General features: G+C 71.2%; 43 protein-coding genes and 1 riboswitch (1 of these 44 only partly in view). Of the genes, 25 read left to right on the top strand and 18 right to left on the bottom strand.

The window, feature by feature from the left end:
* Positions 1 to 2,630 carry the 5' portion of an AfsR/SARP family transcriptional regulator gene (locus QMG73_RS23460; RefSeq protein WP_281899036.1) on the bottom strand. Its footprint begins 298 nt before the window's first position, so 2,630 of the gene's 2,928 nt are visible here — the first part of the coding sequence; it begins with the start codon at positions 2,628 to 2,630; the stop codon falls past the left edge of the window.
* Between the two features lie 211 nt (positions 2,631 to 2,841).
* Between QMG73_RS23460 and QMG73_RS23465 the strand changes: the two genes are divergently transcribed.
* A complete protein-coding gene (locus tag QMG73_RS23465; RefSeq protein WP_281899037.1) occupies positions 2,842 to 3,534 on the top strand; it encodes a response regulator transcription factor in 693 nt (230 codons plus the stop codon).
* Between the two features lies 1 nt (position 3,535).
* A complete protein-coding gene (locus QMG73_RS23470) occupies positions 3,536 to 4,552 on the top strand; it encodes a sensor histidine kinase (protein WP_281899038.1) in 1,017 nt (338 codons plus the stop codon).
* 57 nt (positions 4,553 to 4,609) lie between these two features.
* Here QMG73_RS23470 and QMG73_RS23475 read toward each other — a convergent pair whose 3' ends face one another.
* The 4 genes from QMG73_RS23475 to QMG73_RS23490 all read right to left on the bottom strand — a co-directional run bounded on the left by QMG73_RS23475 (position 4,610) and on the right by QMG73_RS23490 (position 7,714).
* Positions 4,610 to 5,407, bottom strand: a complete 798-nt coding sequence (locus QMG73_RS23475; protein WP_281899040.1) for a DUF7689 domain-containing protein — start codon at positions 5,405 to 5,407, stop codon at positions 4,610 to 4,612.
* Between the two features lie 13 nt (positions 5,408 to 5,420).
* Positions 5,421 to 6,074: a hypothetical protein gene (locus tag QMG73_RS23480; RefSeq protein ID WP_281899041.1), complete on the bottom strand. Its 654-nt coding sequence runs from the start codon at positions 6,072 to 6,074 to the stop codon at positions 5,421 to 5,423.
* A 193-nt stretch (positions 6,075 to 6,267) separates the two neighbouring features.
* Complete coding sequence (locus tag QMG73_RS23485) at positions 6,268 to 6,975, bottom strand: AfsR/SARP family transcriptional regulator (RefSeq protein ID WP_281899042.1); 708 nt, start codon at positions 6,973 to 6,975, stop codon at positions 6,268 to 6,270.
* An 82-nt stretch (positions 6,976 to 7,057) separates the two neighbouring features.
* Positions 7,058 to 7,714 carry a TetR/AcrR family transcriptional regulator gene (locus QMG73_RS23490; protein WP_281899044.1) on the bottom strand — a complete coding sequence of 219 codons (657 nt, stop codon included), beginning with the start codon at positions 7,712 to 7,714 and terminating at the stop codon, positions 7,058 to 7,060.
* 79 nt (positions 7,715 to 7,793) lie between these two features.
* Here QMG73_RS23490 and QMG73_RS23495 point away from each other — a divergent pair, with 79 nt between their 5' ends.
* The 6 genes from QMG73_RS23495 to QMG73_RS23520 all read left to right on the top strand — a co-directional run bounded on the left by QMG73_RS23495 (position 7,794) and on the right by QMG73_RS23520 (position 15,305).
* Entirely contained in the window at positions 7,794 to 8,327 is a 534-nt protein-coding gene (locus QMG73_RS23495) for a DUF3558 family protein (RefSeq protein ID WP_281899045.1), read from the top strand.
* Between the two features lie 13 nt (positions 8,328 to 8,340).
* Positions 8,341 to 8,847 carry a hypothetical protein gene (locus tag QMG73_RS23500; protein ID WP_281899047.1) on the top strand — a complete coding sequence of 169 codons (507 nt, stop codon included), beginning with the start codon at positions 8,341 to 8,343 and terminating at the stop codon, positions 8,845 to 8,847.
* Positions 8,848 to 8,849: 2 nt separating this feature from the next.
* Positions 8,850 to 10,220 carry a hypothetical protein gene (locus QMG73_RS23505; RefSeq protein ID WP_281899049.1) on the top strand — a complete coding sequence of 457 codons (1,371 nt, stop codon included), beginning with the start codon at positions 8,850 to 8,852 and terminating at the stop codon, positions 10,218 to 10,220.
* A 789-nt stretch (positions 10,221 to 11,009) separates the two neighbouring features.
* The gene (locus QMG73_RS23510) at positions 11,010 to 11,810 is read left to right on the top strand and encodes an endonuclease/exonuclease/phosphatase family protein (protein WP_281899051.1); all 801 of its coding nucleotides are present in this window, start codon (positions 11,010 to 11,012) and stop codon (positions 11,808 to 11,810) included.
* A 131-nt stretch (positions 11,811 to 11,941) separates the two neighbouring features.
* Positions 11,942 to 14,746 (top strand): AfsR/SARP family transcriptional regulator, encoded by a 2,805-nt coding sequence (locus tag QMG73_RS23515; RefSeq protein WP_281899053.1) that lies wholly within the window; start codon positions 11,942 to 11,944, stop codon positions 14,744 to 14,746.
* Between the two features lie 22 nt (positions 14,747 to 14,768).
* Positions 14,769 to 15,305 (top strand): hypothetical protein, encoded by a 537-nt coding sequence (locus QMG73_RS23520; RefSeq protein ID WP_281899055.1) that lies wholly within the window; start codon positions 14,769 to 14,771, stop codon positions 15,303 to 15,305.
* A 6-nt stretch (positions 15,306 to 15,311) separates the two neighbouring features.
* Here QMG73_RS23520 and QMG73_RS23525 read toward each other — a convergent pair whose 3' ends face one another.
* Complete coding sequence (locus QMG73_RS23525) at positions 15,312 to 16,961, bottom strand: NPCBM/NEW2 domain-containing protein (RefSeq protein ID WP_281899057.1); 1,650 nt, start codon at positions 16,959 to 16,961, stop codon at positions 15,312 to 15,314.
* Between the two features lie 345 nt (positions 16,962 to 17,306).
* On the opposite strand from QMG73_RS23525, the gene QMG73_RS23530 reads away from it, so the two are divergent.
* Positions 17,307 to 18,344 (top strand): ABC transporter permease, encoded by a 1,038-nt coding sequence (locus QMG73_RS23530; protein ID WP_281899058.1) that lies wholly within the window; start codon positions 17,307 to 17,309, stop codon positions 18,342 to 18,344.
* A gap of 9 nt (positions 18,345 to 18,353) precedes the next feature.
* Here QMG73_RS23530 and QMG73_RS23535 read toward each other — a convergent pair whose 3' ends face one another.
* Together QMG73_RS23535 and QMG73_RS23540 are read right to left on the bottom strand one after the other, a co-directional pair.
* Positions 18,354 to 19,193, bottom strand: coding sequence for an aldo/keto reductase (locus QMG73_RS23535; protein WP_281899060.1), 840 nt, complete (start codon positions 19,191 to 19,193; stop codon positions 18,354 to 18,356).
* A gap of 755 nt (positions 19,194 to 19,948) precedes the next feature.
* Positions 19,949 to 20,320 (bottom strand): VOC family protein, encoded by a 372-nt coding sequence (locus tag QMG73_RS23540; RefSeq protein ID WP_281899062.1) that lies wholly within the window; start codon positions 20,318 to 20,320, stop codon positions 19,949 to 19,951.
* A 59-nt stretch (positions 20,321 to 20,379) separates the two neighbouring features.
* Between QMG73_RS23540 and QMG73_RS23545 the strand changes: the two genes are divergently transcribed.
* Positions 20,380 to 21,501 (top strand): FAD-dependent monooxygenase, encoded by a 1,122-nt coding sequence (locus QMG73_RS23545; protein ID WP_281899063.1) that lies wholly within the window; start codon positions 20,380 to 20,382, stop codon positions 21,499 to 21,501.
* On the opposite strand, the gene QMG73_RS23550 is transcribed toward QMG73_RS23545, so the two are convergent.
* Positions 21,488 to 21,976, bottom strand: a complete 489-nt coding sequence (locus QMG73_RS23550) for a flavin reductase family protein (RefSeq protein WP_281899065.1) — start codon at positions 21,974 to 21,976, stop codon at positions 21,488 to 21,490. The two genes, QMG73_RS23545 and QMG73_RS23550, sit on opposite strands and share 14 nt — an antisense overlap.
* 105 nt (positions 21,977 to 22,081) lie before the next feature.
* On the opposite strand from QMG73_RS23550, the gene sodN reads away from it, so the two are divergent.
* Together sodN and QMG73_RS23560 are read left to right on the top strand one after the other, a co-directional pair.
* Positions 22,082 to 22,486, top strand: coding sequence for a superoxide dismutase, Ni (gene sodN / locus QMG73_RS23555; protein WP_281899066.1), 405 nt, complete (start codon positions 22,082 to 22,084; stop codon positions 22,484 to 22,486).
* A complete protein-coding gene (locus QMG73_RS23560; RefSeq protein ID WP_281899067.1) occupies positions 22,483 to 23,820 on the top strand; it encodes an FAD-dependent oxidoreductase in 1,338 nt (445 codons plus the stop codon). The genes sodN and QMG73_RS23560 overlap by 4 nt, the downstream gene beginning before the upstream one ends.
* 54 nt (positions 23,821 to 23,874) lie before the next feature.
* Here the strand turns inward: QMG73_RS23560 and QMG73_RS23565 are convergent, their stop codons facing one another.
* Positions 23,875 to 24,642, bottom strand: a complete 768-nt coding sequence (locus tag QMG73_RS23565; RefSeq protein ID WP_281899069.1) for a hypothetical protein — start codon at positions 24,640 to 24,642, stop codon at positions 23,875 to 23,877.
* 1,114 nt (positions 24,643 to 25,756) lie between these two features.
* Positions 25,757 to 27,439, bottom strand: coding sequence for a glycoside hydrolase domain-containing protein (locus QMG73_RS23570; protein WP_407676845.1), 1,683 nt, complete (start codon positions 27,437 to 27,439; stop codon positions 25,757 to 25,759).
* 129 nt (positions 27,440 to 27,568) lie between these two features.
* On the opposite strand from QMG73_RS23570, the gene mtnA reads away from it, so the two are divergent.
* Genes mtnA through QMG73_RS23585 form a run of 3 tightly spaced genes read left to right on the top strand, consistent with a single transcriptional unit; the run spans position 27,569 to position 32,199 of the window.
* Positions 27,569 to 28,576: an S-methyl-5-thioribose-1-phosphate isomerase gene (mtnA, locus tag QMG73_RS23575; protein ID WP_281899071.1), complete on the top strand. Its 1,008-nt coding sequence runs from the start codon at positions 27,569 to 27,571 to the stop codon at positions 28,574 to 28,576.
* 13 nt (positions 28,577 to 28,589) lie between these two features.
* Positions 28,590 to 30,551 (top strand): bifunctional aldolase/short-chain dehydrogenase, encoded by a 1,962-nt coding sequence (locus QMG73_RS23580; protein WP_281899073.1) that lies wholly within the window; start codon positions 28,590 to 28,592, stop codon positions 30,549 to 30,551.
* A 34-nt stretch (positions 30,552 to 30,585) separates the two neighbouring features.
* On the top strand, positions 30,586 to 32,199 hold the full coding sequence (locus tag QMG73_RS23585; RefSeq protein ID WP_281899074.1) for a serine/threonine-protein kinase: 1,614 nt from the start codon (positions 30,586 to 30,588) through the stop codon (positions 32,197 to 32,199).
* A gap of 551 nt (positions 32,200 to 32,750) precedes the next feature.
* On the opposite strand, the gene QMG73_RS23590 is transcribed toward QMG73_RS23585, so the two are convergent.
* Complete coding sequence (locus QMG73_RS23590; RefSeq protein ID WP_281899075.1) at positions 32,751 to 33,830, bottom strand: TPR domain-containing protein; 1,080 nt, start codon at positions 33,828 to 33,830, stop codon at positions 32,751 to 32,753.
* A 168-nt stretch (positions 33,831 to 33,998) separates the two neighbouring features.
* Between QMG73_RS23590 and QMG73_RS23595 the strand changes: the two genes are divergently transcribed.
* The gene (locus QMG73_RS23595; RefSeq protein WP_281899077.1) at positions 33,999 to 35,537 is read left to right on the top strand and encodes an ankyrin repeat domain-containing protein; all 1,539 of its coding nucleotides are present in this window, start codon (positions 33,999 to 34,001) and stop codon (positions 35,535 to 35,537) included.
* 8 nt (positions 35,538 to 35,545) lie between these two features.
* Positions 35,546 to 36,073, top strand: a complete 528-nt coding sequence (locus QMG73_RS23600; protein ID WP_281899078.1) for a DUF6232 family protein — start codon at positions 35,546 to 35,548, stop codon at positions 36,071 to 36,073.
* Here QMG73_RS23600 and QMG73_RS23605 read toward each other — a convergent pair.
* The gene (locus QMG73_RS23605; RefSeq protein ID WP_281899080.1) at positions 35,994 to 36,953 is read right to left on the bottom strand and encodes a helix-turn-helix transcriptional regulator; all 960 of its coding nucleotides are present in this window, start codon (positions 36,951 to 36,953) and stop codon (positions 35,994 to 35,996) included. The genes QMG73_RS23600 and QMG73_RS23605 overlap by 80 nt on opposite strands.
* Before the next feature lie 89 nt (positions 36,954 to 37,042).
* Here QMG73_RS23605 and QMG73_RS23610 point away from each other — a divergent pair, with 89 nt between their 5' ends.
* From QMG73_RS23610 to QMG73_RS23620, 3 genes are read left to right on the top strand one after another with little or no spacing between them, the layout of a single operon-like run.
* Complete coding sequence (locus QMG73_RS23610) at positions 37,043 to 40,957, top strand: S8 family serine peptidase (RefSeq protein ID WP_281899082.1); 3,915 nt, start codon at positions 37,043 to 37,045, stop codon at positions 40,955 to 40,957.
* A 54-nt stretch (positions 40,958 to 41,011) separates the two neighbouring features.
* Positions 41,012 to 44,347, top strand: coding sequence for a GH92 family glycosyl hydrolase (locus tag QMG73_RS23615; RefSeq protein WP_281899084.1), 3,336 nt, complete (start codon positions 41,012 to 41,014; stop codon positions 44,345 to 44,347).
* Between the two features lie 3 nt (positions 44,348 to 44,350).
* Entirely contained in the window at positions 44,351 to 47,266 is a 2,916-nt protein-coding gene (locus QMG73_RS23620; protein WP_281899086.1) for a DUF2961 domain-containing protein, read from the top strand.
* Positions 47,267 to 47,319: 53 nt separating this feature from the next.
* Positions 47,320 to 47,386: riboswitch (guanidine-III (ykkC-III) riboswitch) on the top strand.
* Between the two features lie 49 nt (positions 47,387 to 47,435).
* Here the strand turns inward: QMG73_RS23620 and QMG73_RS23625 are convergent.
* Positions 47,436 to 48,284 (bottom strand): glucose 1-dehydrogenase, encoded by an 849-nt coding sequence (locus tag QMG73_RS23625; RefSeq protein WP_281899088.1) that lies wholly within the window; start codon positions 48,282 to 48,284, stop codon positions 47,436 to 47,438.
* A 60-nt stretch (positions 48,285 to 48,344) separates the two neighbouring features.
* On the opposite strand from QMG73_RS23625, the gene QMG73_RS23630 reads away from it, so the two are divergent.
* Positions 48,345 to 48,845 (top strand): MarR family winged helix-turn-helix transcriptional regulator, encoded by a 501-nt coding sequence (locus tag QMG73_RS23630; RefSeq protein WP_281899089.1) that lies wholly within the window; start codon positions 48,345 to 48,347, stop codon positions 48,843 to 48,845.
* Positions 48,842 to 50,041, top strand: a complete 1,200-nt coding sequence (locus tag QMG73_RS23635; RefSeq protein ID WP_281899091.1) for an MFS transporter — start codon at positions 48,842 to 48,844, stop codon at positions 50,039 to 50,041. Before QMG73_RS23630 ends, QMG73_RS23635 begins: the two co-directional genes overlap by 4 nt.
* Before the next feature lie 3 nt (positions 50,042 to 50,044).
* Here QMG73_RS23635 and QMG73_RS23640 read toward each other — a convergent pair whose 3' ends face one another.
* From QMG73_RS23640 to QMG73_RS23655, 4 genes are all read right to left on the bottom strand, one after another.
* Entirely contained in the window at positions 50,045 to 51,088 is a 1,044-nt protein-coding gene (locus tag QMG73_RS23640; protein ID WP_281899093.1) for a Ppx/GppA phosphatase family protein, read from the bottom strand.
* A gap of 56 nt (positions 51,089 to 51,144) precedes the next feature.
* Positions 51,145 to 52,848, bottom strand: a complete 1,704-nt coding sequence (locus QMG73_RS23645; RefSeq protein WP_281899095.1) for a DUF6345 domain-containing protein — start codon at positions 52,846 to 52,848, stop codon at positions 51,145 to 51,147.
* A 29-nt stretch (positions 52,849 to 52,877) separates the two neighbouring features.
* Positions 52,878 to 54,632: a M4 family metallopeptidase gene (locus QMG73_RS23650; RefSeq protein ID WP_281899096.1), complete on the bottom strand. Its 1,755-nt coding sequence runs from the start codon at positions 54,630 to 54,632 to the stop codon at positions 52,878 to 52,880.
* 102 nt (positions 54,633 to 54,734) lie between these two features.
* On the bottom strand, positions 54,735 to 55,862 hold the full coding sequence (locus tag QMG73_RS23655) for an erythromycin esterase family protein (RefSeq protein ID WP_281899098.1): 1,128 nt from the start codon (positions 55,860 to 55,862) through the stop codon (positions 54,735 to 54,737).
* A gap of 100 nt (positions 55,863 to 55,962) precedes the next feature.
* Here QMG73_RS23655 and QMG73_RS23660 point away from each other — a divergent pair, with 100 nt between their 5' ends.
* The 3 genes from QMG73_RS23660 to QMG73_RS23670 all read left to right on the top strand — a co-directional run bounded on the left by QMG73_RS23660 (position 55,963) and on the right by QMG73_RS23670 (position 57,666).
* Complete coding sequence (locus tag QMG73_RS23660) at positions 55,963 to 56,724, top strand: PP2C family protein-serine/threonine phosphatase (RefSeq protein ID WP_281899100.1); 762 nt, start codon at positions 55,963 to 55,965, stop codon at positions 56,722 to 56,724.
* Between the two features lie 84 nt (positions 56,725 to 56,808).
* Positions 56,809 to 57,225 carry a hypothetical protein gene (locus tag QMG73_RS23665; protein WP_281899101.1) on the top strand — a complete coding sequence of 139 codons (417 nt, stop codon included), beginning with the start codon at positions 56,809 to 56,811 and terminating at the stop codon, positions 57,223 to 57,225.
* 30 nt (positions 57,226 to 57,255) lie between these two features.
* Positions 57,256 to 57,666 (top strand): hypothetical protein, encoded by a 411-nt coding sequence (locus tag QMG73_RS23670; RefSeq protein WP_281899102.1) that lies wholly within the window; start codon positions 57,256 to 57,258, stop codon positions 57,664 to 57,666.
* The last annotated feature ends 5 nt before the right edge of the window (positions 57,667 to 57,671 follow it).

A 57,671-nucleotide genomic window follows, 5' to 3' on the forward strand; every position in this document is an offset into this window, starting at 1 on the left:
AGCCAGCCGACGCCGTGCGCGTTGCTGGCCGCGTCGGTCACCTCCAGCGCCCGCGCGTACGTCGCCTCGGCCAGGTCCAGCTTGCCGAGCGAGATCGCGCAGTCCAGGACGCGGACCAGCATGGCCCGGATGTCGTCGGGGTTCGACAGCTCGTTCGCGTGGCCCAGCGCCTCCTCCAGCAGCGGCAGCGCCTCCGCGGGCCGGTCCCGCAGGACCAGCGAGTCGGCGTGCGTGCGCAGCGCGAGCACGATGTCCTCCGGATCGCCGGTCATGTACGCGATCCGGGTCGCGTCCTCGGCGTACGTGTGCGCCGGCTGCCCCTGGAACATCCGGGCGAACGCGAGCCCGGTGAGGCTCTGCACGAGTTCGCTGTTCATTCCCAGGCGGCGGAACACCGCCACGGACTCCTCGAACTCCGCGGCGGCCTCGTCGAGGCGCAGCGAGAGCAGGACGTCCGCCCGGCTGCTCGCCTGCCGGCTGGCGACCCGCTCGTCCCCGGCCGCGCGGGCGGCGTCCCGGATGACGGCGCGGACGCGGACGATCTGCTCGTACCCGCCGCGGATCGACAGCGGCGGGATGATCATGTCGGCCAGCAGCGCCGCCTTGTCGTAACAGCCGAGCCGGCACGCCTGCGTGATGGCGTACAGGAGCTGGCTCCGCTCGGTGTGCAGCCACGCGCCCGGGTCGGCGGTGAGCTCGGCGACGTCGACGGGTCCGGCGGCGAGGCCCTCCGGCAGCGGGTCGGGCGGCAGCCCGTCCTTCCGGACCACCCGGAGGTGCACGCTGTGCGCCGCCAGCAGAAACGTGTCCAGCAGCCGCCGGTACGCGGTCCGGGTCGCCTCCTCGTCGTCGCGGCTGGCCAGTTCGCGGGCGAACAGCGCGACCAGGTCGTGCGGCCGGTACCGGAGCTGGCCGGTCAGGTCGACGCCGACCGGTTCCAGCAGTCCGGCGGTCATGAGCTGTTCGACGGCCCGTTCGCCGTCGCCGCCGTCGGTGAGGGCGCCGAGCGTCCAGGCGGCGAAGGACTCGGCCGGCAGCAGGCCCATCCGGCGCACCGCGAGCTGGATGGGCGCGGCCAGCCCGCCGTAGCTGACGGCCAGCTCCGATCGGACCGCCAGGTCGCCCACCGCCAGCTCGTCGAGGCGCCGGTGCTCGTCGTGCAGCCGATCCGCCAGCGTGCGCAGCTGGACGGTCGGCCGTGGCTGGAGCCGCGCGCCGATGATGCGCAGGGCGAGCGGGAGGCGGCCGCACAGGTCCACCAGCTCCTCGGCGACCGGCCGCTCGCCCGCGACGCGGCCGGGATCCAGGATCCGGCTCAGCAGCGAGACACCCTCCGCGACCGAGAACGGCTGCAGGCGGTGCCAATCGGCCGACGGCAGCTCTTCCAGCGACCGCCTGCTGGTGACCAGGACAGCCGAGCCGGCCGTGCCCGGTAGCAGCGGCACCACCTGCCTGGCGTCGGCGGCGTCGTCGAGCACGATCAGGATCCGGCGGTCGGCCACCCGCGCGCGGAACGTCGCCGCCCGCGCCTCCGTGGAGCGTGGCTGAGCGGCCGGGTGCAGCCCCAGCGCGTACAGCAGCTCGCTCAGGACCTCGGAAACGTCGCGCGGCGCCGGGCCGCCGCCGCCCAGGTTGACATGGAGCTGGCCGTCCGGGAACCGGTGCCGCACGCGGTGCGCGACGTGTACCGCCAGCGCGGACTTGCCCACGCCGGCCACTCCGCTCACCACGACGATCGGTACCGTGGCCCGCTCCTTGTCGCACGCCAGCGAGCGGGCGATCCTTGCCACCTCGACCGTCCGGCCGACGAAGTCCCCGATCGCCGGCGGCAGCTGGCAGAGCGCGGGCAGGCTTGGTGGCACGCCGTCGCGGGTGTCCTCGCCCGTCGCCTCGCCGAGCAGGATCGCCTGGTGGAGGCCGCGCAGCTCGGCTCCGGGTTCGACGCCGAGCTCGCCGCGCAGCAGCGCCGCGACGTCCCGGTAGACCTCCAGCGCCTCGGCCTGCCGCCCCGACCGGTAGAGCGCCTGCATCAGGTACGTGCGCAGCCCTTCCTGGAACGGGTACGTCGCGGAGAGCGCGCGCAGCTCCTCGGCCACGGCCCGGTGATGCCCGAGCTCCAACTCCAGCGCGAACCGGCGCTCGGCCGCCACCAGGCACCGCTCCTGCAGCCGCGGCACCTCGTCGCGATGCAGGGGCGCCGAATCCACGTCGAACAGGATCGGGCCGCGCCACAGCCGGGTCGCCGCCCGCAACGACTCCAGCGCGTCCGCCCGGTCGCCGCGGTCCAGCGCCGTCCGGGCGGTCTCCAGCCGTTCGTCGAACTCGTGCAGGTCACAGGAGCGTGGCGGCGTCTCGATGACGTACCCGCCGCTGCGACTGCGGATCTCGGCGTCGGCGCCGAGCAGCCGGCGCAGCCTCGCGACGTACGTCTGGAGGGCCGCTCGCGCGTCGGCGGGCGGGTCGTTGTCCCACAGCCGGTCGGCGAGGGTGCTCACCGGCACGACGCGGCCCGCGCGCAGCAACAGCGAAGCCAGGATGATGCGGATCTTCGTCGCGGAGATGGCGACGAGCACGCCGTCCCGCCGGACCTCCAGGTCCCCAAGAATTCGGAATTGGATGACAGCCGCCACTGGCCCCCCTTGGGCGGTAGTTGTCTTCGCGGTCCGGCTCCCACCTCGGACGACTCGCCACCATAGGAGTCTGCGCTTTCACAAACCTTTCACGCCCATTACGGAGCGTGAGCGTCCGGTCGCGTGCCTGGCCTGACCGCCGCCGCGCCGTAAGGGAACCGAAAGACATGATCAACCTCGCGCCGTCAGCGCCGCCAGTAGCGTGTGGCATGTGGGGCAGCGGATTCTCGTGGTCGACGACGACCCGACGGTCAGCGACGTCGTCTGCCGGTACCTGCGGCTGGCCGGCTTCGAGGTCGGCATGGTGGCCGACGGCGCCGCGGCGCTGGCGGTCGCCGACCGCGACGCGCCCGACCTGGTCGTGCTCGACCTCATGCTGCCGGGCATCGACGGCCTGGAGGTGTGCCGCCGGCTGCGCGCGCGGCCCCACCAGATCCCGATCGTGATGCTCACCGCCCTCGGCGACGAGGCGGATCGGGTACTCGGCCTGGAGCTCGGCGCCGACGACTACCTGGCCAAGCCGTTCTCACCGCGCGAGCTGGTGCTGCGCGTGCGGTCCGTGCTGCGGCGGGCCGGTGCCGAGCCCGCGCCGGCTGCCGCACCCATGCTGGTCGACGGCGACCTGGTGCTCGACACCGGTCGGCGGCTGGCCAGGCTCCGCGGCGTGGAGCTGACGTTGACGGTCCGGGAGTTCGACCTGCTCGCCTTCTTCATGCGCAACCCGTCACGGGCCTTCCGCCGCGCCGAACTGCTCGAACGCGTGTGGGGCTGGGACTTCGGCGACCAGTCCACCGTCACCGTCCACGTCCGGCGGCTGCGCGAGAAGCTCGAAGACGATCCGGCCACGCCGCGGCGCATCGTCACCGTGTGGGGCGTCGGCTACCGGTACGAGATGGCGACCTGAGGTGCGCGACCTGCTGCTGATCTTCCTGGCCGCGCTCGGCGGGGCGCTGGTCGTCGGTGTGCTCGGCGCCGCCACCCTGCGCGCCCTGCGCCGCGCCTCGATCCTCGCCCACATCTGCGTCCTCGTCGCCATCACCGTGGGCAGCGTCACCGCCGGCGTCGTCGTGATCGCCAAGGCGATGTTCCTGTCCCAGCACGACCTCCAGGTCGTGCTGGTCACCGTCTCCGCCGCCACCGCCGTCAGCCTGGCGGTGGGATGGTTCTTCGGCAGCCGGCTGGCCGCCGCCGCGGTCTGGGCCGATCAGGCCCGGGAGCGGGAACGGCAGATGGAGAAGGGCCGCCGCGACCTCGTGGCCTGGGTCTCTCACGACCTGCGCACCCCGCTGGCGGGCCTGCGCGCGATGGCCGAGGCGCTCGAAGACCGCGTGGTCGACGACCCGGCGACGGTGGCCGAGTACCACCGTCGCATCCGCGCCGAGACCGACCGGATGACCCGGCTCGTCGACGACCTCTTCGAGCTGTCCCGCATCAACGCGGGCGCCCTGCACCTGTCGCTGTCGGCGGTGCCGCTCGGCGACGTGGTCTCCGACGCGGTGGCGTCGGCGGCGCCCATCGCGCAGGCCCGGCGGATCCAGGTGGTCGCGGCCGGCTCCGACTGGCCCGTCGTCGCGGCCAGCGAGCGCGAACTGTCCAGAGTGGTCGGAAACCTGCTCGTCAACGCGGTCCGGTACACGCCTGAGGACGGCACCGTGCGGGTCCGGGCGGGCCGCGACCGTGACCGGGCCTGGCTGGAGGTGGCCGATACGTGCGGCGGTATCTCCGAGGCCGACCTGCCGCGCGTCTTCGACGTGGCGTTCCGCGGCGAGCGAGCGCGCACGCCGGGCGCCGCGGGTGACGCCGCCGTCGGCGGTCTCGGCCTCGCCATCGTGCGTGGCCTGGTCGAGGCCCACGGCGGGCAGGTCGCCGTGCAGAACATCAGCGGCGGCTGCCGCTTCGTCGTCCACCTCCCCGCCGCCTGACCCAGCCACTGCGAGGCGCCGCGGCTGGCGGCCGCGGCGCCTCGGTTGGGGATGTGATCAACGACTGGCGAGCCAGGCCCGCACCGCGCGCTGTCCGCGCGACTGCTCGCTCTCCACGGGCGTTTCCGGCGGTACCGGATCCGTGAACTCCTCCAGCAGCGGGACCAGGAAGAACCCGTCCGGCTTGGTCATCTCCTGCACCACCAGCGGGACGATGCCGTCACCGAGCCCGACGACCGCCTCGAACTCCGGACCGGTCGCGAAGTCGTACGTGCTCTGGCTCATCGCCAGCTCCTGCCGGCTCCAGGTCGCCTTCCAGGCCGCCAGCCGCTCGTCGAAGCCGGCCTTGAGGCCCGGATCCACCCGGCCCGCCTGATCGGCGATCCGGCCCAGCTCGTCGTCGGTGTACGACGGCACGGACACCTCCTCGGGCTCATCGACCTCGCCGCCGCGCGGCCGGAAGTGGGTGAGCACCGTCCCGTAGAGCGCACCCGTCAGCTGGTTCCGTCCGTGCGTGATGCGGAACGACTGGCCCAGCTTCGACTCCCACAGTCCAGTCTGCGGCATCGAGGTGGACTGGCGGCTGCCGTGGGTCATCTGGGCGCCGCCGCCGGTGCCCCAGCCGTCGATGACGGCGGTGTTGGCGGGCGCCACCGCGAACCCCTGCGCGGCGTACTGCTGCTGGAACGCGGCCAGCGGCGACTGCGGGTTGATCCACTGCCGTACCCCCATCGAGTACCCGATGCAGTTGTACTGCGGGGTCGGCTCGTCGGTGATCCAGACGTCGTTCCAGATGAGCCCCGGGAAGGCGCCGCTGAGCTGGGCCCATTCGCCCGGGTTCGGCCTGCGTGTCATTGCCGGCCCCCGATCAGGACTTGGTGACGGACCAGGTGTGGTCCGGGTTGAAGGTGGCGGTGAGCGAGGTGACGCCGGCGAACTGCAGCTCGACGGCGTTGCTGATCTCCTCCTCCAGCACCTGGCCCTGCTGGATGCTCACGTTCGCGGCGACGTAATACGTCGGGTCCGGCGTGAACTCGGCGGTGATGTTGGTCAGCGCCGGCAGCGCGAACGTGCCGGCGTTGGACATGCCGATGCCGACCGAGGCGACGCCGTTCGGCACCGAGGAGTCACAGGCGATGTAGAGCGTCCCGGGCGACGGGTTGGTCACCAGCGGGCCTTCGTTGTTGAACTCGAAGTACTCCTGCTCCGCGTTGTAGCTCAGGACGGCCTGGTCGCCGGCGTTGGCGGCGGTCGCCAGCCCCGTGGCGAACGGGTCCGCCAAGAACGACTGGCTCGCGTCGAAGACCACGCCGGGCGTCAGGTTCCCGGTCTCCGACCACATGAAGTTGTACTCCAGGTCCCACTTGAACTTGCACTGGCTGTGCGCGGCCGTGTACTTGGTGAACCACGCCAGCGAGACCAGCGCCGGGCTGTTCAGGTTGAGGATCGGGTTCTTCTGGAACGTGAAGATGTCCCAGTCCTCGTTCGACTCGTTCTTGACGGTCAGGTGGTAGGTCGTCATGTCCCCATCTCCGTTCTCGATCGCCGATCTGGCGTGCCCGAAGACAACCAGCCGGACCGCCTCGAACCCGCCGGTCCGCCGTGGCCGAGCCGACCCCGGAGCGTGACTGCCCCGTGATGCGTGCGTCACCGCGGCGTCACGGACAGCGAACGCGAGGATCTTCAGGATCGGAGGAACGTCACCGACGCGTCACTTAATCAACAAGATTTGGTGCGTACCGGGACAAGAGCGACCGCAGCCCGACGCCCGGCTCGATACCCAGGTCGCGGCGCACCAGGCGCTCGTACCGCCGGTACTGCCGCAGCGCCTCGTGCACGTTGCGCTGGCGCAGGTGCAGCTCGACCATGAGCTGCTGCGCGCTCTCCCGGAGCGGGTCGATCTCGGTGACCTGGAGCAGGTGCGGCAGGGCCTCGGCCGGCCGCCCGGCGGTGAGCAGCCGCTCGGCCACGGACTCGAACGCCTGTACGGTCAGCAGGCGGATCCGCTCCCGGGCGTCCTCCAGCCACTCCTCGTCCCAGCCGGGCAGCAACTCGCGGCCGCTGCCCCGGGGCGGCGGGAGCTCACCGGTGCCGGCGACGGTCCGGGTCGCCCAGTCGACCACCTGCTGCACGTCCACCGCGACCCGCTCGGAGATGGCCAGCGTCTCCCCGCCGACCAGGACGAACTCGTCGGCGACGCGCTGCAGCCGCCACAACGCGGTACGCAGATCCGAGCTGGCGCGCGACTGTGGCACGTCCGGCCAGAGCGCGCCGGAGACCTGTTGCCGGCTGGCGGCGGAGTGGATGGCCAGATAGGCGAGCACGCGAGCGGCGCTGCGGGGGAGCGGCGCTGTGTGCTCGCCGCGCCGGGCGCGGAACGGACCGAGCAGGTGCAACGACAACTGCGCGCCCAGCCCCGTCACCTCCCCCGACGTCTGCGCACAAAGGGTATTTATTAGGCGACAGTGAGTAAGCAAAACGCGTTGTCAATCCTCCGATCGACAGTCAGTCGGCCAGCAGCGCGTCTCGCATGCGTGCGGACAGCCAGTCCCGGAACTCTTCCTCGGTCCAGCCGCGGTTCAGCACCAGCATGTCGTAAAGGGCCGTGTCGTTGAAGATCCACATAACGTCGATCGCGCGCTCCACATCGGAGCCCTGGCGCAGCGGACCGAGCGAGCCGACCCGCTCGACGACCATCCGGGCACCCATGCGGCGGTTGCGTTGCGATGCCTCCCACACCTCGGCCGCCTCGGGCGCGTCGTCGGCGGCCCGCCGGACGACCTCGAAGATGCGGGCCGCGCGGTGGCTGATCAGGGTGCAGACCCCGGCGTAGGCGTCCAGCACGGCGGCGCCGGTGGTGGCCTCCAGGACCGGCCGGAACCAGGGGCGCTGCGCGACCGGTACCGGCTCGTCGTCGCCGGCCAGGGCCTCGTCCAGAACCTGCCGTAACAGCGCCGCCTTCGACCCGAACGCGGCGAACACGGTCGGGCGCGCGACGCCGGCGGCGACCGCCACGTCCGCCAGCGAGGTGCCGGCATATCCCCGCGCGACGAACAACTCGGCCGCCGCGCCGACGACCGCTTGACGGGTACGCCGCGCGCTCTCCTCGCGTACCGCGGACCGGTATCGCCGTGTCGGTTTCCCGTCCTTGACATCGCCCATGACATAGCCACACTATCAGTCTATTCACTAGACAGTGGCTATCGAAAAGCCCGCGTCTATCGAAAGGGGAGGCATGTACATGACAGGTGGGCAGGTTCGACGGCGGCGCCGGCGGTGGCTGGCGCCCGTCGCCGCGTTGGCGATGATCAGCGCGGCGGCCTGCGGATCGACACCGGCCGACCAGCCGGCCGCCACGGCCAGCACCGCGCCACGCTCGGACGGTGCGGCGGATCAGGCGAAGCGGGTCGACGCCTGCGCACTACTGACCGCCGAAGAGGTGACCGGGGTGATCGGAGCCAAGGGCGGCACCGACCCCGAGGCCCGCGACAACGGCAGTGGCGGCGGGTCCTGCGAGTGGGAGAACCCAGACACCTACCACTCGATCACGATCAGCATCGGCAGCCCGGGCACCGCGGCCAGCGGCGAACTCCCCGAGGACCCGTTCGTGAACGAGCCCGGCCCGGACGGCATCCGCTTCGGCTCCGGCGGCATGGCCAGGTTCACCGCGCAGGACCGTGCCTGCGACATCCAGGTCGTCACGAAGGGCACCGGCGACACCGACCGGTCCACCGCGATCCGGCTGATCGGCCTGGTCCGTGACCGGATTCGATGACGGAAGGCGTCCGATGAGGAGCGTCGTGGCCGTGACCCTGCTCGTACTGGGCGGCCTGTTGGGATGCGGCCGCTCCGGCGACGAACCCGCGGCGGCCCCTGCCCCCACGGAGGCGGCGGTGGTGGAGGAGGAGACCTCGGCACCGGCGGCACCGGCGCTTCCGGGCGCGTGCGCCTTGGTGACCAAGCCCGAGGCGGAGAAGCTGGCCGGTACGCCGCTGGACGATGCCGCACCCGTCCGTGAGACCTGCACCTACACCGGGCCGCCCACCGGGCCGACCGCTCAGGTGGAGGTGTACGTCGGGGACGGCGCGAAGAAGTACCTCGACATCGAGCGCGATCTCGGACACGAGTTGCGGCCGCTTTCCGGGGTCGGCGACGAGGCGTACGCCAGCATCGAGGCGGTGTTCGTCCTCAAAGGCGGCGTGTGGGCCACGGTCCGGCTGGTCCGCCTCAACGACCCGGCCGAGAACCGCAAGCCGCTGGAGAACATCGCCCGCGTCGTCGCCGGGCGGATGTGAGCGTGGTGCCCTTCCGTGTCCTTGCCGCCGCCTTGGTCGCGGTGCTCGGGCTGACCGCGTGCACGGGCGGCGGCGCGGCGAAGCCGGATTCGCCTTACGGCATCGCGCCCGCCCCGCGTGAGGGCGTGACACTGCATCCGGACGTGGTCCTTGTGGGCGGTGGCGGCCGCTCGGTGCGATCGGTGACCGATGGCGGACTGACCTGGCGGATCGACCCGAACGCCCGCAACGCCGACCAGCTCGTCCCGGGCAAGGTCATGTTTCTCACCAGCCGCGGCGTCGGGCGGGTGATCGACGCCCGCCGCGACGGCGACGACCTGGCGGTCACCATCGGCCCGGTGAGCCTCACCGAGGTGATAAGCGACGGCACGTTCAGCGCCGACCAACCCGTCTCGCTGCAAGAAGCCGCCGCGCACGATATCCCGGATCCATTCTGGTCACAGCCGGACACGTCACCGGCCACCACCAAACCCGCCGCGACGTTTGTCGTACCGGCCGGGCTCCGGGCAGGTGGCATGTCCGTGGAGGGCGTCTGCTGCTCCGACGGCGTCGGCGCCCGATTCACGTACGCCGGCAGCGGACTGCGCATGACGGGCGCGGTCACCTTCGTGATGCGGCAACCATCCGCACGATTCCATCTGGAGATCAGCGGCACCACGATCGAGCGCGCCGAGTTGGAAATCCGCGGTGCGGCCGGTCTACGGGTACAGGTCGACGCGGCCACCGAGACCGGTGCCAACGTCCACCCCGTCGTCTTCGTACCGGTAAACTGGAGCGTCCCCATTGGACAGATTCTCGGCATCCCGTTCTCGGTCACGGTCAAGCAGGCGATCGGCATCCGCACCGGATTCAGCGCCGCGAAGTCCACGATCAAAGCCAACGGCGAATACTCGCTTGGCGGCACCTTCGGCTTCGGCTACGCCAACGGCCGTTTCGGTCCACGCTGGCCCGGCGGGCTCCAGGAAACCAACAGCCTCGTCAAATCGATCGACGGCCTGTCGGTGGGCGCGAACGCTCTGATCATCGACTACGACGCCAAGTTCTACATCGGACTCGACGCGCTCGTCTTCACGGCTGGCCTGTACGCCAAACTCACCGCCACCGTCGGGCTCACCAAGGGCTCCAGCATCGGGTTCGGTGGCCTATCGGGCCTCGCGGCAGGGGAGGGCTGCCGGCGCGTCGACGTGACGATCAACGGCAGCTACGGCATCGGGTATACGGTGCCGGCGCTGGTCGTCGAGGTCATCAACTTCTTCCTGCGAATATTCAACGCCGATCCGATAGCGGCGGAAGGCGGCATCCCCAAACGCCCACCAATAGCAAACCTAATAACCCACCACCAAATCACCCCTAATCTCCCCGTCTGCGGCTAACCCACCCCCCGCCGCGCGTCCCCTGCTCGCGCGTCCCCTTCCGCCGATCAAGGGCGAATGCACGCGGTTGGATCTCTTTTCCGCGTGCGTTCGCCCTTGATCCATGCGATGTTCCTTGATCGAGGCCAGCCCATTCGGCTCGCTGCTCGGGAGGCGTGGGCGTTGCGCGCATCCGGCGCAGGATCCGTCCACATAGGCCCCAAGCGCGACCCCCACCGGCCGCTGGCCGCCGCCGACCCGCGGGCTGCCGCGGTCCTGCGGGCTGCCGCTGTCCCGCGGTCCCGCGGACCCGCCGGCCGGCGTGAACTGGCCGGCCGCCGTGGACCCCGCCGTCGGCCTGCCTGCCGCGCTGCCTGCCTCTAGGCCGGCCTGCCGGGCTCGCGCGGCAGGCGGGTGCGGCACGCCTGGGGCGGCCGGGCCACAGATCTTGGAGCGCGAGCGTCGCTCTGGCGACGGTGCAGCACCGAGATCTGGACGCCGACGCCCGCCACAGTCTCGGCCGCCCCCGCGCCATGACCGCAACGTCGGCGAAATGCGGGCCCGGAAGCGAAGTCGCACGCGCTCGGCTCCTCGATGGGTACCCCGCAGGAGCTCGCCGGCGGCCCCTCGCCGTCCGTGGGCGCCGACCTGGTGGCCCCGAGCATGCGGCGATCTTGCAGTTGTCATGGCCCAAAGCGGGTATTTCGCCGTGACAACTGCAAGATCGCCGCACCGGAGGTCGGCTTCGTGTCGACTTCACGCTCACCCGCGCGCATGGATGAGTGGCGGCGGTCTGGGTACTGGCCAAGGATGCGCGTCGTCACGCTCAACGTCTGGAACCGCGACGGGGTCTGGCCGGAACGGCGCGAGGTCCTCGCCGAGGGTCTGCGCCGGCTCGACCCCGATCTGGTCGCGCTGCAGGAGTCCGTGGTCGTCGACGGGTACGACCAGGTGGCCGACCTGCTCGGGACCGAGTACACGATCATCCACCAGGACGGCCGCACGCCGGACGGCGTGGGTGCCTCGATCGCCAGCCGGTGGCCCGTCACCGGCCTGCGTGAACGCGACCTGAGCGTGACCTCGCGCGTCGACCCGATCTGGATCGGCGGTGTCGCGGTGGCGGAGATCGAAGCGCCGGAGCCCGTCGGACCGCTCCTGCTCGTCCATCACAAACCGTCGTACCAGTACGGCTTCGAGCACGAGCGGGAACTGCAAGCCGTAGCCTCGGCGCGCTTCGTGGAGGAGCTGGTGCGGCCACGCCACCGGCATGTGGTGCTCGCCGGTGACTTCGACGCCGAACCGCACTCGGCCAGCGTCCGCTTCTGGACCGGCCGGCAATCGCTCGACGGCAGCAGCGTCTGCTACCGCGACGCCTGGGAGAGCGCGCACCCGGACGAGCGCGGCTACACCTTCGATCCCCGCAATCCGCTTGTCAACACCGGCGAGATGACCATGGAACTGGGCCGTCGCATCGACTACATCATGGTCCGCGGCGGCGTACACAAGCCCACACTCGCGATCGACCGCTGCGACCTGCTCTTCGCCGAGCCCGTCGGCGAGGTCTGGGCCAGCGACCACTTCGGCCTCGTAGCTGATCTCACGGTGCCGTAAGTTACGACGCGCCAGGCACCATTCGCGCTGATCTATTTGCGTGTGGTTACGATGAGTGGCGGCCACCGTTGGGCGACGGCTGAGCCGATTGCGATCGCAGGAGATTGGAGAGGCTACCGGGGGAGGTTCGGGTGAGGTTCCGGGTCCTGGGGTCGCTGGAGGCGTCCGCGCACGATCGTCCGGTGAGCCTGACTGGCCAGCGCCAGCGCCAGCTGCTCGCACTATTGCTGGTCAACGCCGACAAGGCGGTCTCGCTGGATGCCTTGATCGAGGCGGTGTGGGACGAGAATCCGCCGACCACCGCCAAGCGCCAGGTCCAGAACAGCATCTCCGCGCTCCGTCGACTGCTGGCCGAGGGGCCCGCGCAGCCCACGATCGAGACCGAGGGCAACGCGTACCGGCTGCGGCTTGCCGGCAGCGAGCTGGACGCCCGGCTCTTCCAGAGCCGGGTCGACGAGGCGCAGGAGCTGAACGCCGCCGGCCAGGCCGGCCAGGCCGCCGCCGAGCTGAGGGAGGCGTTGCGGCTGTGGCGCGGCCCGGCGCTCGCCGGCATGACCGGTCGGGTACTGGAAGCGGCCGCCGCCAGACTGGACGAGCAGCGGCGCGCCGCCATCGAGGAGTGCCTGGAGCTGGACCTGCGGCTCGGCCGCCACCTCGAAGTGATCGGAGAGCTGACCGAGCTGGTCGCCACGTATCCGCTGCGCGAGCGGCTGGTGGGGCAGCTCATGGTGGCGCTGCACCGGTCGGGCCGCCAGGCCGACGCGCTCCAGGTGTACCGCCGCCTGCGCGAGAGCCTTGTCGACGAGCTGGGCCTCGAACCCGGTGCGCAGCTGCGCGAGCTGCATACCGCCATCCTGAAAGACGAAAACAGCGTGGACGCGTTGGTGGCGACCGCGCCGCCAGCCGTGAGCGCTGGCGCGGCGGCGGTGCCCGCCCAGCTCCCCACCGACATCGCCGGCTTCACCGGGCGCGTGGACCACCTCAAGGAGCTGGACGAGCTGCTGCCCGACGACCCGCCCGGCGGCGTCACCGCCGCGGTGATCTCCGCGATCGCGGGCACCGCGGGCGTGGGTAAGACCGCGCTGGCCGTCCACTGGGGACAGCGGGTCCGGCACCGGTTCCCCGACGGCCAGCTGTACGTGAACCTGCGCGGCTTCCACCCCGCCGGCCGGGCCGTGAACCCGTCCGAGGCGCTGCAAGGGTTCCTGGAGGCTCTCGACGTGCCACCGGGGCGGATGCCGGTTGGTGTGGCGGCCCGCTCAGCGCTGTACCGCAGCCTGCTCGCCGACCGGCGGATGCTGGTGGTGCTCGACAACGCCCGCGACGCCGACCAGGTCCGGCCGCTGCTGCCCGGCAGCCGTGGCTGCCGGGTCGTGATCACGAGCCGCAACGTGCTGGCCGGTCTGGTCGCCGCCGAGGGTGCCCGGCCGGTGATGCTGGACCTGTTCGAACCGGCCGAGGCGCACCAGATGCTGGTACACCGGCTCGGTCGGGAGCGGGTCGTGGCCGAGCCGCGGGCCGCGGAGGAGATCATCAGCCACTGCGCGCGGCTTCCGCTCGCCCTGGCCGTGGCGGCCGCCCGCGCCGCCACCCAGCCCGGGTTCTCGTTGGCCACGCTCGCCGCCGAGCTGCACACGGCGGGCGGTGGCCTGGCCGCCTTCACCAGCCGCGATCCGGCCACCGATGTACGAGCGGTGTTCTCCTGGTCGTACGAGCAGCTCACCGAGCCCGCGCGGCGGTTGTTCCGGCTGCTCGGGCTGCACCCTGGCGCTGACATCTCCCTCGCGGCGGCCAGCAGCCTCGCCGCCGTACCGGACGCGCGGGCCCGCCCGCTGCTGGCCGAGCTGGCCGAGGCGCGCCTGATCACCGAGCATGCTCCGGGCCGGTACGCGTGCCACGACCTGCTGCGCGCGTACGCCACCGAGCTGACGCATACTTCGGACGGCGACGCGGATCGCCGCGCGGCCCTGCACCGCCTGCTCGACCACTACCTGCACGGCGCGTGCGCCGCCGACCGGTTGCTCGACCCGCACCGCGACCCGATCAGCGTGGCCCCGGCCGAGCCCGGCGTCACCATCGAGCCGCTCGCCGACCACGAGCACGCGATGAGCTGGTTCACGACCGAGGTTCCCGGCCTGGTCGCCGCCATCGACCGGGCGGCGCAGGAAGGGTTCGACGCGCACGCCTGGCGGCTGGCCTGGGCCACCGCGTACTTCATGGAAGGGCGCGGCTACTGGGAGCCCTGGGCCGCCGCCCACCAGACCGCCTTGGCGGCCGCGCGCCGGCTGGCCGACCGGAGCGGGCAGGCGCACGCCCATCGCAGTCTCGGCCGCGTCAACGTCCACCTGGACCGGGTCGACGAGGCGGAGGCCCACCTGCGCCAGGCCCAGCACCATTTCGGAGCGATCGACGACCTAGCCGGCCAGGCCCGGGTCCATCTCGACCTCTGCTGGATCCGCGCCCGGCAGGAGCAGCACCGGCAGGCACTCGAACACGCGCGCGCGTCGCTGGACCTGTTTCAGACCGCGGGCAACCGGTCCGGGCAGGCCCGCGCTCTGAACACCGTGGCCTGGGTGCGCAACTACGTCGGCGAGCACGAGCAGTCCCTGGTGGCCGGCGAGCAGGCCCTCGCCCTGCACCAGGAGATCGGCGACCGGCACGGCGAGGCCGACACCTGGGACACGCTCGGCCACGCCCACCACCACCTCGGCCACCGCCGGGAGAGCGTCACCTGCTACCTGCGGGCGGTGAAGCTGTACCGGGATCTCGGCCACCGGTGGCGCGAGGCCGACACCCTCACCCGTCTCGGCGACGCCCATCACGCCGTCGGCGCCCCGAAGGCGGCTCACGACGCCTGGCGGCGCGCGGTCGCCATCCTCGACGAGCTCGGCCATCCGGACGCCGACCCGGTGCGCGCCAAACTCAGATCACGCTGATCCATTGCTACCCTGCACCATCATGATTACTGAATACGTCCGTGACGCGGCGGCGACAGCGGTCGTATTCGGGTTCTTCGCCTCCAGCTGGTTCGGCTGGGCGCAGGAGGCACCGCCGAAGAGCTGGCGCACCCCGCTCGGCATCGGCTCGGTCATCGCCCTGCTGACGGCGGTCGCCGGCGGACTCCTGGCGTGGCGGCACTGGTCGGATGGGACGGTGTTCGATGACGACACCGGCCGCTCCTTCGGCATCGTGGTCGGTATCGAGTTCGTCGCAGCCGCGGCCGGCGCGGGCCTGCTCGCCCTGCGCCGCCGCGCCGAGTTCATCTCCGCCTGGATCGCCTTTGTCGTGGGCGTACACCTGTTTCCGGTGGCGGTGATCCTCGAGTACCCCCTGATCCACGTGGTGGCCGCGCTGGTCACCCTCGTGGCGATCGCCGCGATCCCGGTCGCGCGGGCACGCTCGATACCGGTCAGCGCCGCCACCGGCCTCGGCACCGGCTCCGTGCTGCTGGTCGCGGCACTGGCGTCATTGGTCGCGGCACTGACCGGTTACTGAGGACACTCAGCAGGTGACGACGGCGTCGCCCCAGTCGGCGTGGTCGTACGAGATGCCGTTGCGCCCGTCCGTGACGCGAAGCTCCAATGTGGCGTACCCGGTCGTGGTCACGGACAATGTGGACGGTCCCGCGCTGGACGTCTTGACGTCGCTGTACCCGAGCAACCTCCCGTCGCCGTACACCTGGAACCGCACGCTTCCGGTGGTGGTCACCTCGTCGTCGACGCCGACCTGCGCGGTGAACCGCGAACACGCGCGCCCCAGCCAGATGTGAACAGCCGAGTCCGCGTGCCCCCCGATGCCGCTCGCGTATACGGTGCCGTTGACGGTCAGCGGCCGCCCGTCGCCGGCGGCCTGCTCGCCGTTGGAGACGTTGCGCTCGACTGGACCCCAGCCGTTGCTCGACGCCAGCCACGTCATGGCGCCGGCCTGGTGGGTGCCGGCGGCCGGCGGCGGCAGTGCCGTGCCCGCCCGGCCGACCCGGAACATGACGGCGCCGTGCGCGGCCACGCTCGCCGAAATGGTGCCCGAGGTGCTGGAGGTGGCGCCGGTCCACAGGTTGCGCAGCGTGTACGACGACGAGCCGCCCAGGCCCAACTCGGCCGCGCTCGTGGTGACGGTGGCCGCCGACCCGCCCCTGTTGAACAGCACGACCGCGGCCGAGCCGTCGGACATCGGCTTCGTCCACACCTCGGTGTTGCCGAAGTCCCTGATCCGGCGCCCCTGCGAGCCGCCCCAGTCCTGGTTGACGGCGATCACCTCGGCGTTGCGGATGATGCCGAGCGTGGTGCTGGACACGGAACGGAGGTCGTTGCCCAGCAACAGCGGCGAGGCCAGCAGCGACCAGAGGCTGAAGTGTGCGGTGTACTCCGTGGTGGTCATCCCACCGTTGCCGACCTCCAGCATGTCGGGGTCGTTGTAGGCGCCCTGCCGTGCGAACGGCTCCAGACCGGCCTGCTGGTCGAGCAGGCTGAGCACGCTGTTCCAGTTGTCGCTGATGTCTCCGGTGGTGCGCCACAGGCTGCCACCCACGTCGGAGCCGAAGAGCCACGGGTTCTGCTGCCCCCAGTTGCAGATGCTGTAGACGATCGGGCGCCCGGTCGCCCGCAGCGCGTCGCCCATCGCCCGGTACCGGTCGGCGGCGGGCCGGCCCTGGTTGTTGCAGTTGTCGTACTTGAGGTAGTCGATCTGCCAGTCGGCGAACGTCTGCGCGTCGATCGTCTCGTGGTCGAGGCTGGCCGGAAGTCCCTGGCAGGTGGCCGTGCCGGCGGACGAGTAGATGCCGAGCTTGAGCCCGCGCGCGTGCACGTAGTCGGCCAGCGCCCTGATCCCGGACGCGAACCGGGTCGGATGGGGCTGCAGCCGGCCCTGGCCGTCGCGGGTGGACGCCATCCAGCAGTCGTCGATGTTGACGTACCGGTAGCCGAGGTCGTCGAGGTTGTTGGCGACGATGGCGTCGGCGACGCCGCGGATCAGGCTTTCGTTGATGTCGCACCCGAAGCGGTTCCAACTGTTCCAGCCCATGGGCGGCGCGGTGAGCTGGACGATCGGGGCCGCGGCTGCCGGCGCGGCGGTCACGAAGCCGGCGACCACCACGCCGGGGACGGCCACAACGGCGGCGAGCAGGGACGCGGTGAGGCGGACACGACGACGCATGAGCGGCTCCTTCGCAGCGTGGTCTGCGCCCGGCTTCCCCGACATCATTCCATCGATGGCCGTGATTCGCCATCGGGGCCGGTCGGCTGGCAGGTGAAGGTGCCCGGCGGCGGGTGGGACCAGCCACGCTCTGCTTGACGCATACTCCGGTGGAGCCGTCTGAAACCCGGTGCTCCCGCTCTCATCTCGCGGCTCGGCCGGGCGCCCTTCACGAACAAGGACGGGGGGAACCCTTCCGAAATGCTACGTCTTGTGTGGGCTTGGCGGGGCGAAGTTGGCGGATCGGGTGGCGAGCACTGGCTACGTTCGGGCCGATGATCCGGCCAGTCCACTGAGGAGTAACGGATGTCTCAGCCACCGTCCCCCGTCGTCGCGTCGTTCGCGCCGCCGCCCAGGCCGCCGTCGGCCCGGCCCGAAGGCGTGTCGGCCCACCTGGGCTGGGAAGCGATCCTCCTGGTCGGCGTGCTGGCTACGGCGGTGCTGGTCGCGAGCAACGGCACGCTGTTCCAGGGTTCGATGCCGTGGTGGAGGATCGCGACCGTCGGGTTGCTGGCCACCGGGTTCGCGCTGTCGTTGCGCACCGCCACTCCCAATCTCGCCGTCGGCGCGATCGCGGTACTGGCGGGGGCGGTGTACGCCGAGATCGCCCAGGACGGCGGGTCCGGCGTGCTCGCCGGCGCGGTCGCGGTGGTCGTCGCGCTCGTCCTCGGGCTGGTCCTCGGGGCGATCGTCGGCCTCACCTCCGCACCGGCGTGGGCGGTGACGCTCGGCGGCATGGCGGTGGCGCAGTCGATCACGCTCGGGATGCTGGACGGGCTGAGCATCCCCGTCCCCAGGTCGACCGCCGGTACCGGGATGGCGGTCCTCTGGACCTTCGTGTTCCTCGCCGTGTCGATCGGTGGCGGCGTGCTGTGGCTGGTCCCCGGCGTCCGCAAGGTCCTCACCACGAACCGCACGCTCGACGACCCGGTGCGCTACCGCCAGACGAACCTGATCGGCGCGCTGGCCGGCCTCGGCGGCTCCAGCGCGCTCGCCGGCCTGAGCGGGGTGGTGGTCGTGACGTACCTCGGCGCCGCCAACCTCAACGGCGGCGAGAACCTGCCGTACGCGGTCGCCGCCGCCCTCCTCGGCGGGGTGAGCGCCTTCGGCGGCCGTGGCGGCATCGCCGGCACCGCGCTGGCCGTCACACTGCTGGTCTTCGCCAACTACGGCCTCGTACAGACCGAGGCTCCCGGCTGGGTGGTGTACTACCTGCCGGCGGCCCTGGCGATCCTGATCGGCGTGGTGGTGAGCCGCATGCTGGAGGCGCGCTCCGGCCCGTTCACGGCGACCCCGCCGCCCGCGGTGCCGGGACTGGCGCCGCCACCCGGCCCGGTGCGGTAGGCGCGGCGGTCAGTGCCCGAACGCGTCGGAGTCGGCGCCCGCGGCGTCGCCCTGGTCGAGCGCGGAGATCGCGGCCACCTCGCCGGTGGTCAGCGCGAAGTCGAAGACGTCGAGGTTCTGCCGGAGCCGGACCGGGTCGCTCGACTTCGGCACCGCCGTCAGGCCAAGCTCCATGTGCCAGCGCAGCACGATCTGGGCCGGCGTCCGGCCGTACCGCTCGGCCAGCTCGACTACGACCGGCTCGCGCAGCACGTCGTTGCTCTGGCCGCCGATCGGCGACCACGATTGGGTGACGATCCCGTGCTCAGCGTGGTAGGCCCGGGCAGACTCGCGGGTCACGGTCGGGCTGAGCTGGATCTGGTTGACGTCGGGCACGATGCCGGTCTCGGCGATGACGCGGTCGAGGTGGGCGGGCTTGAAGTTCGAGGTGCCGATCGCGCGTAGCCGGCCGTCTTCGAGCAGCCGGGCCAGGCCCCGCACGGCTTCCACGTACCGGTCGTGCCCCGGATTGGGCCAGTGGATGAGCAGCAGGTCGACATAGTCCAGGCCGAGCCGGTCGAGGCTACGCTCACACGCCTCGGCCGCCAGCTCGACCCCGTGCCACCGCTTGTTGAACTTGGTCGTGACGAACAGCTCCTCGCGCGGCACGCCCGATGCCTTGACTCCGCGCCCGACGCCGCGCTCGTTGCCATAGTTTTCCGCGGTGTCGACGAGCCGGTAACCCAACTCGATCGCGGCCGCCACCGTGGTCTCGGCGGCGGCGTCGTCCATGGGCCACGTGCCCAGCCCCAGCCGCGGCATCGCCGAGCCGTGCAACAGCGTCACCGTAGGCGCGATCGTCGACCTCATACCCCCATCCAACCCCGCCGCCCCCCGCCCCGCACGCATGACAGCCGTCACACCTGCCCGCGGGGGGCCAGGGCATCAAGGATCAGAATCCGAGCTACCGCGACGCCCGCCGCGCTCTATGCCGTTGCTCCCGCAGCCTTACCCTCCGCGATTCACGGTCAACCCCCGAGCAGCCTGGGCTCGGCGACCGCGGCCGAGGGGTGGGTGGATCGTGGGGACGCGGAGGGTGAGGCCGCGGGAGCAGCGGCATGGCCCGCGACGGCCGTCGCGGTAGCTCGGAATCCCCTAGATCCGCACCGCGCCGCACCGGCCGCGCCGCGCCGCACCGGCCGCGCCGCGCCGCACCGGCCGCGCCGCGCGCGGGCCCCGTCCGCGGCCGGGCTGTGCGCGGGCCTGTCCGCGGCCGCGCTGTTGTGCGAGCCCGTCTGCGGCCGGCTGTGTCCGCGCCGGTCCGCGGCCGGGCGTGTGCAGGCCCGTCCGCGGCCGCCGATCAAGGGCATCCGCATCGTTCAAGGGCAAAAGCACGCGGAAAGAGATCCAACCACGTGCATTCGCCCTTGATCGGCGCACCCGGCGTGGCGACACGCCGTGCCGCGCTCGCCGCGCGGCGCCCGCGCCTGGCTCGGAGATCAAACCACGTGCGTATGCCCTTGATCGGCGGCAGCAGCGGCCGCGCGCGACCGCCGCGGGTCGCGGTGCGGTCGCGCGGCGGTCGCGCGGGCTCATGGTGCCGCGTGGGTATAGGGCGGGGTGGGTTAGCCGTTGGGGCGGCTTTTGATGGCCTGGAGCGACCAGCTGTTGCCGTCGGGGTCGCGGAAGTACACAAAATCGCCCCACGGCTGCGGGTCGACCTCGCTCGCCTCGACACCGGCGTCGAGCAGCTGCTGCCGGGCCGCGCTGGCGTCGGCCACCACGACCTGGATCTCCTGCGTGCCCGGCGTCTTGTCGGTGATCCCGGTGCCGATGACGATGGAGCACGCCGAGCCGGGCGGCGTCAGCTGGACGAACCGTAAACCCTCGTGCACCTGGTGGTCGTGGTCGGCGTTGAACCCCACGCTCTGATAGAACGCCTTGGCCCGGTCGACATCGGTGACAGGCACGGGAATGAGCTCGATCTTCCAGTCCATCCCCGCACCCTACGACGAGGGTCTGACAACCGCCGGTTTTCGGGAGCATGATGAGCGTCGTGGATGGTCGAGTCATCGTGGCCGGCGGTGGGATAGCGGGGCTCGCGGCGGCGCGGGCGTTGCACCAGCGCGACATTCCGGCGCTCGTCGTGGATCGGCTCGCCAGCCAGCCCGATGCGGGCCTGGCCATCAACCTGCCGGGCAACGCCGTCCGCGCCCTCGGCGCGCTGGGGCTGGCCGACGGCATCGCCGCGCTGGGCACGCCGACCCGCCGCCGCGAGTATCGCAACGCCAAGGGCAAGCTGCTGTTCGCCATGGATGAGGACGCGTTCTGGGGCGAGGAGGCCAGGCCCCGATGCGTTCGCCGCGCCGATCTGCTGGCGCTGCTCGCGCGTGACCTGCCGGCCGGCACCGTGCGGTGGAACAGCGCGGTGACAGCGGTCCGGGCGACCGCCGAGCGCGCGGAGGTGAGCCTGGCGGGCGGCACCATCGAGCAGGGCGCGCTGGTGGTCGGCGCCGACGGGGTCCGCTCGGTCGTGCGCGACGCCGTGCTCGGCGAGGGCGCCGCGCCGCGTGCCGCCCTGCTGTCGGCGGCGAGCTGGCGGTTCATGGCTCCCAATCCCGGCGTCGAATACTGGACCGCCTGGTCCGGGGCCGAGGGTACGTTCCTGCTTATCCCCGTCGACAACGACGAGGTCTACGGGTACGCGTCGGCCACGCGTGGCGGGCCGGTCGCCCCGGATCCGGCGTGGCTGTCGACCACGTTCGGTCGCTTCCCGGACCCGGTGCTGCGGGTCCTCGCCACGGTGCTCGACGGCGAGCGAGCCAACCTCTACCACTCGCCGATCGAGGAGGTGCGCATTCCGTCCTGGAGCCGCGGCCGGGCGGTGCTCATCGGCGACGCGGCGCACGCGACCGCGCCGGTGTGGGCACAGGGTGCCGCGCTGGCGGTGGAAGACGCCCTCGCGCTCGCCGAGCTGCTCGCCACCCGCGACGACTGGAGCGAGGTCGGCGCGGAGTACGAGCGGATTCGCCGGCCGCGGGTCACGCACGTCCAGGAGATGACCGACCGGCTTTCCCGCACGGCGGGCCTGCCGATCTGGATACGAGACAGGATCCTGCCGTTCGTCGGACCGCGCACCTATCGAGAGACGTACGGCCCGCTGCTCACGCCCGGGTGACGAAGGTGCGGTCGTGATAGACGAGGCGGCCGCTGTCCGGTCCGTGGAACACCTCGACCACCGCGGCGACGATGAGCGTCGAGTCGCCGACCGGTACCCGGTGCAGGGGCGTGCCGCGCAGCGCCGCGACCGCGCCGGGCAGGATCGGTTCGCCTGACGGCAGGACGCTCCAGCCCTGTTCGGGGGTGAAGCGTGGCCCGCCCGGATGGGAGAAGTCTCGCGCCAGCCGCACGTGCGCCGGCCCCAGGAGGTTGACGACGAAGCTGGGCGCTTCGAGGATGACCCGCGCCGACCGCCGCCCCGATACCGAAAAAGACAGCGCCGGCGGCGATACCGACACCGACGCGACGCTGGACACGGTCAGTCCCGCCGGCCCGTCCGGCCCTGTCGCGCTGATGACCGCGACGCCCGTCGGATAGCGCCGGAAGGCTTGCTTCAGCTGTTCACCGAGGTCGGTCGCGACGCTCCCGTTCATGCGCGGAAACCTAGAGCTTCAACCTCGGTTGAGGTCAAGGCTGTGGGCACGGTCACCTGGTCTTGCTTTGACCTGAAGTGCGGTTGAGATTTTACGGTTTCCCGCATGCGACTTTCACGTCTGTTCACGCCGCGCACCGTGGTGAGTGCCCACTGCGACCTGCCGTGCGGGGTCTACGACCCGGCGCAGGCACGCATCGAAGCCGAGTCCATCAAGGCGATCGCCGAGAAGTACCAGGCGAACGAGGATCCCGAGTTCCGGACGCGAGCGCTGATTATCAAGGAGCAGCGGGCCGAGTTGGTCAAGCACCACCTGTGGGTGCTGTGGACCGACTACTTCAAGGCGCCACATTTCGAGAAGTACCCGGAGCTGCACGCCCTGTTCAACGAGGCGACCAAGCTGGCGGGCGCCGGCGGCGCGAAGGGCGCCGCGGACCCGGCCGTGGCGGATCAGCTCCTCGCCAAGATCGAGGAGATCTCGAAGATCTTCTGGGAGACGAAGCAGCAGTGACGCGGGTCGCTGTCGTCGGCGCCGGGCCGGCGGGAATCTACGCCGCGGACATCCTGACCAAGGCCAACGCGGCGGTCACGGTCGACATCTTCGATCGGCTGCCGACCCCCTACGGCCTGATCCGGTACGGCGTCGCGCCCGACCACCCGCGGATCAAAGAGATCATCACGGCGCTGCACCAGGTGCTGGACGATCCGCGGATCCGGTTCATCGGCAACGTCGACTACGGCGTGGACGTGAAGCCGGAGGAGCTCGACCCGTTCTACGACGCCACCGTGATCGCCACCGGCGCCGACCGCGACCGCGATCTGGACATCCCCGGTGTCGACCTGCCGGGCAGCTTCGGCGGTGCGGACTTCGTCTCCTGGTACGACGGGCACCCGGACGTGCCGCGCGACTGGCCGCTGACCGCCTCCCAGGTGGCCGTCATCGGTGCCGGAAACGTCGCGGTCGACATCGCCCGGATACTCGCGAAGACCGCCGACGAGCTGCTGGAGACCGAGATCCCGGACAACGTCCACCGGCGGCTGCTGGCCAGCCCGGTGACCGACGTGCACGTGTTTTCGCGGCGCGGCCCCGGGCAGGCCAAGTTCACCCCGCAAGAATTGCGCGAACTGGACGAGTCGCCGAACGTCGAGGTGATCGTCCATCCCGAGGGGATGGAGTTCGACGAGGCGAGCCTGGCCACGATACGGTCCCGGCGGTCGGTCAAGATGTGCGTGGACGTCCTGCAGAACTGGGTCGCACGCGAACCCCGCGACCGTCCACGCCGCCTGCATCTGCGTTTCCTCCAGGCACCGGTGGAGATCCTGGGCACCGACCGGGTGACGGGACTGCGCACCGAGACACAACAATTGACCGGCGACGGTTGGGTGCGTGGCACCGGCAGGTACACCAATTGGAACGTGCAGGCCGTCTACCGCGCGATCGGGTACCGCAGCAGGCCCATCGCGGACCTGCCGTTCGACCCGACGACCGGCACCATCCCGCACGACGCCGGCCGGGTCCTGGATCTCGACGGCAACCGGATCCCCGGCCGGTACGTGACCGGCTGGATCAAGCGCGGCCCGGTCGGCCTGATCGGCCACACCAAGAAGGACGCCAGCGAGACGATCGCCAGCCTGCTGGCCGATCTGCCGGCCCTGCCGCCCGCGGCGCACCGCGACCCGGCCGGCGTGCTCGCCCACCTGAACCGGCGCAACCTCGAGTTCACCACCTGGTCCGGCTGGCAACGGCTGGACCGGCACGAGATCGACCTCGGTCGACCGCACGGTCGCAAGCGCGTCAAGGTGGTACCCCGCGACGAGATGGTCGAGATCAGCAAGCGGGCATGACGAAGGCGCGATCCCGGGGGTATGGGATCGCGCCTTCAGTCGTTGCCGTTCAGCTCACTCGGTCTTCTTCGCGCCAGCCTTCTCGGCCTCTTCGGCGGCTTCCTGGTCCTCGGCTGCCTGGTCCTCGGCCGCCTGGTCGTCGCCGTTGTCGATGGCGATTCCAGCGGCCTCCTTGGCGTCGGCGAGCGCGAGGCACGCCTGCAGCAGCGTCGCCTGGGCCGAGGCTACCGCCGCCTCAGCGGCTTCCTGGTTCTCGGCGTTCTCTTCCTCGGCGGCGGCCTCTTCCTCAGCGGCTTCCTTCTCAGCCTGCTCCTTCTCGGCGGCAGCCTTCTCGGCTGCGTCCATCGCCTTGGACCACTTCTGGGCCAGGGCCTTCCGCTCGGCGCGAGCCTCTTCGGCGCTCTGCTCCTCTTCGGCGGCCTGCTCTTCCTCGGCCGCCTGCTCCTCTTCCGCCGCGTCCTGCTCGTCTTCGACTGCCTGGACATCCACCGCGAACTGGTCGCAGCTGGCCTCGAGCTCCTGAGCCGAGGCCAGGGCCGCCCCATTGGCGTCCTGCTCCTGTTCCTGCTCCGGAGCGAGCTCCTCACCGTCGCAGATCACGTTCTCGCCGTTGATCTCCAGCTCTTCGCACTTGGAGACGTCGAACTGCTGGCCGTTCACCGTGATGAGATCGGCGGCCTTCGCGTTGGTGCCGGCGGACGCGAACTGCACGCCAGTGATCCCAGCAGCGACCAGGACACCGCTGATTACCACAGCACCGAGAGCTTTGCGCCGGTTACCCTGGATGCCCTGGTTTCTGCGGTACGCGCGCAATGCCATCATCACTCCTCGTAGTCGAATGTCGCTGCCTTGGTGATGGCGAGTACGGCGCCCAATGGGTGCCGGTTCAATGCCGGTTACTAGGTAAGGCTTTCCGGAGACTTTTCGCGCTCTTAAAACCGCAGGTCAGAATGGGTGTGGAAAAAGTTGAATTATCTGACCCGCCGGGACTCGAATCGTCACCGCCGATCGACATGATCCACCCGGGTCCGTGCAGCCTCACGCACAGTCATGCGTCGACGGCATCCCCGCGCCCGCGTCCCCCGCTCTGATCGCGTTCGTCAAGGGTTGACTCGGAGCCGCCGGGCCCGGCGGGCGCTCCGCCGGGCCGCCGCCGGGCCGCCGCCGGGGCGGGCCGGCGGGGTGCGGGTCGGCGGCGTGCCGCGGCCGCGCGCGTCGATCAAGGGCATTGGCGTGGATCAAGGGCGAATGCACGCGGAAAAGAGGTCGAATCGCGTGCATTTGCCCTTGATCGCCGGAAGGGGCGGTGTCGCGGTGTGCCGGTCTGTCCGCGCGTGCCGGCGGGGCCTGGGCCGGCGGCGTGCCGCGGCCGCGCGCGTCGATCAAGGGCATTCGTATGGATCAAGGGCGAATGCACGCGGAAAGAGATCCAACCACGTGCGTTCGCCCTTGATCGGCGTGCCGGGCGTGGCGACACGCCCGTGCCGGGCTGGCCTGGGAGCGGACGCGCACGGAGAAGAGATCCAACCACGTGCGTTCGCCCTTGATCGGCGGCAAGGGGGCGCGCTGCGGGCGGTGCTCGGAGTCGCCGGGGCGCCGTCGGCGGCGCTCGGCGGCCGCGGGCCGGCGGTGTGCGGGTCTATCCGCGCGTGCCGGCCTGTCGGGGCGCGTCGATCAAGGGCATTGGCGTGGATCAAGGGCGAATGCACGCGGAAAAGAGATCGAACCGCGTGCATTTGCCCTTGATCGACGGCGAGGGTCGGCGGGGCGGGCATGGGCGCGTGTGGCCGGCTTGAGCGCGCCGATCAAGGGCATTGGCGTGGATCAAGGGCGAACGCACGCGGAAAAGAGATCGAACCGCGTGCATTCGCCCTTGATCGACGGAAAGGGGGCGGGGCGGGGCCCGCGCGGGCCCCGGCGCGGCGCCCGCGCGGAGCTATGTGCGGGTTATGCGGATGGCGTCGGCTATTACGTAGCCGGTGCCGGTGGTCCAGCGGCTCACGCCGACCTTGTCGCCATCGCCGCCCGCGAGCGTGAACACGCCCAGCGACACCCACTGACCGCCGCCCTGCCGCTGGTTGACCCGGACGGTCTGGTTGCCGTCCGGAGTGACGACGATGTACGGGGTGGAGTCGTTGTAGCCGGCGTCGGCCGGGTACCACACTGACACCTCGTAGCTGGCGGTCGCCGGGAGCGTCGCCCGGTACCAGGCGGTGTCGCTGGCCGCGACCGGGTCGGCGAAGCGGTAGTCCGGGCCGGAGCGCTGTGCGGAATAGCTCGACGTGCCCCAGTTCGCGCTCGCGGTGAACTGTCCCGCCGTCGCATTGTCCACTGTGACACTGAAGGCCGGGTTGCCGTCGCCCGCGCTGACGTCCAGGTAGTTGCGGTCGATGCTCATCCGCACGCCGCCCCAAGTTTCGGTGACGTCCCCGGAGTACTGGTGCAGGCGCTGGCGGTTGGCGTAGTAGGCGTCCGGGCAGTACGTGCCGGCGTCGGTGTCGGCCACGCCATTCCACCACGCGAACCACAGGTGATCCAGGCGAAGGTACCGGGTGTCGTTGTACGCACCGCACACGTCGGCGATCCCGGACGACCCGCTGGAGTACATGCCGGACAGGTAGCCCAGCGCGTGCAGCCGTTGCGTCCAGCCGGAAAGGTACGACAGCACCGCAGCCTTGCACGACGCGGTGGTCGGATAGTGCTCGATGTCGTTGTAGATGGCGCTTCCGGCACCGATCCCGAGCGCCTGTGCCGCGTTGACGGCGTTGGAAGCGGCCGTGGCGCCCTGGGATCGCGCGGTTGTCGCGTCGCTGGACATCTTGGGTGTGCGGGTGCCACAAGGCGCCTGCATGCCCAGCTCGATCGGGATCAGGCGCCAGCCGTTGTTGGTCTGGTTCGTCACCCAGGTCGCCGTCAGGTTGGGCTGCGCGCACGAACGGCTCGCGCCGCTGATGTAGATGCCGACCGCGCGGTACGGCGAGCTGGTCCGCCAGGCGTTCATGTTCGCCTGGGACGGTGCCGCGCAGGTGTCGAAACCCTTGCCAAGATAGGTGCCGGGCTGCGGACCGGCGGCGGCCAGCACGGTCGCGGTACGCCGGGACAGCAACCCCGTGTCGCTGAGCTCCTTGGCGTCCCGGTCGAGTGTCGCGGAGGCCAGGATCCGCCGGGCCTCGGCTTCGGTGTCGGGCGTGTGCGCGGCGGTGACAAGCAGCGAGGCGCTGGGCACCGCGACGTGGATGGAGCCGTCGTGTGAAGCGGGTTGGCGCACGGTCGCCGCACCGCGCGATGCGATGGCGGTCTGCGCGGTGACGCGATCGGCGGAGCCGCCGTCGAGCGGTTCGATGACCAGGCCGATGGTGCGACCGGAATGGTTCGCGGGGCAGGTCGCCTGATCCGACGGGTGTCCAAGGTAGACGGTCGGGATGTCGAACCGTACGCAGGCCTCCGGATCGGCGGCCAGGTCGACGGTGCGCCAGGAGTTCGGCACGGTGACCCGATAACCGTGATAGCTGACGGTGTGCGCGTGGCTGGCCGCGTCGGCGGGCGGTCCGGTGATCGCCGCGCCGAATCCCGCTGTCGCGGTCGCCAGGCATGCCACGCTCACCACAATCCGCTTCATTCACGACCTCCGTAAGAAATTTTCACAGTGGCGTACATGATGGAAACTTCCTACCATATATCGACGGACGCCGCCACGAGACCGCTCCTGAGCGGCTAGGGTCGAGGCAAGAGACGTGCAGGGGGCGGCATGCGAAGCATCGATTGGCGGCGGGATCGGGTGGTGGCCATCGACCAGACGCGGCTGCCGCACGACCTCGCCCTGATAGAGATCGGCACCGTCGAGGCGTTGATCGACGCGATCAAGCGGCTGGCCATCCGAGGGGCACCAGCGCTGGGCGCCGCGGGGGCGCTCGGCGTGGCGCTCGCCGTCCGGCTCAGCCCGGACGACCCCGCGAGCGTCAGGTCCGCCGCCGCGGCCGTCCGCGGCGCCCGGCCCACGGCGGTCAACCTGGCGTGGGGCGTCGACCGGGCACTGGCCCGGCTCGACCAGGGGCCAGACGCCGTCCTGGCCGAGGCCCTGGCGGTACTGGAGGAAGACGTCGCCTGCAACCGGGCGCTCAGCGAGCGCGGCGCCGCGTGGCTGCTGGACAACGTCGCCGGCCCGGTGACGATCCAGACCCACTGCAACGCCGGTGCCCTGGCGTGCGTGGAGTGGGGCACGGCGCTCGGTGTCGTGCGGGCGCTCCACGAGCGGGGCGCCCTCGCCCACGTGTACGCCGCCGAAACCCGCCCGCTGCTCCAGGGCGCCCGGCTCACCGTGTGGGAGTTGGCGCGGATGGGCGTGCCGCACACGCTCGTGGTCGACTCCGCCGCCGCGTCGGTGCTCGCACGCGGGCAGGCAAAGGCGGTCGTGGTCGGCGCCGACCGCGTCACCGCCAACGGCGACGTGATCAACAAGGTCGGCACGTACCCGCTGGCGCTGGCCGCCGCGCACGCCGGGGTACCGATGGTGGTGGCCGCGCCCGAGTCGACGATCGACCTGTCGACACCGACGGGGAAAGACGTCGACATCGAGGTGCGCGGGCCAGACGAGGTGACCACCTGGGGCGGCGCGCCGGTCGCGCCCGCTGGCACGGGCACGCTCAACTACGCGTTCGACGTGACGCCGGCGGCGCTCGTGACCGCCATCGTCACCGAGAGCCGCGTCATCCTGCCCGCGACCGGCGGTCGCCCCGACGACCGACCGCCGCGGTAGGGAACGGAGACCGATGCTCGACGCGTGGGACGCGGCGGCCGCGCCGCCCTCGACTGAGCCGCTCGCCCAGCTCGTCTACGGCTCCCGGCTGCTCGGGCGCGAGCCCGGCCTCGTGCTGCACGGCGGCGGCAACACCTCGGTGAAGACCACCGTCACCGGCATCACCGGCGACCCGGTCGAGATCCTGCACGTGAAGGGCAGCGGCTGGGACCTGGCGACCATCGAGCCGGCCGGGTTCGCCCCACTGCGCCTGGACCGGCTGCGGGCGCTGCTGACCCTGGAGCGGCTCAGCGACACCGACATGATGAACGAGCTGCGTTGCGCTTCCATCGACGCCGGTGCCCCCGACCCCAGCGTCGAGTCGCTGCTGCACGCCCTGTTGCCGCACGACGCCGTCCTGCACACGCACGCCGACGCGCTCCTGGCCCTGACCAACCAGCCCGACGGCGCGGAGGTCGTCGGGAAGGTGTTCGGTGACCGGGTCGCCGTCGTCCCGTACACGATGCCCGGTTTCGATCTGGCGCGCCGGTGCGTGCGCCTGCTGCCCGAGGCCATGCGCGGCGGCGTCGCCGGGGTGGTGCTTCTGGGGCACGGCCTGTTCACCTTCGGCGACGACGTCGAAGAGGCGTATCGGCGGCACATCGACCTCATCACTCGCGCCGAGCGGCATCTGGCCGAGCGTGCTCCTTTGTCGCGGCCCGATCCCGCGCCGCCGCGGGTCGAACCGCTGCGGATGGCGCGGCTGCGGCGCGAGGTCTCCGACGCCGCCGGCGCGCCGATGGTGCTCACCCGCCACGACGCACCGGACGTGCTGTCCTTTGTGGCCAGACCCGACCTGGCCTCGGTCGCGGCGCGTGGCCCGGCCACCCCGGACCACGCGCTGCGCACGAAACGCATCCCGCTCGTCGGCTCCGACGTGGCAGCGTACGTGCGGGACTACCGGCGCTACTTCGACGAGCACCGGCACCGGCGCGGGGCACCACTGTCCATGGTGGATCCGGCGCCGCGCGTCATCCTGGATCCCGGTCTCGGCATGGTGACCGCTGGACGGTCCAGTAAGGACAGCCGGATAGCGTCCGACATCTACCGGCACACCATCGGCATCATCGAGATGGCCGAGGCCATCGGCACCTACACCCCGCCCTCCGCGGCTGACATCTTCGACCTCGAGTACTGGGAACTGGAGCAGGCCAAGCTGCGCCGCGGGCGACCCGCACCCGAGTACACCGGCGAGGTCGCGCTGGTGACCGGCGCCGCCTCCGGCATCGGGCGCGCCTGCGCCGACGCGCTGCGGGCGCGGGGCGCGGCGGTCGTGGGAGTCGACATCGACCCGCGCGTGGCGGCCGCCGATGACGACGACTACCTCGGTGTACCGGCCGACGTCACCGACCCGGCCGCGGTCGATGCCGCCATTGCCCGCGCCGCCGACCGGTTCGGGGGAGTGGACATCGTCGTCGCCGCGGCCGGCGTGTTTCCGGAGAGCCGCACCCTGGACCGCCTCGACATGGAGGCTTGGCGGCGCACCATGGCCGTCAACGTGGACTCCATCGCGTACCTGTTCTCCCGGCTGCATCCGTTTCTCGCGCTCGCACCGCGAGGCGGCCGTGTCGTGCTCATCGCCTCCAAGAACGCCCCGGCGCCCGGGCCCGGCGCGGCGCCGTACTCGGCGTCGAAGGCAGCGGCGCTCCAACTCGCCCGCGTGGCCGCGCTGGAATGGGCCGCGGACGGCATCCGCGTCAACACCGTGCACCCCGACGCGGTGTTCGACACCGGCCTGTGGACCGCCGAACTTCTGCGGGAGCGTGCCGGCAACTACAGCATGACCGTCGAGGAGTACAAGCGGCGCAACCTGTTAGGCGTCGAAATCACCAGCGCACGCGTCGGTGAGCTCGCCGCCACGCTGTGTTCTGACGCGTTCGCCGCGACCACCGGAGCGCAAGTGACCATCGACGGCGGTAACGAGAGGGTCATCTGACCGGCCCCGGAGAAGCGGCAGGTAGCGTGGTCGGGTGCTTTCTCCGGGAGTTGTGCTCAGCAGCCGCTACCAGCTGGACGAACGGATCGCCACCGGCGGCATGGGCGACGTCTGGCGGGGTACCGACGTGTTGCTGCGGCGCACCGTCGCGGTCAAGGTGCTGTTGCCGGCGCTGGTGTTCGACTCGGAGTTCATCACCCGGTTCCGCGCCGAGGCGAGGCTCGTCGCGGGCCTGCGCCACGCCGGCATCGTTCAGGTGCACGACTACGCGGAGCAGGCGGTCGTCGGCGACAGCCGGCTCGACTACCTCGTCATGGAGTACGTCGAAGGCACGTCACTGTCGGCGTGGATAAAGGCGGTGGGCCGGCTCAGCGTGGCGGAGACCACATCGGTCGTGGCGCAGGCGGCCGAGGCGTTGCAGGTCGCGCACGCGGCCGGCATCGTGCACCGCGACGTCAAGCCGAGCAACCTGCTGGTCCGGCCGGACGGCACGGTCGTGCTGGTCGACTTCGGGGTCGCGCGGTCCGCCGACCTGACCGGCGTCACACGCCCCAACGTCATCCTGGGGTCGGCGCAGTACATGTCGCCCGAGCAGGCGTCCGGCCAGTTCGTCTCGCCCGCGACAGACATCTACGCGCTCGGCGTGGTCGCGTACTACTGCCTCGCCGGCCGGCCGCCGTTCACCGGCGACAACCCGCTACAGATCGTGCTCCAACGAGTACAGGGCGAGGTGCCCGCGCTGCCGGCGGACGTCCCGCCGGCGATTTCGGCGGTCGTCAACCGCGCGCTGGCCACCGACCCCGGCGACCGCTACCCGAGCGCCGCCGCCTTCGCCGAGGCCATCCGCGCCGCGCAGGACGCCACCGCCGTCGTGTCCGTGCCACCGCCGGCCAGCACCGGCGAACCCGCCACAGCGGCCCTCGCGCCCGCGCCGGTCGACCCGTTCGCGCACCTGCGCGCCGGCCCGGCGGGTGAGCAGCCGACGGAGGTCCGGCCCGGAGCCGGCGGCAACCGGCGGCGAACCCTCACGCTCGCCGGAGTGGCGGGCGCCGCCGTGCTCGCTCTGATCGCGGTGCTCGGCGCCACGGCGTTCAGCTCAGACTCGGGTACGCCAGAGGCATCGGGGCCGTCGCCGGTGGAGACCTCCGCGTCCAGCGCCGGCGGCGGTGTCGCCGAGCGGGTCGGCCCGGCCACCGACGGCCCGCCCCAGCAGTCACGGCCGAGCCCTTCGCGCACCACACCGGCTCCGGCCGAGCCGAGCGCGTCACCGGAGCGCTCCAGCAGCCCGACGCCGAAGCCGTCGCCGACCGGCGGCTCGACCACCAACCCGTACACGCCGGCCGAGGTGTGCGGCGGCGGATACACGGTCATCGACTCCGCCGCGCTGGGCAGGTTCGGCAAGGTGTACCTGCTCTACAACGCCGGCAACGGAAACAACTGCGTGGTCACCCTCAAAACCACCGCGGTCGGCACCAAGTCGGCCGTCTCGGCCTACCTGCAGGCCAAGGACAAGTCCCGCGTCACCGACAAGGGCTCCTTCGAGTTCTACGCCGGCCCGGTCCGGGTCAAGGCGCCCGGCGTCTGCATCGCCTGGGGCGGCTCCGCCGGCGGCATCACCTACAACAGCCCCTACGAACACTGCAACTAACCCCGCCCACCGCGCGCCCGCGCGCCAGCGCCGCGCGGCCCATCTGCGCCGATCAAGGGCAAACGCACGTGGTTCGATCTCTCTGCCGCGCGCGTCCGCCCCCAGGCCAGCCCGGCACGGCGTGTCGCCACGCCCTGCACGCCGATCAAGGGCGAACGCACGTGGTTGGATCTCATTTCGCGTGCATTTACCCTTGATCCACGCGAATGCCCTTGATCGGCGAGCCGGCGGCTCGGTGGGCCGGCGCCGCCGACGGGGCGATGGGGCGGTGGGGTGGCCTTGACCGTCGTCGGGGCCTTGGCCGACGCCGCGCGGCAGCGTCGGGTGGACGCGCGTTCGCGCGGTGCGCCGCGCGATCAGAACCAGGACCGAGGTCTGAGCTACCGCGGCGTCCGCCGTGCGCGAGACCGCTGCTCCCGCGGCCTCACCCGCCGCGATTCACGATCAAGCCCGGCCGCGTGGGGCGTGGAAACGCGGAGGGTGAGGCCGCGGGAGCAGCGGACCCGCGCACGGCGAACATCGCGGTAGCCCGAAATCAGCTCCGAAGCGCCTCAGGCGCGCATTCGGCGGTCGAACCAGAGGGTCGACAACGGGACCAGGAGGCCGGCCCAGAAGAGCGCCTGCGGAACGGTGTGGGCGGTCCACGGTGGCAGCGTGATGAGCAGGGCGCAGAGCAGCGTCCATGCGGCCTGAGCGAGCACGATTCGCGCCCACCGGCCGCGACGCACCAGTGACGCCACGTTGAGCCGGACGCCCGCGCGCAGCCGCCGGTACCGTCGCCAGGCGCCGAAGCCCCAGATCGCCGCCATCACGATGAGCACCCAGATGCGGTTGCCGAGCGGCACGGGCAGCTCGCGGACCTCTTCGCCCTCGCCGGGGAAAAGGTCGATCATGGCGCCGGCGGCGGCGAGGCAGAGGAGCGCCAGCCAGCGCATGCCGCGCAGCAGCCGGTACGTCGCCCCGTCGAGGTCGCGTTGCAGGCCGGGGCTGTCCGGGTGTACCGCCAAAGCGTCCGCGAAGATCTCCGCCGCGCGGCCGGCGGTGACGCCGGGCTGGCCGGCTTCCTGGCCGCTGACCAGCATCAGAGCCTGGCTGTTGGCGGGTTCCAGGCGCAGCACCTGGCGCAGCGCCCAGTCGTAGGTTTCCGTGTCGGACGCGCCGGCGGCGGTCATCCAGAGGGCCTGGTAGGCACGCACCTCCTCTGGGTCGAGGCGCACGGCTTCCCGGGCCAGTTCGAGGGCCTCGGCCCGCCGGCTGGGGTAGAACAGCACGAACTGGGCGAGCGACGCGTAAACGGGACTGTTTCCCGGGTCGACGCGCAGGGCCGCGCGCAGCGACGCCTCGGCCTTCCGCCAGCGCTCGGCCTGATCCAGGTGGTCGGCCCGCCGCAGGACCTGGGCGTGGATGTAGAGGGCGTTGACGTCCTCCGGGGCGCGGCGCAGGGCCTCGTCGATCGCGTCGAGTGCCTGCTCGGGGTCCTTGGCCCCCAGCCGGCACCGGGCGAGCTTCGTCCAGGCGCGTACGTCGTCGGGCTCCTCGGCCAGCCGGCGTCCGAGCAGGGCGGCTGCCTCGTCGTACCGGCGGACGTCGATGAGCGCGTCGGCGCTCTCCACCATCGGGTGCGGGGTCACGGCATCTGCCCATTTATCACGTCGCCAGCCTAGAATGGGGGTGGCTGCCAGGAAGCCTCCGGTCCGCGGAAATGGGCTCAGCCCACCTGGTGCGTGCACACCTCGAGTCACCATCGCGCTCCTTTCGGCCTGACGAAGCGGACATCAGGCAGACGAGAGGAGGCCATCGTGCCGACCCTGGGCATGCCCAACCGTCCCCACATCGACAGCTTCCGCCGGCAGGCGCGCGCCTTGCAGCGGGCCGTTCGCACCGGCGACCCCGACGCCTTGGCGCGGCTGGCACGCCACCATCGCGGTGCGGCGCCAGACGGCGACAACGGCATCCAGCTCAGCGTGGCGCAGCTCGTCGTCGCCCGCGAGTACGGCTTTCCGAGCTGGCCGGCGCTCACGCGGTACCTGGACACCGTGGCCGAACACGGCTGGGACACCGGGCTCGGCGCGGCGGCGGTGGACGACCCGGCGCGGGAGTTCTGCCGGCTCGCCTGCCTGACATACAGCAGGGAAGACGGGCCGGAGCGCTGGGCGGGTGCCCGGGAGCTGCTCGCCCGGCATCCGGACCTGACCCGGGGAAGCATCTGGGCCGCCGCGGCCGCCGCCCGCCCGGACGACGTGGGCCGGCTGCTCGCCGAGCGGCCACGGCGGGCGGTCGAGCGGGGCGGCCCGTTCCGGTGGCGGCCGCTGTTCTACCTCGTCTATTCGCGGTTCGACCCGGCCATCCCCGGCGAGGCCGTGCTCGCGACCGCCCGGCTGCTGCTCGACGCCGGCGCCGATCCCCATGAGGGCTACCTGTTCGACGGCCTGCCGTCGCCGTTCACGTTGCTGACCGGGGTGTTCGGCCACGGCGAGCTGGGCACGCGCCGCCAGCCCAGCCACCCGTACTGGCGGGAGCTGGGCCGGCTGCTGCTCGACGCGGGCGCCGATCCCAACGACGCGCAGACCCTTTACAACCGCATGTTCTCGCCCGACGACTCGCATCTGGAGCTGCTGTTCGAGTACGGGCTCGGCGCCGGTGACGGTGGGCCGTGGAAGGCGCGGATCCCAGGACTGGCAACGCCCGCCCGGGCGCTGCGCGTACTGCTGCGCTGGGCGGTCGTGCACCGCCAGCCCGCCCGGGTGCGGCTGCTGGTCGAGCACGGTGTCGACTTCCGGTCGCCGTTCGAGGAGGACGGGCCCGCGTGGAGTCCCGCCGACGGCCGGACGCCGGTCGAGCTGGCCGAGGTCAACGGCGACACCGAGATCGCCGACTACCTCCTCGCGCGGGGCGCCGAACCGCCCGGCTCGGACCCGGTGCGCGAGCTGATCGCCGCTGCCTTCCGCGCCGACCGGTCCACAGTGGACCGGATCCGCGCCGCGCATCCCGGCGCGGTGGAGCGGGCCCGCCGCGACCGTCCCGGACTCGTGGTGTGGGCCGCGGCCCAGGCTCCTATCACGACGGTTGCGCTGCTGGTCGAGCTGGGCTTCGACGTGAACGCCTACGGGCGCGCGGACGCGCCCGTCGAAGGGGACTGGGAGACCGCACTGCACCACAGCGCGGGAAGCGGAAACGTCGAGCTGACCCGCCGCCTGCTGGACCTGGGCGCCGACCCCGACCTTCGCGACCGGCGCTTCGACGCGACCCCGCTGGACTGGGCCCGGCACCTGCACCAGCCGTCGACCGCCGCGATACTCGAACCCGTGACGGCGCATAAAGCGGCCGGCGGCGGGTAACGGCCACCATGCGGGTCTACTACTGGGATACCTCCATCCGTATCACCTCCTACTCCGTGTGGGTTCACGGCCATCGATACAGCCTCGGCGCCTTCGATCTCGCCTGGCGCGCCGGCCGGGCGACGATCGGGCGCCGAGCCGCCATCGCCGGCTCCCTGCTGGTCGCCGCCGTGCTCGCCCGGTTGGTGGTGGGTCGGCTCGGGTGGTCGGTGGCGAGCGGTTCGCTGGTACTGCTGGCCTTCGCACTTCTCGGCCTGCGCGCGCTGTTCGGCGCGCTGACCACGGCGGCGTTCGTGCATGCCCTCGAAGACATCCGCCGTTACGGGCGGCGCCTCGAACTGTGGGCCGTCATCGCCGGGACGCCGACGCTGTTGCTGTGTACCGACGACGCGCTCCGGTACGGCCAGGTGTGCCGCGCGCTCACCAGAGCCATCAACGACCGCGACTTGGCGGAGGTCATATCCAGCCACGGTGTGCCGCGGCCGCGCCGGCCTGGAATCGGGTTGAGGCGTGCACCAGCTCCATCACCGTGGTGATCCGGCGCCGCGCGGTGCGCAGGCTCACGCCGAGCTGTCTGGCGATAGCCTGGTCGCTCAGGCCCGCGGCGAGCATGGTGAGGACCCTGGCCTCCTGCGGGTCGAGGCCGTCCGCGGCCCGCGGGGGTACCGTGACGATCGCTGTCGCCCGTTCCCAGTACGCCTCGAACAGCGCGATCAGCGCGTCGAGCAGCGCGGAGGGGTGGATGACGGCGATCGCCTCGCTGACGTGCGCGCCGGAGAGCGGCACGATCGCGAGCCGGTGGTCGTAGACGTACAGCTTCACCGGGAGCGCCGGCACCGTCCTGGCCTTCTCGCCGAGGCGGATCAGCTCGGTGACGTTGGCCAGCCGCCCGGGCAGCTGCAGCGCCGCACGCTCGTAGATGACGCGCATCTCGACGCCGCGTTCGAGTAGCGGGCGCTCCGCCGCCACCTCGTCGTACCCGGCCGGCGGCGTGGCGTATGGCGGCTTGTCGAAGGACAGGACCGACTTCTCCGGGTTGTGCTGCATGCCCACACTGAACCGGCGCACCTCGTCGGGACCGGACACCACCTCGACCGGGTGATCGGGGTTGTTGCGCAGGTCCCGCAGCCGGAACGCGTCGACGAACTCGTCCGCGGCGCCACGCACCTCGTCCAGCTCGGCCCGTCGCTGGTTGACGAGCTTGCCGATCGCGGCCTCCGGCGACACCGGGGCGTACCGCCGCCCTTCCAGCCGGCGCACGAGGCCGAGCTCGTCGAGGCGGGCGAGCGCCGTGCTGACCGTGCGCGCGGGCTCGCGCAGGGTGGCCGCGAGGTCGGCGGCGGAGCAGTCCGCGGAGCCCAGCAGGGCGCGGTACACGCGCTCCTCGAAGGCGCTGACCCCGACCGCCTCCAGCACGGTCCCTCCCTGTCCAGATAGGGCACCTGCCACTTCCGGCCACCCGGGAGTCTAGACGAGATGACCTTGACGTCGTTCACTCGTTTTTCGTGACCCCCTCTGCTTGGCGTCGTTGGTTCGTCGCATTCGCGCTGCTGTTGCCACTCGTGGTCGTCGTGCCGGGAGCGCCGGCCTCGGCGGCCGCCCCGAAGCCGAGCGGCGGCCCGGCCCTCGCCAGCGGTACGGCCGCCGCCGTCACGCTCATCACCGGCGACACCGTCCGCTACGCCGTCGACCGGTCCGGCCGCCGCAGCGCCACGGTCATCCCCGGCGCCGGGCGCGACGCGGTGACCTTCCGCGGGTACACCGAGGGGGAGGGCTACTACCTGCTGCCCAGCGACGCCGAGCAGCCGGTGCGGGAGGGCCTGCTCGACAGGCGCCTGTTCGACATCGACTACCTCGCGGGCAACGGGTACGGCAACGACAAGACGTCCGAACTGCCGGTCATCGTGCAGTACAAGCAGGGGGTCGCCCGCAGCGCCAAGGCCCTGCCGAGCACCCGCTCCTCGACGGCGCTGCCGAGCGTCGACGGCGCCGCCGTACGGGTCGACAAGCCGTCCAGCACCAAGTTCTGGGACGCCGTCCGCAACGGTGGCGCCGGACTGCGCAAGGTGTGGCTGGACGGCAAGGTGACGGCGTCCGACGACGTCAGCGCCGCGCAGATCGGGGCACCGGCCGCCTGGGCGGCGGGCCTTTCGGGCAAGGGCGTCACCGTCGGCATCATCGACACCGGAATCGACGCCACCCACCAGGACCTGCGCGACCGGGTGACCGCCTCCCGCAACTTCGTCGAGGCGGGTCAGCCCGGTGGCGACGCGCCGGACGACGTCACGGACCGGCACGGGCACGGCACCCACGTCGCCTCCATCGTCGCGGGCAGCGGCGCCGCCTCGAACGGAAAGTACAAGGGTGTCGCGCCGGACGCCAAGCTCACCATCGCCAAGGCGCTGGACGACAAGGGCGAGGGCACCGACTCGGCCATCATCGCCGCGATGCAGTGGCAGGCTCCCCAGGTACGGGTCATCAGCATGAGCCTGGGCGGCGCCCCGTCGGACGGCACCGACCCGGTCAGCCAGGCCGTCAACGACCTCACCGCCCAGTACGGCACGCTCTTCGTCATCGCGGCCGGCAACAAGGGGCCCAACACGCGCACGGTCGCGCTGCCCGCCGCCGCGACCGCGGCGCTCACCGTCGGCGCGGTCGACTCCGCCGACAAGCTCGCCGACTTCTCCAGCCGCGGGCCGCGCCTGGGCGACTTCGCCGTCAAGCCGGAGATCACCGCGCCGGGCGTGCGGACCATCGCGGCCCGGGCCGCCGGCACGGCCATGGGCACGCCGCTGGACGCCAACTACACCGCGGCGTCCGGCACCTCGATGGCCACCCCGCACGTCGCCGCCGCGGCCGCGATCCTCGCCCAGCAGCATCCAGAGTGGACGGCCGACCAGCTGAAGACCGCGCTCATCGGCAGCGCGAAGAACACCGGCGGTTCCGTGTACACCGAGGGCGCCGGCCGGGTCGACATCGCCCGCTCGATCCGCCAGCGGGTGTTCGTCGACACCCCGTCGGTCTCGAAGGCGTTCACCTACCCGCCCACCGGCGAGACGCTGACGAAAACCATCACCTACCGCAACACCGGTCCGGCCGACGTCGACCTGTCGCTGTCCGCGACGCTGACAGGTCCGGACGGACGCCCGGCGCCCGCCGGGGTCGTGGCCGTGGACCAGTCGGGGGTACGGGTGCCCGCCGGCGGGACGGCCAGCGTACAGCTGACCCTGGACCCGCGTACCGCCGGTCAGGGACTCCACAGTGGACGTCTGGTCGCCGCCAGCGCCGTCGGCGACCAGCTCATCGTGCCCATCGGCTTCCAGTTGCAGGTGAAGCAGGCCACGCTCACGATCCGGGTCGTCGGTGGCGCCAACCGCCACATCTTCCCGGGCTCGCTTTCCGAGATCACCACGCTGCGGGTCAGCGACACCGTGCCCGAGCTGGCCATGGAGCCGATGACCACCAGCACCTTCAACTGGCGGTCGATCGACGGCGAGCCCAACACGTACGAGTCGAAACTGCGGCTCGCCGAGGGTGGCGCGTACATGGTGGAGGGACAGTTCGGCTGGCGGGACCTGGCCACCGGCCGGAACAACTTCCAGTTCCTGCACCGGCCCGAGGTCCTGCTGACCGGTGACCGGACCATCACGCTCGACCTGGACAAGGCAGTACCCATCGGGTTCCAGACACCCAAGCCGTCGACCGCCGTCAACATGAACCTCGACTGGCAGCGCGTGGTGGCCAGCGGAAAGCACTACTACGGGTTCTTCGTCGGCAGCTTCTGGACGGTCGGCGTCGGCAAGGTTTGGGTCCTGCCCAGCGAAGAGGTGACCGTCGGGAGGTTCGCCGTCGGCGCCAACCAGATCCTGACCGCCCCGCAGGCGACGCTCACCGTCAACGGGCGCCGCACGGTGGCCCTCCGTCCCGTGTATACAGCGGAAAGCAGCGGGTACATCCCGAAGTTCGCGACCGACCGGCGGCTGCGGATCGTCACCGAGGCCGACCTGCGGGCCGGCCGGAACGTCGCGGGCGCGCTGGTCTTCGCGCGCGGCACCGCCGACATCAAGTCCACAGTGGATCTCGCGGTGAAAGCCAAGGCCGCCGGCGTGCTCACCGACTCGCAGATCGCCGGGCTGGCGTACCTGACCGACCAGATCCGCGTGCCGATCCCGTTGCTGTACCTCGACTTCCAGGAGAGCGCGCGGGTCGCGACCGCTATCACCGGCTTCGCCCGCCCGACCGCCGACATCGAGGCGCAGATCATCAGCCCGTACGAGTACAAGCTGGTCAACTACCAGTACGGCCGCATCCCCGACTCGATGACCGTGAAGCCGCGCGAACGCGACCTGACCCGGCTGGATACCACGTACCACGCGCAGACCCCGGCACCGAACGGGACGTGGGGGCCACACAACGACGGCAACGAGGTGAGCTTCACGTACCTGCCCGGCCAGGCCGACAGCATCCACGTTGGACACCCGTTCCACGGGCACGGCCGGCGGACCGAGTACTACAGCATCACCGGACCGGACGTGCTGTGGTGGCGGCAGTACCAGTTCAACGCCGCGTCGAGCGGGCGTATCGAGCACGCGTACCGCGGGTTCACGAAGCCCACCACCGGCCGCGAGGAGTGGAACGAGCCCATGCTGCCCGTCAACGGGCAGGTGGGGCCGCAGGCACCGGCGGACGCGGCGGTGTTCTGGCCCTGCGACGGCTGCCGCCAGGGCGACAACCTGCGGGTCCGCTCGCTCGCCCCGCTCGGCGTCGGCCAGTACGCCGGCCGCAGCGACCCGAGTCACACCGTCCAGGAGGACGCACCGACCGAAGAGGTCCACTTGTACTCCGGCGGCACCGAGCTACCCCCTCAGCACGATGCCGCCGGCCTTACCTACTACCAGCTGCCCGCCGGTGCCGCCACGTACCGGCTGACCAGCGACTACACGACCGGCCTGCCGCAGCAGAGCTTCGCCAGGACGGTCAGCACCGCCTGGACGTTCCGTTCCGCCAAGCCGGCGACCGACACGGTGGCCCAGCCGTACTGGTGCATCGACGAGCTCCTGTACGGCGACACCACGCCGTGCGCCTGGCAACCGCTGATCCACCTGAACTACCAGCTCGGGCTCGCGCCGGACGACTCGGCGCCGGCCGCCCGGCCGCTCACCTTCACCGTCACCGCGCAGGGCGGCGCGCCCGGCTCGGCGGCCAAGCTCGCGGGCCTGCGGTTATGGACATCGGTGGACGGCAAGAACTGGGTGCCGGCCCGGGCCGTGCGGGCGGACAAGGACGGCTACCAGGTGACCGTGTGGAACCCGCGGCTCGCCGACGCGCCGTCGGGCAAGGTGAGCCTCAAGGTGGAGGCGTGGGACCGCTCCGGCAACACCGTCCAGCAGACCCTCGACCAGGCGTACGCCCTGCGGTAGCCGCTGAAGCAGAAGTGAAGCACTTTTGAAAGGGCCTGAGCTGACACTCAGCCGATGAGGCTGATAGCGCCCGTCCTGCTCGCCGGCGTCGTCGCGGTACTGCCGATCGGCACCGCCACGCCGGCGAGCGCGGCGGTTGCCGACCCGGCGGCGTTGGTCAACCCGATGATCGGCACGGCGGCGTACGGGAACACGTTTCCGGGGCCGAGCGTGCCGTTCGGGATGCTCCAATGGGGACCGGAGTCGCGGCCGGACCGCTACGGTGGCGGGTACGGGTACGAGGCGGCGGCGATCGCCGGCTTCGGGCTGAACCGGATGAGCGGTCCGGGCTGCCCGGCGTACGGAGACGTGCCGTTCCTGCCGATCGCCGGCGCGGTGCCGGCGGACCGGAACACGGCCACGGTCGGTCTGGACCACGCCAACGAGTCGGCGGTCGCGGGCGCCTACACGCTGACGCTGGCCAACGGGGTGCGGACCGAGCTGACGACGGCGAAGCGGTCGGCGCTGGGCCAGTTCACCTTCCCGGCCGGGCAGGCGGCCACCCTGCTGCTCAAGGCGGCCGATGGTGCGGCGGTGTCGGGCGCGAGCATCGCCGCCACCGGGACGGCCGAGGTGACCGGGTCTGTCGACAATGGTGCGTTCTGCGCCGCCGGCAACCGTTACCGGGTCCACTTCGCGGCGACCTTCGACCGGCCGTTCACGTCGGCGGTGAAGTGGGCGCCGCCCGTGAACGTGTCCGGCGACGGTGGCATCGCGCTGACGTTTCCGGCGGGCAGCGTGGTGCGGGCGCGGGTGGGTATCTCGTACGTCAGTGTCGCGGGCGCCCGGCTGAACAGGGACACCGTTGCCGGCTTCGACCTGGCGGCCATGCGTGCGGCCGCGAAGGCCGAGTGGAATTCGCTGCTGTCCCGGATCCAGGTGGCCGGTGGCACCGCCGACCAGCGGGTGATGTTCTACACCGCGCTGTACCACGCGCTGCTGCACCCGAACGTGTTCGGTGACGCCAACCGCCAGTACCGGGGCTTCGACGGTGTCGTGCGCACGTTGCCGGCCGGTCAGGGCGAGCAGTACGCGAACTTCTCCGGCTGGGACGTGTACCGCACGCAGGTCCAGCTGGCGTCGCTGCTGGCCCCCGGGGTGATGTCGGACTTCGTGACCTCGATGCTCCACGGTTTCGACCAGTCGGGGCGGCTGCCGAAGTGGTCGGTCGCCAACGACGAGTCGTACATCATGGTGGGTGACCCGGCGCTGCCGGCGATCGCGTCGGCGTACGCGTTCGGCGCCCGCGGTTTCGACACCGCCCGGGCGCTGCGGGCGATGGTGACTCAGGCGTCCCGTCCCGGCAACGCCCGCCCCGGCAACGTGTACCTGGACAACCGCGGGTACCTGCCGGTCGACGGGGGATACGGCTGTTGCGGGGCGAACGGCTTCATCTCGACGTCGCTGGAGTACAACATCGCGGACTCGGCCCTGTCCGCGTTCGCGCGGTCGGTGGGCGACGAGGCCACGCACGCCAGGTTCGCCGAGCGCGCGCAGAGCTGGCAGTACCTGCTGCACCCGTACAGCGGGTTTTTCCAGCCCCGCCTGGCGAGCGGGGCGTGGAAGGCCGACTTCGACCCGGTCCGCTACGACTACGTCGAGTGGGCGGAGGGGAACGCGTGGAAGTACACGCCGATGGTGCCGTTCAACCCGCGCGGGCTGATCCGTGCCAAGGGCGGCGACGCGGCGATGGTGTCCTACCTGGACACCCACCTGACCGAGCTCAATGTGATCCCGGGTCCGCACGCGTGGATGGGTAACGAGCTGTCGTTCGGCACGCCCTGGCTCTACAACTGGGCCGGCGCGCCACACAAGACCCAGGCGGTCGTGCGGCGCATCCACGACGAGCTGTACCGCAACGCGCCGAGCGGGCTGCCGGGCAACGACGACCTCGGCGCCCTGTCGGCGTGGTACGCCTTCTCCGCGCTCGGCATCTACCCGGCCATCCCCGGCACCGCCGATCTTACTCTCACCGGACCGACGTTCACCCGGGCCGACATCACGCTCCCGAACGGGCGGACCCTCACCCTCGACGCACCCGCCGCCGCTGGAAACCGCCCGTACATCCAGTCGATGACCCTCGACGGCGCGGCGTGGAACAAGGCATACCTGCCACCGTCCGTGCTGACCGACGGCGGCACCGTCCACTTCGAACTCGCTGCGACCGCGAACACCACCTGGGCCGCCACCGCCGACGCCGCGCCGCCGTCGTACGGGGCGAACGCCGCCGCGGCCGCCAACAACCAGGGCGTCTCATCGGACGGCGCGGCCGGCCAGAGCGACTACGACGGCTGGGGCACCGGGTACTCCCTCCAAGCGCTCGTCGCGGCCGGTGTCGTGCCCGGCAGCCCGGTCACCGCCGGCGGCGTCGCCTACACCTGGCCGAACGTCCACCATGGACAACCGAACAACGTGGTGGCCGCCGGCCAGCGCCTGACCGTCGCGAGCCCGCCCGGAGCCACCCGCCTCGGTCTGCTCGGCAGCGCCGAAGGCAACCCGGACGGCGCTTCCGGCACCCTCACGGTCCACTACAGCGACGGCAGCACCGGCACCGCCAGCGTCGGCTTCTCCGACTGGACCCTCGGCGGCGCCACCGCCGCGATGCGCCCCGACAACACCGTCGCCGCGCAGATGCCCTACCGCAACGACCTTTGGGGCCAGCCGCACTCCGTGACGACGTACCTGTACTCCACGGACGTTCCCGTCGACCCGGCCCGCACCGTCGTCGGCGTGACGCTGCCTTCGCCCCAGGTCGGGCGGATGCACGTGTTCGCGGTCGGCTTCGGCGGTCACCGCACCAACGCCGGCATCAGCGACGACACGTACCTCGGCGGCGGCGACTTCGACGGCACCGGCACCAGCTACTCGCGCCAGGCCCTCGCCTCCGCCGGACTCACACCGGGATCGGCGATCGACCACGCCGGCATCACGTACCGGTGGCCGGACACCCAGCCGGGCGAGCGCGACAACACCGTTGCCGCCGGCCAGAGCATCCCGGTCACACCGGTCACCGGAGCCACCAAGGTCGGCCTGCTCGGTGCCGCCGACGGCTGGGGATCCACCGGAACGGCCACCCTCGAATACACCGACGGCACCCGGCAGCAGGTCGCGCTCGGCTTCACCGACTGGACCCGCGCGAACGGCCAGGTGCCGGTGCAGCACGCAAACACCATCGCGGCGCAGCTGCCATACCGCAACTTCACCATCTGGGGCGGCGGCCGCGATCCGATACCGACGTACGTGTTCGCCGCGACCTTCCCGCTGAGCCCCGGAAAGTCCATCCGGGCCATAACCCTGCCCACGACCACCAACGGCGGGCGGATGCATATTTTCGCCGCCGGGACGGGATAAGCGATGCGTACACCCCTGGCCCTGCTCCTGCTGGCCACTGGGCTCGCGGTACCGGCGACCCCGGCCGCCGCGGCCGAACCCACTGCCGTCACCCGCGTGGTGGGTTGGGACACCTACCGCAGGCTCGACCTGTTGCCGTACCTGCCGCGCGACGGCGAGACCCGGCAGTTCTCCAGCTTCGACCGCACCGGAGCCAACGACAGCGACGGCTTCAACGGCCGGTACACCTGCCGGCGCACCACCGTGGACGGCTGCGTGATCGCCGAGGACACGGGCGCGGGGGAGATCGGCTCGATGTGGTTCACCTGGGACTGGGGAAACATCAGCGGGTACGGGCGCCTGAAAATCGAGCTCGACGGTCTGACCGTGGTGAACGCCGCCGCGCAGGACGTCGTCAACGGCGCGCTGGGAGCGCCCTTCGTGCATCCGCTCGTGGCCAACGCGAGCCAGAGCTCGGGCGGCGTCTACATCAAGGTGCCGATGCCGTACCGGTCGTCGATGCGCGTGACGGTGCAGAACAACCCCGGCTTCTACCACCTGTCGTACCGGCACTTCCCCGACGCGACAGGAGTCACGACGTTCAACCCGGCGGACCGCGCCGACGACGTACTGGCCATGCTCCGCGCCGCCGGCACCGCCGACCCCAAGCCGGCCCGCACCGGATTCGTCGTCACTCCAGGGCCCATCAACCTGGCTCCAGGAGGGCAGGCCGACCTCGCCAGCCCGAGCGGGCCGGGCGTCATCGGCGCGCTGTCGATAGCGATCCCGCAGGTCACCGGTCACACCGCGGCCCACGACGAGGTACTCGCCAAGACCCGGCTGCGCGTCACCTTCGACGGGCGCACCACAGTGGACGCCCCGATCGGCGAGTTCTTCGGCTCCGGCCTCGGCGCGTACTCGGTGCGCTCGCTGCTGTTCGCGGCAAATCCCGCCAGCGGTGTCAGCCTCAGCTCCTGGTGGCCCATGCCGTACGCCCGGAGCGCGCGCGTCACGCTCGTCAACGGCAGCGGCCAGCAGCTGACCAACGTCCGGGCCTCGGTGACCGTGTCATCGGATCCACAATGGACGGCGGCGCTTGCTTCCGGCGGCGACGCCGGCTACTTCACCGCGCTGTCCCGGAGCGCCGACGTCGACTACGGCGCAGACTGGATCTTCGCCGAGCAGGGTGGCCGCGGCAAGCTCGTGGGCGTCTCACACACGATGAAGGGCAAGGACAACAGCGGCTGGGCCCGTACCTATCTGGAAGGCGACGAGCGGATCTACGTCGACGGCAGCCGGAGTCCACAGTGGCACGGCACCGGCACCGAGGACTTCTACGAGGGCGGCTGGTACTTCAACTACGGCCCGTTCAGCGCGCCGCTCAACGGCCACAGCGCGCACGAGGACGTGGCCAACAACTGCGAATTCAAGTGTGACGCCGCGTACCGGATCCTGCTCAGCGAGGCCGTGCCGTACCAGACCCACCTGCGTTTCGGCATCGAGCACGGCTTCACCAACTTCCAGCCAGCCGAGTACGGCTCGACCACCTTCCTGTACCAGAAGGCGAGCCGCGGCGCGCGGCCGACCGACTCGCTGGACGTCGGTGACGCCGCCGCCCGCACCGCGCACAGCTACGCCGAAGCCGGTGCTGCCACCCAGAGCGACCTCAGCACGGTGTTCGAGGGCGACCACGACGACGTGACGGTCGCCGACCAGGTCAGGTCCACGAGTTCGGCGGTCACGTTCCGGATGGCGGTCGCACCGGACAACCGCGGCGTCACCCTGCGGCGGGTCTCTGACCAGCACAACGCCTACCAGGCGGCCCGGGTACTCGTCGACAACGTGGCGGTCGGAGTGTGGTCGCAGCCGTTGAACAACACGGTCCAACGGTGGCTGGAAGACGGTTTCGCGCTGCCGGCCAGCGCCACGGCCGGCAAGTCCGCCATCACCGTGCGGCTGGAGCCGCAGGCGGGATCGCCGGCGTGGACGGCCGCCCGGTACGCGGTGTTCTCCGCGGTGCCCCCGGTGCGCGCCAGGTCGGCGGGCGGCACCGACGTCGACGGCGACGGCCGCGACGACGTACTGGCGTTCAACCAGGGCAGGGTCGAGGTGGCCTTGTCGACCGGCGGCGCGTTCGGTCCGAAGTCGACCTGGCACAGCGGTTTCCCGTCAGCGGCGGGACGGTGGCTGACCGGCGACTTCGACGGTGACGGCCGCGACGATGTCCTCTCGGTCGGACAGCCGGCGGTCGACGTGGCGCTGTCGAGCGGCGGCGCGTTCGCGGCGACGACCCGATGGCACGACAACCTCGCCCGGCCCGGCGGCTGGCTGCTGACCGGCGACGTCGACGGTGACGGCCGCGACGACGTCATCACCGCCAACCAGGCCGCGCAGGTCGACGTGGCTCTCTCGACGGGTACCGCGTTCGGCACACCGTCCCGATGGCACGACTACTTCGCACCGTCCGGGGAGACACCGGCGGTGGCGGACGTCGACGGCGACGGTCGCGAAGACCTCATCACGTTCACCCACCAGTCGCCGTGGGCCGTCGTCTACGTCGCGCTGTCGACCGGCTCGAGCTTCGCACCGTCGCAGCGCTGGCACGACTACTTCGCGCCCGCCGGCGAGACACCGCGCGTCGGCGACGTCGACGGCGACGGGCTGGCCGACATCATCACGTTCACCCAGAACGCCGACGCCGATGTCTACATCGCACTGTCCACGGGCCGCTCCTTCGGTCCCGGACTACGGTGGCACGACAACTTCGCTCCGCCCGGCCAGACACCCCACGCCGGCGACTTCGACGGCAACGGACTCACCGACATCGTGGCGTTCACGCTGGCGTCCGACGTGTGGGTATCGGCCTCCAACGGCTTGATGTTCGGCTTCGGAGGATTCTGGCACTACGACTTCGGCCTCCCCGCCGACGCCGTCCTCTAGAAAGCTTTCGCGGTGCGGGTCGGTCCGTCCACATAGGCAACCGACTGGCTGGATCAGCGGCGCGACGCGCGCCGCCCGGACGAGAGCGTGCCGTACCCGGCCCGGCAAAGACGGCGCGTGGAGGCCACCCTGCGCCGCCGCTTGACCCGGGCTGAGACCTGAGCTCGCGTCAGAGGATGGGTTTGCCGCCGGTCACCGGGATGACCGCGCCGGAGATGTAGCTGGCCTCGTCGGAGGCGAGCAGGACGAACGCCGGTGCGACCTCCTTGGGCTCGCCCGCCCGGCCCAGCGGCGTGTTCTTACCGAACTCGGCGACCTGCTCGGGAGGCATCGTCGATGGGATCAGCGGGGTCCAGATCGGGCCCGGGGCGACCGCGTTCACCCTGATGCCGCGCTCGCCCAGCATCTGGGCCAGGCCGGCGGTGAAGTTGGCGATGGCGCCCTTGGTGGTGGCGTATGGCAGCAGCGTCGGCTTCGGCGCGTCGTAGTTGATGGAGCTCGTGTTGATGATCGACGCGCCTTCGTTCAGGTGTGGCAGTGCGGCCCGGACGATCCGGAACATCGCGGTGATGTTCACATCGAAGGTGTGCTGCCACTCGTCGTCGCCGATCTCCTCGACGGTCTCGTGGCTCATCTGGTAGGCCGCGTTGTTGACCAGGACGTCGATCCCGTCGAACTCGGCGACCGCGCGGTCCACCAACTCCTTGCAGTGTCGCGGGTCGGCGAGGTCGCCGGCGACCAGGACGGCGCGGCGGCCGGCCTTCTCGACGAGCCGCGCGGTGTCCTTGGCGTCGTCGTGCTCGCTCAGGTACGAGATCAGCACGTCGGCGCCCTCGCGCGCGAACGCGATCGCCGCCGCCCGGCCGATGCCGCTGTCGCCGCCGGTCACGACCGCCCGCTTGCCTTCCAGGCGGCCCGAACCCCGGTAGCTGTCCTCGCCGTGGTCAGGCTTCCGGCGCATCGCCTCCAGGGTGCCGGGCGGTTCCTGGACGGGTTCGGACTTCTGCTGGTCAGCCATGTGTGGAGGATTTCCACTGCCGGTGCGGTTAAACACGCCGTCGGCGGAAATGTATGACTCATGCATACCGGAAACGTCGTGGGTGCCTGGGTCACCGCCGCGGTGGACAGGTTTCACGCCGCTGCCCGCTCGACCGGGCTGGAGCAGCGCGAGCTGAGCGCCCTGACGCTGATCGCCACGCACGAGGGCTGCTCGGTGGAGTGGCTGCGTGGCCGCGTCGAACTGAGCCAGTCCGGCACCGTACGCCTCATCGACAGGCTGGCGGGCCGGCGACTCGTCCGCCGCGGGCCATCGGCCGGGCGCGGAGTACCGCTCTACGCCACCGACGAGGGACGGGCGGCCCTGCGGAGGTGGCAGCAGGCTCGCGACGGCGCGGTCGCCGAGCTGCTGAACGGGCTGCCGCCCGCGCGGCAGGCGATGGTGGTGCAGAGCCTGGCGGCCGCTCTACTGGCCGGCGCCCGGCGGCGCAGCGAGGCGGACGCCACCTGCCGGACCTGCTCGTGGGCGGCCTGCGGAACCGACTGTCCCGTCGACCGCAGCGTCGAGGGGCACGGCACATGACCAGGCAAGCGGCGCTTGGCACGCGGCCGCGCGTCTCCACACCGGTGCGGAGGGCGGCGGCGATCGCCCTGCTGGGCAACTCCTCGGACACGTTCGTCCTGTTCCTGCTGCTGTGGGTGGCGCAGCCACAGGGCTGGTCACCGTCGCAGACCGCGCTGGTGGTGCTGGTACTGCGGCTGCCGATCCTGATCTCGGGCGTGCTCATCGGCAGGTGTATCGACCGGTGGGGCGCCCGCCCCCTGATCCTGCTCGACACGGCCGTGCGCGCGGGGCTGCTGCTGGCGCTGTCGGCTTCGGTCCGATCGGGCACCGTCCCGCTGGCGGCGGTATTCGTCCTGGGTGGGCTGGCGAGCCTGTTCTCACCCGCCACGTACGCCGGCGTCCGCTGGCTGGTGCCGCGGACCACGCCGGCGAGCGAGCTTCCCCGCGCGAACGCGACGGTGGCGGTGGGTGACCAGATGCCGCTGCTGGTGGGTACCGCGCTGGTCGGTCCGGCCATGGCGCTGACCGGCGTCCGGGGCAGCCTGCTCGTGGCCGCCGCGATGGTCCTGTCCGCGTTCCTGCTCGCGCTGCGGTTGCCCACTCCCGACCCGGGCGCGGTCGCGAGGCCCACGGCCGCGCATGCGGAGCGCCCGAGGGCCTGGCCGTCGCGCGTCGCCGCCATCATCGCGCTGTCCACTGTGTACTACCTGGTCTACGGCCCGTTCGAGACCGCCAGCCCTGGCTTCGTCCGCGACCACCTGGGCGCCGGCGAGGGCACGTACAGCCTGCTCTGGGCCATGTTCGGCGCCGGCGCCCTGCTGTCGCTGCCGGTCGCGCCGCTGCTGGCCCGGTACCGCCCCGGCCTCGTCAACGGCGGGGGAGCGCTGATCTGGGGCCTGACGATGCTGCCGCTGGCCATTGTGGACTCGGCGTGGACCGCGGCCGCCGTCTTCCTCGTCGGCGGCCTGCTCTGGGGCCCGTACACGACCATCGAGACCGGCGCGTTGCAACGGTGGGTCCCGCCGGGGCGGCACGGCACGGTCTTCGCCGTCCAGCGCAGCCTGCTGGCGACCGCGACCCCGGTCGGCGCCGCGATCGGTGCCCTGGCCCTGCAGGCCGTCTCACCCGTGACCGTGCTGGCGGTCAGCGCCGGCTGCTGCGCCGCCGCCGGTGCGGCCGCGCTGTCGCATCCCGACCTGCGCAGGGCCCGCTGACCCTCAGGAATCGGACACGCGGGACGCCCGGACCCTTTCCAGCGGCACGACGTCGGCGACCGCCTGGAGATCGGGCGCCGGCGGGCGTACATCGGGCACGTCGAGCCGGGTCGTGTGGTCTTCCCACCAGGCCGCGTGTTCGAGCCTGCGCAGCAGGATGCCTTCCCGCAGCGCCCAGGGGCAGATGGTCACCTCGCCGAGACCGAACGCGGTCATCGTGGTGTGCGCGACGACCGCGCCGGCCAGGGACTGCCGCGCCCTGGGTGCCGAGATCCCGGGCAGCTTCGCCCGCCTGGCAGCCGGCAGCCGAGCCAGCCGCTTCAGCTGCTTTTCCAGGTCTTCGCGGCGCAGGTGCCGGGGCACGAACGGGCCGAGCCGCTTCGGCGGGGCACCACAGAGCCGGGCGAGCTGGTGGAAGGTGCGCGATGTGGCCGCCGCCGTGCCGGTTCCCTCCCAGTGCATCCGGGTCGCCGCCTCGGTCAGCTGATCGCGTACGTGCCGGCGCAGTGCCTTGAGCTGCCGCTGGCTGGGCGGGTCGCCACGCAGCCGCTCCCGGGTGAGCCGGCCGGCGCCCACCGGAAGCGACACGGCGAACTGCGGCGCGACGTCGTGGCCGTACGCGATCTCCAAAGAGCCGCCGCCGATGTCCAGTACCAGCAGTGGCCCGCTCCGCCACCCCATCCAGCGGCGGGCGGCCAGAAACGTCAGCTCGGCCTCCTCCCGCCCCGTCAACAGGCCGAGCCGTACCCCGGACCGGTTCCACACGGCGGACAGGATCTCCTCCTGGTTCGGCGCGTCCCGGACCACCGCGGTCGCGTACGCGTACAGCTCCTGCACCTGCCACGCGCGCGCCTTGGCGATCGCGTCGGCCACCGCGTCGCCGAGCCGGTCGATGGCCGTGGGCCCCACGGCACCGTCGGCGTCCACGTGCTCGGCGAGGCGGAGCCTTGTCTTGATGGCGTGCAACGGCAGCGGCACCCCGACGCCGCCATCGGCGATCAGCAGGTGCGCCGTGTTGGAGCCGACGTCGAGAACACCGATCCGCATCCGGGGTACTTACCCCGGATGCCCCCGGCGCACGCCGGGGGCACCAGATGAACGGGTCAGCTGTCGATCTGCTCCTCCAGCACGTACCGCTTGGCCAGTCCGCTCCCGAAGTCGAGCTCGACCTCGCGGCGGGCGACGAGCACCGCGTCGCCGTCGCGCAGGGCGTAGCCGACCTCCGTGGTGTTCGGCACGGCGCGCACGGCGCTGGGGAACCGCCCGCCGGCCGCGGCCCTGTGCAGGCGGCGCTGCAACGCGCCGTCCAGTGCGGCGTCGACCTCCGCGTCGCCGGTCGCCGCGACACCGTTCTCACCGCCGCCGCTCGTGCGGCTCGGCGCCCGCCGCGTGCGGGAAGAACGAGCGTCTGCGGGCGGCGGCGGCACGGCCGGCTGGTCCCGCAGGTCGCGGATCTGCCGGGTGGAGTCGGCGATACCGGTCACCGTGCCCTCGTTGTCGATCCGGACCTGTACCCGGCCGCCGTCGGCGCTCACGACCGGCACCCCGTCGACGACCTGTACGAACGAGACCATGGTCTCCCGGACCTTGGCGTCGACACGCTCGTCGGCGCTCCCGCCCGCGTGCCGGTCGTACCGGACGGTGTCCAGGATCAGGTCGACGTTCTCCGCCAACCGGTACTGGTCGACCGCCCGGCGCGCCGCCCTGACCGCCTGCTCGGAGCCGAGCTGCCGGTCGGTGTCCGCGGGATCGGCCAACCGCACGTCGCGCGAGCCGTCCGGACCGATCGCGATCCGCGTACCCCCGTCGCCGCGGAGCAGGACACCGCCGTGCAGCCCGCGCTCCCGCGCATCGCGGGGGACCGCCACCTCGAACCGTTCCGCCCAGGCGGCGAGCCCTTCGTGGGACGGCATCGTGGGAGCCAACTTCGCCGAGCGCCCGCCACCGGGAATCCGGAGGTTGCGCGCACGGGCCCGCGCGGCGTCGTACCAGCGCCACCACCACCATGCCGTGCTGGCCGGAGCGGCGTAGAACGCGTCTTCGTTGAAGAGCCGGTCCGTCGCCTCGGCCTGCGTCGCACCGCAGGCGACGACCGATGGTTCCTGCGCGTTACTGATCCGCCATGAGGCGTCCAGGAACGCGGTACTGAGCTTGTGGTGCTTGTTCCACTCCTGGAAGAAGAACTTGCCGTAGTCGCCGTTGTCGACGCTGACCGTCTCGTACCCGAAGATCATCCGGAGCCCGAGGTTGGCGGCCGACCATGTGCGGATCGGGCTGTGCCCGTTCTTCACGCGCAGCGACAGGCACGTCGACCAGAACACATAGCGGGCGTACTCGTTGCCCAGCCGCATGTCGTTCGACGAGGTCCAGACGTCTCCGCCCCAGTCGTTGCCGACCGGAAGCCAGAAGACGCCGTTGTCGTCCATGCCGCCGTGACCGGAGTGATACACCACGCGGGCCGCGTCGAATCCGTAGTCGTCGAGGTAGTTGTCGTATGTCTCCTCGTACATCCACTGGCCGACCTGGCCGTCGCGGAACCAGCCATTGGGCGTGTTGAACTGCTTCACGTAGTCGTGGAAGCCCTGCGCGTCGTCGTGTGTCAGGCCCAGGTCGCCGATGCCGGGCGGGAAGTCCTCAATGGACGCGAAGAAGTACATGTCCTGCGCGGTGCCACGGGTGGCGGCCTCGACCGCGCCGGGCGCGCTCTCGGCCGCGGGATCGGCGGGACCGGACCGCTGCGCGGTGCCGCCGTCGGGTGCCAGAACCGTGGCCGGCGCGTCCTTGGACAGGGTACTCAGAAGTGTCATGGTCTCTCCCGTTGTCGTACTGGTTGGGCTCAGGCGATGCCGACGAGCTGGTACGCCTGGCGGATCGCCGCGATCTTGGCGTCCCGCTGGGGATCGCCGCCGAAGTAGGTGCGGGCCACGTCGACCACCGCCGCCAGCGCCGCCGCGAAGGTGGCCAGCGGGGTGAGGCGCGTCATGCCCAGGTACATCAGGATCGCGACGTCCTCGACGGTGAACATGGTTGAACCGTCACTCGTCATCGTCAGCAGGTGGTGCACGGCCTTGTTGTGAATGTTGCTGTTGAAGTGCACCCACCCGTTGTCGTTTCGTGAGTTCGGCTGTTCGCCCGGACGCAGGCGCTTGAAGTCCCTCATGTGCGCCGGGTGCCCGAGCTTGGTGGGATCGGCGAAGTCGCGCAGCGGTCGGCCGTCGGGTCGCAGTCCGGGGCCGATGTCCCAGCTCCAGGTGCGCACGTCCGCCCGGTCGGGCGCCGTGTACCAGTTACTGATGATGACTCCGAAGATGTCGGCGAACGACTCGTTGAGCGCGCCGGACTGCGTCGCGTACACCAGATCCGACGTCGTGTCGATGACGCCGTGGGTCAGCTCGTGGGCGATGATGTCCAGGTAGCGCGACAGGCTGACCAGCCGGCCGTTGCGCATGATCTGGCCGTACCACATGCGCCCCTGCCACCAGAAGGCGTTGAGCAGTGCCGGCGGCGTCTCCATGCTCGCGGCCGTGGTGTTGACCAGCGAGATCAGGGCCATTCCCTTGTCGTCGATGCCGTCGCGTTGCAGGACGCTCTTGTAGAAGTCCTGCACCCGCCCGGCGTTGAGGTGTGCGGAGACGGCCGCCCGGTTCGTGGTGCCGTAGTCGCTTGTGGACGCTCCCACCGGGCTGTTCGGCACCGGCGGGTTGGTGTCGATGTCCGTGAACTTGAGGTCGTACGTGCGCACGGACCGCAGCGGGTCGTCGAGCAGTACCGACGTGCCGCCCGCGCTGACGAGCCGCCCGAGAAACGTCTGCCGGTCCTCGTTTTCGTCGACTCCCGTGCACCGGGCGGGCGTGGGCAGGATGGTGGGTGTGGCGCTGTACGCGAACAGGATCTCGCCGCTGTGCGCGTCGACGAGGAAGTTGTAGCTCGGTGGCACCGGTCGCCGGCCCAGCCCATGCCCGTCGCTCGCGCCCATGCCCGCGTCCGTGTCCGTGTCGGCTGACGGCGGCTCGGTGGGCAGGGCCGGGAAGAACCACGCGAGGTGCCAGCTGCCCTCGTACTCGTCCTTGTAGAACATCAGCCGGCCGCCGACACCGGTCTCCGGCGGCAGCGCCGTGTTGGTGTATTTGCCTACCCGCTCGAGCGCGTCCGCACGGCTCAGCGACTCGACGGCGTCGACACCGGTCACCTCATCCAGTTCGGCGGTGACACTGACCAGTTCGCGATCGCTGGTCAGTTCGACGACCGCGGCCGCGCCGAAGACCGGGATATGGCGGTGGGTCTGCGTGAACCGCACCTGGTGTGTCCCCAGTGGACGCAGGTCCCGCTCGTTCTCGACCACCAGACCCGGTACGCGTTCCGGCCGCTCCGGCTCGACGACGGCGCGCATGGCGGGGCGGTCGTCGCGCTGTAACAGCTCGTCGAGGTAGTACCGCGCGGCCGCCTCGTCGCTGGTGAACGACGGCCCGGCTGACTCGACCGAATCGGCGGAATCGGTCGACTCGGCCGCGAACGACCCCGGTGCCCGCGCCGCCGTGCCGGCCTCGGGATCGTCCGCGACGTGATAGCGGAACGTCTCCAGTGTTGCCATCTGAACCTCCGTGGGGCATCTGTCCGATCGCAAACAGCATGTAGCGATCCAGTTACCTAGCGTTAGGAGTAGAGGCTCAGAGTCACCAGGAAATACGAGCGGCTAGGCCGCGACGTGCAGCACCGCGTCGGCCGAGGCGAGGAGCGCCGGCTCCAGAGGGAAGTAACCCTGTTCCGGTCTGGTGTCCGTGCGGGTGGCGGCCGGAGCGACATCCTTGGCGGGTACCAGGCCCCAGGTGGTGATGCGGCGTTGCAGGGCGCCCTCGTAGGTGTCCGGTTCCGGTTCGGGCAGCTCGATGGTCTCGCTCCGGCCGAGGCTGGTGGCGACGAAGGTGTACTGGTCGCCCAGCAGCGAACCGACGATGGCGCCGGCGCAGAACCAGCTGATGTCCATGGGCCCGAGGCTCATGTGGCCCAGGTTTCGCTGCAGGTGCAGGTTGTGAGCGAAGACCAGCGTCGGCCCCCGTCGCCCTTCGACCTCGCGGATGTCGAGCAGGTTCTGGGCCATGAGCGCGTCCCGGGTACCCGACAGGCGCGACCACCGCACGGTCTGCTCGGCCTGCCGCGAAGCCTGCTTGTGATACCGCAGCATGCCAAGACCGGCGGTGAGGTGCGTCCTGGCCCTGACCCACTCGGCACGCGACGACGCCGCGATCAGCTCCGGCGCCTGCGAGTAGAGCGCGACGAGCATGTCGTCGGCGATCGAACGCAGCCTCTCCGCCTCAGCCGTGGCACCAACCGACATCGCCGGATCCATGACCGCCTCCGTGCGGCTCCACAGCTCGTCGTCGCCGGCGAGGCCCGCGATGTCGAGGTCGAGCCCCAGATAGTCCCGGGCGTGTTCGAGGTAGCGGCGGGGACTGGGCGCGTTCATCATCTCCATCGACCCGTCGAAGCCGTGAAAGGCCAACCGTCGCTCAGCGGGGTGGCTCTCGTTGTATTCGCGCATCCACGCGACGAGTCGCCGGTTGGCTTCCAGGTCGCCGAAGCCGTGGGAGAAGCCCTCGCGCATCGCGCCGTCGAGGGTTCCCACTCCATCCTGGACGAACTCGTTCACGATGAGAGCGGCCACCCGGTCGGTTTCCAGAGCGATCGACCGGAAGCCGCGGTCAACCAACTGAGCGAACAGTTCGTTGCGAATCAACCCGAAGGCTGGCTCGAGGTGGGTCGGCTCACCGAGCCCCAGTAGGTCACATGAAGCGGGCACGAAGTCTCGAATGTCCTGGCTCATGTGTCTCAATCGTATCGTTGAAGGCTCGGTTGAGACTTCGAGTGCTAAGGGGCGCTTGGAGGCGCTCAAGGTGGCGCGGCCACGCGATAAAGTCTCAAACGTGGGGACGGTCGAGGGCACGACGGAGTTCGTGACGCGCGACGGCGACCGGACGCTCACGGTCGCGGGCGGCACCGAGATCGGGCGGCGCTACCGCGCCAACTTCGACGTGCTCCATCTGGGCGACGATCCGGTGCTGGCCGTCGTGGCCGACGGCATGGGCGACAGCGAGGGCAGCGCGGTGGCATCGCGCACGGCCGTCGACGTGGTCGTCGCCGCGCTGCGTGCCGCCCACCGGCCCTTCGGCCCGGCGACGATACGGGACGCGGTGGGCGCCGCGCAGCAACGGGTACGCGCCGCGGGCGAGCGGCTCGATTCCCTGACCGGCTGTACGCTGACCGCGTTCGTGCCCGACGGCGATGGTGCGGCGTGGATCGCGCAGATCGGTGACTCCCGCGCATACCGCCTGCGTGACGGGTTGCTGGAGCTGCTGACCGTCGACCACACGGCCGCCTGGCTGGGCGCCGTCTACGGCTGGTACCCGGCCGACTCGCGGCAGGCGGCGGCCGCGCGTTACATGCTCCACCGCTTCCTGGGGCATCCGGACTCGCCGGAACCCGACGTGCTCAACGTGACGCTCCGGCCGGGCGACGTGTATTGCCTCTGCACGGACGGTGTCGCCGAGCAGGTGTCGTACGAGCGGCTCCAGCAGGTACTGGGCTCGGGCGACCGCCCCGGCGAGATGGTCGCCGCGCTGCTGGCCGACACCCTGGCCGCCGGCGGCCACGACAACGCCACACTAGCGATCCTCCAAATCACCTGACCCCGTATACGTTCGTCTCTGTCCTCTGTGGTCTCGCCTGTCTACCGTGGAGTCGTCATCCCCGAAAGGACGTGGAGGCGCGCGATGGGCCCGACGATTCGGATACTTGTGGGTGGGCTCGGCGCCATCATGCTGGCCGCGGGCACGGTCGTGACCATCTGGGGCATGGTCGCCGGCAAAGACGTCAACTCGGTCGGCCTGGCGGCGATCTTCGTCGTCGGGATCGCCCTGGTGTACGCCGGTGTCTTCAACCTGTTGCCGGCCGAGATCGGCATCGGCGACAAGGGCAAGATCAAGATGCAGGCGGCAGCCGACGCCGTGAAGGCCGTCAAGGAAGCCGCCAACACCGAGGCGGCCGCGATCGCTCAGACGCCGACAGTACTGCAGGATGTCGTCTCCGCGAAGGACGAGTCCGCCGCGGCGGTCGTCGTGGAAAACGCCCTCAAGGAGTTGGTGAGCCGCATGCCCGCCACCGCCGACGTGCTTCGCGAGGTCGAATAGGTCTTGCCCCGCGGCCTTACCGTCGTCGATATGCCTGACTCCACGACCGGTCCCGACCGGGGCCTGATCGGTAGCGCCGTCGCCGCCGCCGTGCTCTTCGCCTGGCTTGCCTTCCGCATCTTCGACGCGCGCGACCAGCTGGACCACTACGGCGTCGATCCCACGGCCGCTGGCGCGGCGGCCGGCTGGCTCGCCCTGGCCACCGCCCTGGCGTACGCCGCGCTCATCGCGCTGCTCCTGCGCCGCGCCGGAAACCTTCAGGTGATCGCGCTGGCCCCGCTGGTGCCCGCGGCCGTCAGCGTGCTGTACGCGCTCGTGCTCGGCGGCGGCAACACCCAGAAGGTCGGTTTTCCGGCCGGCTCGCTGATGTTCTTCGCCGTGGTCAGCATGGTCGCCGCCGTCATCGCCTCGGCGCGGGTCGTCTCCTACGCCCGGGCGTGAGTGAG

It is taken from the genome of Phytohabitans aurantiacus, from assembly GCF_027923225.1.
Lineage (GTDB): Bacteria > Actinomycetota > Actinomycetes > Mycobacteriales > Micromonosporaceae > Phytohabitans > Phytohabitans aurantiacus.

Excerpts from the sequence above, each read along its gene's own strand:
- QMG73_RS23665 (WP_281899101.1), top strand. The coding sequence starts at position 56,809 with ATGGGCCCGACGATTCGGATACTTGTGGGTGGGCTCGGCGCCATCATG.
- QMG73_RS23650 (WP_281899096.1), bottom strand. The coding sequence starts at position 54,632 with ATGGCAACACTGGAGACGTTCCGCTATCACGTCGCGGACGATCCCGAG.
- QMG73_RS23625 (WP_281899088.1), bottom strand. The coding sequence starts at position 48,284 with ATGGCTGACCAGCAGAAGTCCGAACCCGTCCAGGAACCGCCCGGCACC.
- QMG73_RS23645 (WP_281899095.1), bottom strand. The coding sequence starts at position 52,848 with ATGACACTTCTGAGTACCCTGTCCAAGGACGCGCCGGCCACGGTTCTG.
- QMG73_RS23495 (WP_281899045.1), top strand. The coding sequence starts at position 7,794 with ATGACAGGTGGGCAGGTTCGACGGCGGCGCCGGCGGTGGCTGGCGCCC.
- QMG73_RS23535 (WP_281899060.1), bottom strand. The coding sequence starts at position 19,193 with ATGAGGTCGACGATCGCGCCTACGGTGACGCTGTTGCACGGCTCGGCG.
- QMG73_RS23565 (WP_281899069.1), bottom strand. The coding sequence starts at position 24,642 with ATGATGGCATTGCGCGCGTACCGCAGAAACCAGGGCATCCAGGGTAAC.
- QMG73_RS23630 (WP_281899089.1), top strand. The coding sequence starts at position 48,345 with ATGCATACCGGAAACGTCGTGGGTGCCTGGGTCACCGCCGCGGTGGAC.
- QMG73_RS23640 (WP_281899093.1), bottom strand. The coding sequence starts at position 51,088 with ATGCGGATCGGTGTTCTCGACGTCGGCTCCAACACGGCGCACCTGCTG.
- QMG73_RS23655 (WP_281899098.1), bottom strand. The coding sequence starts at position 55,862 with ATGAGCCAGGACATTCGAGACTTCGTGCCCGCTTCATGTGACCTACTG.
- QMG73_RS23475 (WP_281899040.1), bottom strand. The coding sequence starts at position 5,407 with ATGACACGCAGGCCGAACCCGGGCGAATGGGCCCAGCTCAGCGGCGCC.
- QMG73_RS23540 (WP_281899062.1), bottom strand. The coding sequence starts at position 20,320 with ATGGACTGGAAGATCGAGCTCATTCCCGTGCCTGTCACCGATGTCGAC.
- QMG73_RS23490 (WP_281899044.1), bottom strand. The coding sequence starts at position 7,714 with ATGGGCGATGTCAAGGACGGGAAACCGACACGGCGATACCGGTCCGCG.
- mtnA (WP_281899071.1), top strand. The coding sequence starts at position 27,569 with ATGCGAAGCATCGATTGGCGGCGGGATCGGGTGGTGGCCATCGACCAG.
- QMG73_RS23670 (WP_281899102.1), top strand. The coding sequence starts at position 57,256 with ATGCCTGACTCCACGACCGGTCCCGACCGGGGCCTGATCGGTAGCGCC.
- QMG73_RS23580 (WP_281899073.1), top strand. The coding sequence starts at position 28,590 with ATGCTCGACGCGTGGGACGCGGCGGCCGCGCCGCCCTCGACTGAGCCG.
- sodN (WP_281899066.1), top strand. The coding sequence starts at position 22,082 with ATGCGACTTTCACGTCTGTTCACGCCGCGCACCGTGGTGAGTGCCCAC.
- QMG73_RS23510 (WP_281899051.1), top strand. The coding sequence starts at position 11,010 with ATGCGCGTCGTCACGCTCAACGTCTGGAACCGCGACGGGGTCTGGCCG.
- QMG73_RS23525 (WP_281899057.1), bottom strand. The coding sequence starts at position 16,961 with ATGCGTCGTCGTGTCCGCCTCACCGCGTCCCTGCTCGCCGCCGTTGTG.
- QMG73_RS23570 (WP_407676845.1), bottom strand. The coding sequence starts at position 27,439 with ATGAAGCGGATTGTGGTGAGCGTGGCATGCCTGGCGACCGCGACAGCG.
- QMG73_RS23620 (WP_281899086.1), top strand. The coding sequence starts at position 44,351 with ATGCGTACACCCCTGGCCCTGCTCCTGCTGGCCACTGGGCTCGCGGTA.
- QMG73_RS23520 (WP_281899055.1), top strand. The coding sequence starts at position 14,769 with ATGATTACTGAATACGTCCGTGACGCGGCGGCGACAGCGGTCGTATTC.
- QMG73_RS23600 (WP_281899078.1), top strand. The coding sequence starts at position 35,546 with ATGCGGGTCTACTACTGGGATACCTCCATCCGTATCACCTCCTACTCC.
- QMG73_RS23635 (WP_281899091.1), top strand. The coding sequence starts at position 48,842 with ATGACCAGGCAAGCGGCGCTTGGCACGCGGCCGCGCGTCTCCACACCG.
- QMG73_RS23550 (WP_281899065.1), bottom strand. The coding sequence starts at position 21,976 with ATGAACGGGAGCGTCGCGACCGACCTCGGTGAACAGCTGAAGCAAGCC.
- QMG73_RS23500 (WP_281899047.1), top strand. The coding sequence starts at position 8,341 with ATGAGGAGCGTCGTGGCCGTGACCCTGCTCGTACTGGGCGGCCTGTTG.
- QMG73_RS23530 (WP_281899058.1), top strand. The coding sequence starts at position 17,307 with ATGTCTCAGCCACCGTCCCCCGTCGTCGCGTCGTTCGCGCCGCCGCCC.
- QMG73_RS23480 (WP_281899041.1), bottom strand. The coding sequence starts at position 6,074 with ATGACGACCTACCACCTGACCGTCAAGAACGAGTCGAACGAGGACTGG.
- QMG73_RS23615 (WP_281899084.1), top strand. The coding sequence starts at position 41,012 with ATGAGGCTGATAGCGCCCGTCCTGCTCGCCGGCGTCGTCGCGGTACTG.